Here is a 57671-nt window from a genome sequence, read left to right as displayed (position 1 = left end):
CTTTGAACGACGGCACGCTGTACATCGCTGATACCTACAACAACAAGATCAAGGCCGTGAATCTGGCCAAGAAGTCAGTCCGCACAATCGTGGGGACGGGCAAGCCGGGTCACGAGGACGACCCGGCCTCGTTCGACGAGCCCGCCGGACTTTCGGTGGCCGGCAACAAGCTTTACGTGGCCGACACGAATAACCACCTCATTCGCACCGTCGACCTGGGGGATAATGATCGGGTCGCCACGTTCGAGATTCGCGGCCTTAGCCCGCCACGTCCCGCGACGGCCGCAACAGTTACACCCGCCTCGCGTGGCCAAGAAGTTCGCATCGATCCCATTTCGCTGAAACCGGCCGACGGACTGGTATGGCTCAAAGCGGCGTTAAAGCTACCCGCCGGTTATAAGATCAATCCGATCGCGCCGATGCGTTACAAGCTCACCTCCCCGGCATCCACGGGCCCTGTCGACCGCGCGGCTTTGGGTCGAAGCACAAAGGTGGATCCTCCGGCCGCCGAGTTCCAGATCGAGCTTCCGCTGGCCAAATCTGAGGGAGAGGAGACGATCGAAGCCACGCTCGATTACTACTACTGCCGGGACGGCGCAGAGGGGGTCTGCAAGGCCGGCCGTGTTACATGGCTGGTCCCGCTTACAATCGCCGCGACGGCCAGCGATTCGACCGCATCGCTGCGGCTGACCGTCGAATAGAGCAGTGCCTGGCGCCAAATTTCAGGGAAATCTCATTCGTTAGCTTCCCAGCGGTTCTGTCTACGTCGTTTCGCGCGGCATCGCGCCTCGATCGCGCACGACGTTACTTTGCTTCGCTAACTAATGAGTGACGCGTCGCGACGGCGTTTTTACAGAGTCGAGTCTCGTATCTGGGAACGTTACCGAAATTCCTTGATTTCCCGGGGAAATCCGCACTTCACTCCTTCCCGTACTACTGTGCGATACCTCTCACGTCCGGCCACGATTCGGCGCTGCGGCATAGCGGGAGTGGGGTACTGCGGATCATGCTGGAGAAGGCCGTGAAACGGCAACAAACTATCTTGCATTCCCCGCATGTACGGCTATGATCGGCTACGATATTCTTAAGGGGCGGGGGCCCGGCGCAAATCGTTCGTTAGCTGGCGCGGCAGCGTCAGGTTGCCGTCACCGGCTGGGACGGTTTTACGATTTGCTCAGTAGGTGAGGCGTGGCGCGTTCGGGCGGGAAACGGTCAGAGCCGGGGCCAGTGGAAGATGGGCTACTCGAAACGGGCCCAGTCGGGAGCAGGGGGCTGCATTCCGAACAGAGGCGCGGATGGAACACCGTGTCACGCAGCTGTGACTCAGGCTGCGTATTTTCAACTATTCGGAAAACGCGTAGACTCAAGGAATCGAGGTCGGCCCCTCGGCCGTCGCTCATCTCATCTTCGCTATCATCTATTGTCAGGGAGACCTTTGCTATGGACCCCAGGCGTGCTTTGGACCCCGGCCGGCGAACCGGCTTTACGCTCGTCGAGCTGCTGGTCGTTATCGCCATCATCGGCATATTAATTGGCTTGCTGCTGCCGGCAGTGCAGGCCGCACGCGAGGCCGCGCGTAAGGCGCAGTGCTCGAACAACCTCAAGCAGTTCGGTCTGGCCCATCAGAACTACCTGAGCGCCATGGGGGTCTTCGTCCCCGGCGGCCTTATAGGGACCTCTGCCGGCGATTTGGGCAACGCGTTCGCCAGCCCCTGCACGATGCTGCTACCGTACTTCGAGGCCGGCGGCACCGCCGCGATGTATAACGCCTCGGCTCAGTGGACGAAACAACCCCAGGTGATCATGAACCAGGTGATCAACACGTTCGTCTGCCCGTCGGACGACAAAGACAATCCGATCTACCTCGGGGCGCTCGATTCCGGCTCGACCCTTATTACCCCCACCTACCCCGTTCCGTCGCCCGTAGGCGGCACTGCGGGAGGGTTGTCGCAGCCGCAGATGAACGGGCTCTTCGGCGCACTCGATTACATTCTTTGCTCCGGAATCAGCGATGCTTTTTGCGATAGTGGCGCCATGGTCCCTGGCTGGGAGCGCGGCATGTTCATGTTCGACATGATGAACACCGCTCAATCCATTACTGATGGATTGAGCAACACGTTCATGATGGGGGAAGGGGCGCAAGGTCCCAAGTGGCAGCTCGGTAAGGATTGGAATAGCGGCGTGCTTACCGACAGTACCGGTCAAACGTATCAGCCGATCTGGTGTTGGATCGCCGGCGAACCCAACGTGGATGCTTTCCAGTTAGCCGCGGGTAAACCGTTCTACACCGGCGGACCGTTCGGCACGACCGTTTTTCCCTTGAATTATAACCCCGTGTTACAGACGTACGCCCGCCTTGGCGGCACTTCGGGCCTCGGCCTGATCCTGTCCAAGAACCCCAGTGCCTGTAATAGCAGCGTGAACAGCACCGCGCAAAGCGGTCATCACATGAGCGGCTTTCGTGCCTCGCATACCGGCGGTGGCAACTTCCTGATGGCCGACGGCAGCGTTCGCTACATTCAGGCAGGAATCGATTGCGCCAACGGTGGTAAGGGGTATTTCCCTCTCGGGTCGCCCAGCGGTTCGACACAGCCAGTGCAGACAGTTACCTCGGGTAACTATCCGAACTTCAACCAGGTACTGACGGTAGCCTCTAGTGCACAAGCGCCGATCATCGGCGTCTACCAGGCCCTGTCGACCCGCGCCGGCGGCGAGCCCGTCTCCCCTCCGTGAGCGACTTGCTGTAGAAATCCGCAAACCGTTTAAATCTTCCAGCCCGTGGCGAATTAAAAATCGCGGCGGGCTTTTTTTGCGCGCTCGCCACACCTCGCATTTCCTGCCGACAATCAGGTGTCCGAAGCCATGCTCACGCCAGTTCCGCTGTGCCATGCTTTTCCGCCCCAGGCGGATAAGCATGCCTCACTACGTAATCCCAATATCTAGGACCTGCTGTTTGCTACGTGCCGAAGTAGCATTGATGATGTGGGCAAAGCGGCGCAGAAATCGTAAACCTGCCGAAGCGTCCGAATGCTGTGCCACCGACCAGGTCAACGCCCTTACGATATGAACGAACTTGCTGAATTCGTCCTCGGGCTGGGCATCTTTTTTGTCGGCCTGCAAATGGTCGGCGAGCATTTGCGCCAGCTCAGCGGGCCTGGCTTTCGCACGCTGATCGCGCGCTTCACCGCCGCGCGCGGGGCCAGCGCCGCACTCGGCCTGGCCGCGGGGCTGCTGATGCAAAGCGCGACCGGCGTCACGTTTCTGCTGACGAACATGGTCGCCGCGGGACTGCTCGATACGTCGGCCGCACTGCCCGTGATTCTATGGACCAACGTCGGGCTGACGGCGCTGGCCTTCGTCGTGACGCTCGACATTCATCCGCTCGTGGCCTGGTCGATCGGGCTGTGCGGCGCCGTGGCCACGCTCGTCCGTCAGCGCGGCATTCGTCAGGGGGCGAATGTCTTGTTGGGCGTGGCACTCTTACTGTTCGGCTTACAAAGCATGGGGGCCGCGGCCGGACCGCTCGCCCATACCGATGGCTTGCAAACCACCGCGGCACATCTCGTCGCCTCGCCCGCCATTGCCTTCCTGGCCGGCTTCGTATTGGCCGCGGTCATGCAATCCAACACCGGCGCCACGTTGCTCGTAATCACGTTGGCCACGGGCGGGCTGTTCGACCTGCCGACGGCGGCCATGCTGATCTATGGCACCAACCTGGGAACGATCGTGCTGCGACAGTTGCTCTCGATCGGCCTTCGCGGCGCCGCGCGGCAACTGGTGCGCTCGGAAGACCTGTTCTGCCTGGCGAGCGGCCTGTTGATGGTGGCGCTGTTCTATCTCGAGCGGCTCTCAGGCCTGCCCCTGGCGCTATCCGCCGTGCGCCGTGCGACGCCGTCGCTAGCATTGCAGTTGGCGCTCGTGTTTCTGCTTTCGAATTTACTTCCGGCGCTCGTGCTGTCTTTTTTCCAAGGTACCCTGTTGCGGCTGGTCGCCTGGCGTTGGCCGGCCGACGTCGAGGCCAATGCCGCGCAACCAAAATTCCTGACCGCGCGCAGTTTGGACGACCCGGTCACGGCCGTCGATCTGATCCCGCGTGAATTGGCCCGATTGCTGGCCAGCCTGCGGCAATCGGTCGAAGCCCACCGCGCCGGCACCGACAACAGCGCCGTCGAGGACCAGCGCGCTATTGACTACGCGTTGCTAGCGCGGCGGATCGACGACTACGCGGCCCAATTAGCCACGGCTCCTCTTCAGAAATCGGTGGCCGAACGACTGAACGTGGCCCGCGAGTTGACGGCCGTCGTCGGCTATCTCGAGGCGGCGTACGCACAAGCACGCAGCTCGCACCATGCACTACGACGTTTCCCAGGTACTGAAGCAGTGCGTGACCAGGTCCTATCGGCGCTCGACGCGCTGTTGGCCGCGGCGATCGTAGCGGTCGATACGCGCCAGGCAGCGGCGATCACGCAGCTACGCGAGCAATCGCGCTACCACAGTGCGCTCGTGGAGCCGGCGCGCCAATCGTGCGTCCGTGGCACGGCCGACGAACAGCCGGGCGAGCATGTGGTCGCCCAACGCGCGGCCACACTCAAACTGCTAGCCGATTTCGAACTGATCACCTGGATGATCCACCGCCTGGCGAAGCTGTTGGAACAACTCAACCCGCCAACGAAGATCGCGGCGACGAAGCCGGAAAAAAAGTCTTGATCCGGCGCCGTGACGATCAATCCCCATGCACTTGACGCAACCGCGGCGAGATGCGCAACAGCCAGGCCAGACGCTCGAATTCGTTCAGCCAGTCCTGCACGATCGCGGCCAGTTCTTCGCCCGTGGGCAACACCAAACCGCTCGGGCACGAGGCGCCAAACATTTGCGCCATCATCTGCCTGTAGCGTGACAGCGTCCGATCGCCGTAGCGGCCGATCTCTTGCGAGTCCTCGTTGAGGAACACCACCACCGGCACGCGGCTGCCGCCGCATACTTTCAATTCGGCTGCCAGCTCGGGATTGGCGTCGCGGTCGAAGAACCGCACTTCCAACAGCGGGTTCAGCCGCTGGATGTGATCCAGGATCGGACATTGATAAACGCAATCGCCGCACCACGCTCCGGCCAGACAGGCAATGCGCATCGAGCGCGTAAAGCTGCGCACCAGGGCGGCTTGCTGTTCCGTCATCCTTACCGCGGCGTGCGCATCGGCCCAGCGACGCTGATGCTCGGGCGTGCCATATTTTTCGAGGAACGCGGTGTAGGTCAAACCGTGCGAAAAGCTTGTCGTCCAGTCAGTCATGGCGAATATCCAGCCTCCGTGGGGTAAGGCCGGCCTACCTGCAGGCGCTGGCCCCTGGTCTTTTCGGCAATTTCGAACGTATAGTCAACTAGCAGTGCGACTGCTCGCGCGAGCCGCGTGGTCTTGAATCGGGCCGGGCGACGCGTCATTATCATGCGGCAAATATAGCCGCGATTTTTCAGAGCTCGGTTTGAGATCCTGTGCGCGTCGTCAGCTACAACATTCACAAAGGCATCGGCGGGCGTGACCGGCGTTACCGTTTCGAACGGATCGCCGAGGTCATCGAGCATTTGCAGCCCGACGTCGTCTGCTTGCAAGAGGTGGACCACAACGTCCGCCGCACGCGCTTTGACCATCAGCCGGACTTGCTGGCTGCCCGGCTCAATGCCGTCGACGCATTCTATCAGCACAATGTGCATCTCAAAATGGGAGGTTACGGCAACCTGATCATTTCAGGCTGGCCGTTCCGTTCGAAGCACCAGATTTCGCTGCGTCTGAAATCCAAGAAGCCGCGAGGCGCGCAGGCCGTAGTGATCGATACGCCGCAAGGCCCGTTGCACCTGGTGAACTGGCATCTGGGTTTGGCCGAGCGCGAGAGAAGCTGGCAAGTGCATCACTTGCTGACGCATTCGTCATTTCGCGAAGCACACGAGCTGCCGACCTTAATCATCGGCGACTACAACGACTGGCGCAACCGCTTGAAGCACGAATCATTCGCCGAGCATGGCTTCGAGCAAATCACGAGCCCGCCGTCGCGATTCCGCTCGTTCCCCGCTTACTTGCCGCTGGGCTCGCTCGACAAGGCCTTTTATCGGGGCGCCATAAGTATCGATCGCGCCTTCATCGCGCATAGCGCCCTGGCGAAGAACGCCAGCGATCATTTGCCGCTGGTCGTCGATTTCGATCTGGGTAGCAATGGCTCGGCCGGCGTTTAGCCGCGAGTTGTGTCACTGACCTTTGTCATGCGTCCAGTTCTCGATCGGGGGACCGCCGGACGATTGCCACACGCGTGACGGGCGGTTAGCTTCTAACCCAAGCCGCTTCCGCGTGCTTGCCTGCCCTGCCCCGCACACCCGCCCCGGAGAGGAAACACCCCATGCGTCGTGCATCGTATTTCCCAATTTGGTTTGTCCTGCTATCGGCCGTCACCGCGGCATTTCATTTTTGCGGCGCCAGCGCGCACGCCGCCGACGAATATAAACATGGCCCCGATTCCGAGCGGCACGAGGGAGTGCCCAAGGGGACGGTGACCGAGCATCATTGGAAGAGCAACGTCTTTGCCGGCACCGAACGCGACTATTGGGTCTACGTCCCCTCGCAATACAAGGCCGACACGCCGGCGTCAGTGATGGTCTTTCAGGACGGCAAATGGTACGTCGACGAAACGCGCGACTTCCGTGTGCCGATCGTGTTCGACAATCTGATTCACCAGGGAGCGATGCCGGTAACGATCGGTATCTTCATCAACCCGGGCGTCTTCCCCGACAAGAAATCAGGGGACGGCAAGCCGGAATCAAACCGCAGCTTCGAGTACGACACGCTCAGCGATCAATACGCGCGCTTCTTGCTCGAGGAAATTCTACCCGAGGTAGCCAAGGAGTATCGCCTGACCGACCAGACGTCGGGCCGAGCTATCTGCGGCATCAGTTCTGGCGGAATTTGCTCCTGGACGGTGGCCTGGCAGCGTCCCGACGCGTTCAGCAAAGTGCTGAGTCATGTCGGCAGCTTTACGAACATCCGCGGCGGGCACGTCTACCCGGCGTTGATTCGCAAGACCGACCCAAAGCCGATCCGTATCTTCATGCAGGATGGCTCGGGCGATCTGGACAACGCCCACGGTAACTGGCCGCTGGCGAATCAGGAGATGGCCGCGGCACTGAAGTTTGCCAAGTACGACTATCGCTTCGAATACGGCGACGGCGGCCACAACGGCAAGCAGGGTGGCGCCATCCTGCCAGAGTCGATACGTTGGCTGTGGCGCGACGACAAATCGGCTGCCGCGCAATAAGGGCCGATACCAGACGCCAGTCGTAGCCCAGCAAGAGCTTGTCGCGTTTTCACTGACGTTGCATCTCGCATGCATCCTACGGTCGCTGTACCGCGCGGATGCGCGCCGCATGCACGCGCGCCACGTCCCACATATAGTGTGGGATGCGATGCATTTCAGCCTCGACGATATGTTCGGCGCACGATTCTGTGTCGCCGGTGGCCTCGAAATAGAGGGCCAGATAAAGATGGGCGTAAAACAGCCGTTCGTTTAAACGGTCGGGCGGCGGATCCCCATCCCGGGCGGCGCGTAACACTTCGTCCGGCGAAATATCACCTCGGTATAGCGCATAAACTTCCATCATCGGCACGCGCCCGTCCCGTTTGATGGACAGGATCTCGGCCCGGGCTTTCGCCAATCCCTCGCCGCGCGCCATGCACAGGTATCGCCACACCGCGTTCTCGACGTCGTTATCGTCGACCGTCTGGTAGCCCTCGAATTGCTTCCGTCCGTCCGCGAATCGCCCGGCATAGTAATACGAGATGCCTCGCTTCCAATGCGCCTTCTCCTGGTCCGGGCGCAGAGCGAGATAACGGTCGAAATCCGCGATCGAATCGTCGAACTTGCCGAGTTTAAATCGTTCGCTACCGCGCCGATCATAAAGTTCCGGCTGGTCGGGCGCGAGCTTTATGGCCTGGTCGTAATCCGGAATGGCTGCCTCATGTTCCCCCAGTGCCGCTCGGATGTCCGCGCGCAGTTGATAGCTGCGAGGATCGTCTTTGGCCGCTTCAATCGCTCGGCCGGCCAGTTCAACGGCACGCTCCGGCTCGCGATCCCGTAGCGCAGCGCGGGCCCGATCCAGAAGTTGCCCCACATCGCCATCTTCGGCCGATGCTAAAACGCAAACCGAAATGGCCAGAATGATCGCCTTGACTACATTCATCGTTCACCTCTCGCGGCGTTCAGGGTACGGGCAAGCCGCATCGTACCGCGCGTTGGTCTGACTGCCGACCTGGGAAGCTCGGCCAAGTACAATTTGTCACACGTCGGACGGTATCGCCCTCGAAAGTGGCGAATTACAATGCACGCCGATTCGATTCGTTTCCCGCCGTCCCCGCGCTCCGTGCTGGAGATACCTCGGTGAAAAAGCTTCCGATTGTTTCCGTGCTTTCCGTAGGAGTCTCGATCGTAATGGCCGTGAACTCGACAGTTAGCGCTGAGCCTATTAAGCCGATCAAAATCGGTATCATCGGTCTCGACACATCGCACGTCATCGCATTTACCAAGGCGATGAACGACCCGAGCGCCACGGGCGACCTGGCCGCCGTCGAGGTCGTCGCGGCCTACCCCGGCGGCAGCCCAGATATCCCTTCGAGCCGGGACCGCGTCGAGGGCTACACCAAGGAGTTGCGCGACTCGGGGGTCGAAATCGTCGGTTCGATCGATGAACTACTGTCAAAAGTCGATGCCATCCTTTTGGAGAGCGTCGATGGTCGACCCCACCTCAAACAGGCGATTCCCGTCATCAAGGCAGGCAAACCTTTATTCATTGACAAGCCGGTCGCCGGCACGCTCGCCGATGCGGTCGAGATATACAAGCTGGCGGCCGAGCATAACGTTCCCTGCTGGTCCAGTTCGTCACTTCGCTTCAGCCCAGGCATCCTCGGCATGCGTCATGATGAACGTGTAGGCGAAGTGCTCGGCTGCGACGCCTACGGGCCATGCACCTTGGAAGAGCACCATCCCGATCTTTTCTGGTACGGCATCCATGGCGTCGAGATTCTGTTCACCATCATGGGATCTGGTTGCGAGTCGGCGCAGCGCACGCAAACGGCCGATGGTGAAATGGTCGTCGGCGTGTGGAGCGGAGGACGTATCGGCACGTTCCGCGGCCTTCGCGCCGGCAAATCGGATTACGGCGCTATGGTTTTCGGTTCGAAGGGGGTCGTCCCAAGCGGATCGTACGCGGGCTATCAACCACTGGTCGCCGAGATCGCGAAGTTCTTCCAATCCGGGAAGCCGCCCGTGAGCGCCGCCGAGACGTTGGAAATTTATGCGTTCATGGAAGCCGCCGACGAAAGCAATCGCCAGGGAGGGAAGTCCGTCACGCTGAAATCGGTGATGGATCGTGCATCGGCCGCGGCCCAATAACGTCCGGTACAACAATCGGGCAATGAAAGGCGGGCGGGACGCCCGCCCCCCAAAACTGCAACAAGCTGCGCTACGCTTGTTCCTCAAGCCGCTTCACTGCGAGCCGCAGCACCCGGGCCAGGTACTTTCGATCGAGCATGTCTGCCGCGACGTCGGCCGTTACCCAGCGGCGTTGGCGACGGTCCGCCTCGAGCCAGGTCTCATCGGCTTCCTGCACGTGCATCAGGAAGACGGTAACCGTGAGCATGACGCCCCATTTGGCGTACTGATATTCGCCCAGCGGTTCGCCGACGACTCGGCCACGAAGACCGCCTTCCTCGTGGGCCTCTTTCAAGGCGGTCTCAACCGCCGTTTCGCCCGGATCGATCAAGCCCTTGGGAAAGCCCCAGCGGCCACTACTCAGCGAAGTGATCAGGCAGATCTCGAGCCTCCCATCGTGAACCCGATACGGGATGGCGGACGCCTGGAGCGAAGAAGGGGGAAACGGGGTGTGCATCTGTGTCTTATCCATTTCCCCAAATCGTCGGCCTGATTTCCGGACCGCGGGCCCTGTCAGTCTCAGTCTAGGGTCTCATTTTGACTCGGAAATCTCATTTTTGGACTGATTTCTAGCCGTGTCCCCGGCGGGTGATCGCCCTGAAAGAAAGGCCCGCGGGACAAATCGCCCAATTCTCGGCATTTTTCCTCAAGGAACAAAGAAAACAATCCCCCGGCTCCGGCTTGGCACCAGCTTTGCGTTCTATCCTTTCTCGTTAGGGGCAAATGATACGCAAGCACTTATTTGACCCAGAGTTTGCACGAAGCCAGTTACGTAAGGAGAGACAAGGATGCTAGTACTCAGCCGCAAAGCCGGCGAACGAATCAGGATTGGCGACAACATAACGATCGTCGTCAATCGAGTGGTGGGAAGTCGCGTCAGTGTCGGGATCGAAGCCCCGGCAAACGTCCGCATCGTCCGAGGCGAGTTGGAGTTCTTCGACGACGCCCCGATCGCGGAATCGGCAATCGCTGTTGCCAACTGTGCTGTGCCGATGGTGGCCGACCATCTGCATGCCGCCAAATAGCACCCCGCCCTGCGATCACTCAATCACGATTGGCGGCAGGGCGAGGCGGGTAATGGAAATGGCGCCGGCGAAGCAAACGTCGACGTCGTGGCCGCGAGAGCGCGGTCGACCGTGGTAATTAACGGCGTATCGATAGCGACCTTCGACAAGGCGGTAGCCAGCGGGAAGTGGATGGGGATCCATCTCGCAGAAAACAATCTCGGGGGAGACATGCGGGGAAAGCGGGTCGGGAAAGTTGACGTTCCAGTAGACGCCGGTTTCGGCGGACTTCGCCAGGAGCAGCCGAACCACATCCGCCGTCCAGCGCGCAGCGCGGTCCCAGTCGGCCGCGCTGTCGCGCCGGCGGTACTGGGAAAAGGCGATTCCCGGTTTGCCTAATAGCGCTGCCTCACGCACGGCGGCCACCGTCCCTGAGCGATAAATGTCGGCCCCCAAATTGGCCCCTTCGTTGATGCCGGAGATCACCCAATCGACTTCGGGCGCAATATGCCCAAGGGCCAGTCTTACGCAATCCACCGGCGTTCCGTCCAGCGCATGCCGCGAATGGGCCAAACTGGCTAGAGTCAAAGCGCGATCCATCGTGGTCTGATGTGCGCAGCCGGAGAGGTGCCGATCGGGGGCCAGGACGATACTTTCACCGATCAAGTTCATCGCCTGTTCGAGTGCCGCCAGGCCGGGTGCCTCGATGCCATCGTCATTGGTTAGCAGGAACTTCATTCCGCAATCGTACCCGCCACGCCCTCTGCTGGCCAAACGTACTTACCTCTACAGGTCGGCAGGGATTAACGAGAAGACCACGGCATCCGTCGGCCTGCCCTTTAAAACTAGCCGATTGCGCAGCACGCCCTCGCGCGTGGCTCCGATCTTTTCCGCGACGCGTTGGCTGGCCAGGTTTTCGGTGGCGACCAGGATTTCGATTCGCGTCAGGTCGAGATCCACCAGCCCGAAACGGACTAGCAGCCGAGCGGCCCGGGTTGCATGCCCGCGGCCGGCCGCATCTCGTCTTACCCAATAGCCAAGACTGGCGCATCCGGTCGTTCGATCGACGTGATACAGGCCGCATCCACCGAGTAGCCGGGATTGCGTTGCATCGGCGATGAAATAGTCGTACGCCCGGTCCTCGAAACGCTCGCTATCGACGCGGCGCAAAAACTTCACCGCGTCCTCGGCCTCGTAGTCGGCATGGCACCACGAGGTCCAACGCATCAAGTCGTCGAGCGAACTACGCACCGCTTCGACCATGGCCGCGACGTCGTCTTGGCATGGAACGCGCAACGCGATCGCTTCGTCGGCAAGTTCGCTAGGCATGGTCGTACGCCGGAACATTCGCAAATCGAGAGAGAGTGGGGGCTCATTGCGCAAGGGGCACTGAGTCCGACGCAATTTGATCCCACGGCACTGCCTGCATCAAGTCAGACTGCCTCGAACGGCGTCTTGCCGTAAGCATGATAGATGCCTCGCGCGTCGCGAGGCGTCAGACGGAATCAACTGTCGGGTCGATCCTGCGACAGCCATTCCGAAAGCGTGCGCGGCTGCTTCGGCTCGGGAAACATCCAGGCCATAAAACCCGATCGCGGCTTCTTGCGCTGCTTTTCCGCAGCCGCCTGCTGCTGCTTGAGCCGCTTCTTCGCCTGAGATTTTTGCCGCTCTTGCTGCCAATACGTGGGATCGAGCGGCTTCGACACGGTCTCGGTCAACTGCCGCGTGCCCGTCTCGAGCCGACCCGTGAACGAATCGTCATCGCGTGCCACGATCTGGTCGGAACCATCGCGCGAACCGGCCAGTGTCTGCGAACCTGTCGGCGCCAACGGTTGGCAACCGGCCAATGTCGCGCCCAGCAGAGGTACGGCAAACAGTGATCGAGACCAACTCACGGCCTTGAATCTCCACAGACAGATCGGAACGATCGAGACGGGGCTGCCCAATGCGCGGCGCCCGGGAATCGGACGCACACGGCGACGGAGTGTCGCAAAATCGGGCAAGCCGGTCCAGGTGGCTTTGTGCGATTCAAAATCGCATCCGTCGCGGTCCGCTTAGAGATAACAGTGTCCGACGGTGGCAATTGTCCGCGATTCCCCTTTTTCGTAGCATAAGGCTAGGTTTACCGGTGTTATTGGCCTTCAAATGGTGTTCGCGTCGGCTCGTTCGCGACGCGGATTTTTCACGCAACCTATGCTAGCTAGGAGTGAGGCCGCGGCGGAAGTGATGGCCGGGGGCTCGCATTTCAAAGACTTGTCAGGGCGGTGAGCGACGTATGACGAATCCTCGGTTTGGTTTCATCGGCGCTGGCCGAATGGCAACGGCGCTCGCTCGAGGTTTCGTCCGGGCGAAGCTAGCCTCTGTGGATCGGATCGTAGCAAGCGATCCCTATGCAGCCGCCGGCGAACGGTTCACCGCCGACACCGGCTGTCGCTTTGTTGCCAGTAACCTGGACGTACTCGCCAATTCCGACGTTATTTTTCTGGCGATTAAGCCGCAGCAAATGACGCCTGTCATGGCGGAGTTGCACGGCGCGGCAAAACGCGACCATCTGGTCATCTCGATTGCGGCCGGAGTGCCGCTTGCGGCGCTCGCGGCGGGGCTCGGGAATGCGCCAAGGCTCGTGCGCGTTATGCCGAATACTCCCTGTCTTGTCGGCGCTGGTGCCAGTGGCTACTGCCTTGGACCCAATGCGACGGCCGACGATGCGCATCTGGTCGGCAGGTTGCTCGGCGCGGTCGGTACCGCTCACCAGGTTGAAGAGTCCTTGCTAGATGCCGTAACGGGCCTGTCCGGATCGGGCCCGGCATTCGTCTACGTCTTGATCGAAGCATTGAGCGACGGCGGCGTGAAAGTCGGTTTGCCGCGCGATATCGCGCTGGCCCTGGCCGCCCAAACAGTTCGCGGCGCCGCTGAAATGGTGCTGGCCACCGGTGATCATCCGGGTGTCCTCAAGGACGCCGTCGCTAGTCCCGGCGGCACGACGATCGCAGGCCTGGCAGCGTTGGAATCGGCCGGCGCGCGGGCTGCCATGATTGCCGCGGTCGAGGCCGCCACGCGGCGTAGCGCCGAGCTGGGGGCCCTGTCAAAATCCAAGAGCCTGTGACACAATGGTCCGCGATATCAGAAATCGCACTTTGACCGCCGATTGAGGGGCCGACGAAGCCACGGATGTGCCGCGGTGTACCGGAACGAGCCGAATTTTGCCTGGGCATGGGAGGTTGGCAGAAAGCCATAACAATGTCCGTTTTTTGCCTGATCGACGACAAGCACGTCCCCCTTTACCGCGTTATCTGGGTTGCCGCGACCCCGCACTTTTGTGGCGAAGATGACTGCCAATGCGAAGGGGATTACGAGATTCGCCTGGAGCAAGGCGAGGTCGTATGGGCCAACATGGAGGAGCGCGACGCGCTGCTCAAGGCCCTGGAAGAATGGGCCGGCGGCCCGGCAGGCCCCGGCGATAATTGGGAGTAACTTCCGGCGGACTGGCGACTCAGGACGCGGTGGGAACTGGCGTATGAAATCACACGATTCGGCAGCTTCTCAGACCGCGTCCGTTCTCGCAACGTGGGAGACCACACCGAACCGCTGGCTCGTAAGTTTGCCGCGCTAAGGATGTTGCGATGACGATGTTCGATACCGAAAACTTCCAGTGGCGCGAAACTTACTTCGTGCTTTTCCGCTCGGCGAAGCGTCCCACACTCGCCAAAGTCGAAGCGACACTGCGCGAACTAGGCAGCCACTATCAACTGGCCGATATGCAGGCCGGCGAAGGCGACACCTTTGAATCGCTCACGCTGTTCTCACCCGACGATTTCGCCGCGCTCGATATCAGCTACCTGGCAGGCGAAGATGTGCAGGATCAGGTGGCCTCGCTCGTCGAGGAGTTACGTCCTGGTGAAGGTGTCGAGCCGGCCAAACTGGCCCTACTACCAAAGTGTGACGCGCGATTCGATGTCATGCACTTCGAGCAAATGATCGGCAACGACGCAGGGGAAGAAGCCGACGAGATGCTCGACCCCAGCACGCTCTTGTTAGTGCTCGAAGCGTTGGTCGAATTAACCGGCGGCGTCGGAATCGATCCACAGTCCGGATCGTTGATGTAAACCAAATTCTGTCGGAAAGATTCCCTGGCAGGCAGAATTTGGCCGGCAAAACTGCTCGCACCCGATCTGTACACCCTCCCTTCCGGTTTTCTGCCCGTTAGACAACTGCCCCTCGCGTTCAAGGATCATTCATCGCATGAGTCATGCCCCTACCGAAAGCTCGGAAGTTTCGCTCCAGCCCAGCGAGGGTTGGCACTGCAGTCATCTTTTTTATCGGTTCGATCGCGGCGTGCTTGCCGCGCTGTCGCCCGACGCTGTGCGGACCGGGCGCGAAGAAATCGCCGCCTTATTGAATCCCGAAGTTGCCGGCGGGCCTGCGCGGTTGCAAACCTCGATCGTGTCAGGACACAAGGCCGATTTCGCCCTGATGGTGCTCGATCCCAATCCGTTGGTGGTCGATGGCTTGCACGAACGCCTGCTGGCCAGCCGCCTCGGTCCGGCGATCGTGCCGACGTACTCGTTTGTCTCGATGACCGAAGTCTCGGAATACGTCCCCTCGGTCGAGCAATATGGTGAGCGTTTGGTCAAAGAGGGAGAAGACCCCAACGGTCCGGCCTACAAAGCGAAACTGAAGGCGTACGAATCGCGTGAAGAGATGATGCGCCGCCAGCGACTGACACCCGAATTGCCCCCCTGGCCCAACACCTGCTTCTATCCGATGAACAAAAAGCGCAAGGTTGGCGAAAATTGGTTCCTACTCGATTTCGCCGAGCGCAGCCGATTGATGTCCGAGCACGCTCGCAGCGGCATGAAGTTCGGCGGCCGCGTGACGCAGTTGATCACGGTCTCGGTCGGGCTCGACGATTGGGAATGGGGCGTCACCCTCTGGGCCCGCCGGCCCGAGTTCCTCAAGGAAATCGTCTACACGATGCGATTCGACGAGGCGAGCGCCCGTTACGCCGAGTTTGGCCCGTTCTACACCAGCTACATCACGACCGCCGACAAGCTGCTCGACCACTGCCGTGTCGGCATCTAGATAGCTTCTAGTGACCAGCCCTACCGTCTCGCGCCGAGTTAGGATTCGTATCGCGCCCAGCAATCCGCCGGAGTTCGAGCAACGCTTCGGTGCGATAGCCAAATGAGGGCAGGAATGGCCGCAACCGGCCCCAGCGCAATGATCCCGAGCCCCACCATGGCAAGTGGGGCATCGGTCTGCCTCGGATTCTCGACATTGATTCCGGCGATACTCAGGGCACCGCCCAAAACAAGAATCGGGACAAACAAGGAACTGGCGAGCACAAAAATCGCATGATTAAAGCCTCCGTAGCCAGCGACTGCTTCGGCGATTCGTGAGAATTCCGAACCCGATTCTTTGCAAATCGCTGGGAGCACAAACACCCGCACATGGCGATGCACTGCGCAACTAATACCGACGATGCCTAAGATGGTTGAGGCGCCTAAACCAATTAGTAGGGTGATCATCGTCTGCCCAATCGTTTCGATTCCCGGGCCGACGGCAAAGATCTTCTCGACGAGGAGAAACACAAGTACGTTCAGCAGCGCGTACGTAGCCGCCCGCCAACCCGCGACCGCCAGGTAGAACCAGAAGCAGGTGCGGCCTCGCGCGCGGTCGGGATCATAGGCACGAAGCCAGAATGCCGATTCTACGGCACTCCGCCCAGCCGTCAAAAACGGCAAGAGGCAGGCGATAAACGGATTGCCCGTAAGGACAAATACGGCTACGGCCGCCCCCAAGATCGCGAACCAAACCATTCCGATGATTTCTCGAAAATCGTGAATCGTCCCGCTACGATGATACCGTAGTGATGAGGTCGGCGAACGCCAGAAACTACAAACCTCGCTGCTTCACGGCGTGTGTGTCATTATAGTTGTCGAGCTGCGAAATAGTTGTCGAGCTGCGAATCGCTCGGATTCCAACGCCGATCAGCGTTCCGGCGGCACAAAACGAAACTCACTGTGGAGCGGAAACCAATGGACGCATCCATGAATCGCCGCAAGTTTCTGGCAACTAGCTCGGCAGCCTTGGCCGCCACAGCAATTTCGCCCGTCGCGCTCCGCGCCGCCCGCAGTCCCAATGAGAAATTCACGCTCGGAGTCATGGGGCTGAACGGCCGGGGTCGAGCGTTGGCCGGGGTTCTGGCCGCGCAGCCGGACGTGGCGATTGCTTATCTGTGCGACGTCGACGAAGCCACGATCGGTCCAACCAGCGACAACGTTGCCAAGAGCCAGCAGCATGCTCCGAAGGCCATCGCGGATTTTCGCCGGATGCTGGATGATCCCGCGGTCGATGGCGTGGCGATCGCCACGCCCGACCATTGGCATGCCCTGGCCACGATTCACGCCTGCGCCGCCGGTAAACATGTCCTGGTCGAAAAGCCGGCCTCGCACAACGTCATCGAGGGGCAGCGTATGGTGGCCGCGGCACGGAAGCACAATCGGCAGGTCCAGGTCGATACGCAGCGCCGCTCGAGCGCCTCGATGAAGGCGATGGTCGATTTTCTTTCTTCCGGGGGCGTCGGCAAACTCCATTTCGCGCGCAGTTGGATTACCTCGCGCCGTGAAAATATCGGTCACGCCGCCGACGAAGCGACGCCACCCGGGGTCGACTACGACCTGTGGCTCGGACCGGCCCCGGCTCGTTCCTTTAATCGCAACCATTTCCATTATCGCTGGCACTGGTTCTGGGATTACGGTACCGGCGAATTAGGAAATAACGGGGTACATGGCCTTGATATCGCCCGCTGGGGTTTGGGGGTCGACATGCCGTTGTCGGTCGTCTCGAGCGGGGCAAAGCAGTTCTTCGACGACGACCAGGTCACACCTGACACACAAGTGGTGTGCTACGAGTTTCCCGGCCTGACTTTGGTCTGGGAGCATCGCACTTGGAGCCCCTACGGCATGAACGATTCGGCGTTCGGCGTCGAATTCCACGGCGCCGATGGAGTTGTCACAACCGATGGCCGCACGTGGTGGATCCACCGTCCGAAAGAAGCCAAACAATCGGGCTTCGACGGTGATTCCGGCTACGAGCCGCAACATCAGCGCAACTGGCTCGACGCGATCCGCGGCGATGCACAACTCGCGGCGGACATCGAAGTGGGGCACATCAGCACCTCGCTGTGCCACATCGGCAACATTTCACAGCGTCTCGGCCGCAAGCTGGCCTGGGATGCCGTGACTTGGAAATTCGCTCCGGCGGATAAAGATGCCGATGCGCTGCTCGGGCGCGAATATCGCGCGCCCTGGACGCTGCCCTCGGTGTGATGCAATCGCGGGGATCGTTTTCCCGCGCCGGCTCCATTATGTTGTAGGCCGGTCGCGGGAAAGCATTCGAATCTGGACCACGTGGTCGCGGCACAACGGTGCTCGCGCGTGATGCACTTCTGGAAAAAGGCGGGGATTCGCATGGGCAAGTATGTCTTGGCGCTCGACCAGGGAACGACTTCGAGTCGCGCCATTATCTTTGGCCATGATGGGCGGATCGTCGCCAGCTCACAGGAAGAGTTCGAACAGATCCTGCCCAGGCCAGGCATCGTCGAGCATGATCCGGAAGCGATCTGGACCACGCAGCTCGACGTTGCCAAAGCTGCGATCGCTGCCGCACAGCTCGCCCCATCCGACATTGCCGCCATCGGTGTCACGAATCAGCGCGAGACGACGATTCTCTGGGAGCGTGCGACCGGCCGCGCGGTGGCCAATGCGATCGTCTGGCAAAGCCGCGTGTCGGCCGACATCTGTGATCGCCTCAAGGCTGACGGACTTGCCGAAACGATTCGCCGCAAGACCGGGCTGGTCGTCGACGCCTATTTTTCGGGCTCGAAGATCAAGTACTTACTCGACACCATTCCCGGCCTGCGCCGTGGGGCCGAGGCCGGCGAGATCCTCTTCGGCACTGTCGATTCGTACTTGATTTGGCGGCTAACCGGCGGACAGATCCACGCCACGGATGTCAGTAACGCGAGCCGCACGATGATCTTCAACATTCACACCCTCGATTGGGACGACGAGTTGCTAAAGCTCCTCGACATTCCGCGCAAAATGCTTCCCGAGGTGCGTGAATCATCCGAGGTTTACGGCGAAACCAGATCGGAACTCTTCGGCGCGCCGATCACGATTGCCGGTAACGCCGGCGACCAACAGGCAGCCACCTTCGGCCAGGCGTGCTTCTCTGTCGGAGCCGCGAAGAATACATATGGCACCGGTTGCTTCATGCTGCTCAACACGGGCGAGAAAGCGGTCGACTCCCAGCAGAATCTACTCACGACGATCGGCTGGAAAATCGGCGGCCGCGTGACCTACTGTCTCGAGGGTTCGGTGTTCGTCGCCGGCGCGGTCGTACAGTGGCTACGCGACGGTTTGGGCATAATCGAGTCCTCGGCCGACGTCGAAGCGCTCGCCCAATCGGTCCCTGACGCGGATGGGGTTTATTTTGTGCCCGCCTTCGTTGGATTAGGGGCGCCCTATTGGGACCCTTACGCGCGCGGCGCAATCCTTGGATTATCGCGCGGCACGAAGGCGGCGCACATTGCCCGCGCGGCCGTCGATTCGATGGCGTATCAGTCGCGCGACTTACTCGAGGCCATGCAGAAGGATGCCGGGATCGAGCTCAAGGAATTGAAGGTCGATGGCGGCGCCAGCGTCAACAACGCATTGATGCAATTTCAGGCCGACGTCTTGGGCGTCAAAGTACGCCGTCCCGTCGTCTCGGAAACAACCGCCCTTGGCGCCGCTTACTTGGCAGGCCTGGCCGTCGGCGTATGGCAAGACGCAGCCGATGTGACGCGCAATTGGGCGCTCGAAAAAGAGTTCGATCCCCATATCGACGGTGCAACACGGCATCGCCTTTTTACCGGTTGGCAAAAGGCCGTGGCCCGCGCGCGGGATTGGCACGACGATTAATCGACGCCCCGAGAGGTGCGTCCTGCATCGGCCGCTGACCGAGTCGATCCTAGTGGCGCGCTTGCACGGCCTCGGCGGCGTAGCGCTTCGGATTCTGCTGGAACATCTGCAGAGTCTGCTCGCTGGTGAACAGATACACGTGATCGGCGTACGAAACGCCATACATGCGGCTGCCCGGCAGATTCTGTCCTTGATCCAACGCCAGAACCGGATCATTGCCCGCCATCACCGGGCTGTAGCGGTCGGGATTCGCCTGAAACCGTTGCTGCTCTTCAGGTCCGGCAAATAAGTAGGTGCGACCGTGATGTTGCATTCCCCAGCGTAAGTCGCCTGGCACCCAAGCATGCCTCTCCGATAATGCGACCGGGCAAAAACCATCCAGACCCAACGGCGCATTGCCGGGCGGAAGTTGCGGTGGTGCAGTCGCCAGTTGCGCCGACGGCTTCGCGGCACCGCTTGGATTTCCCATCGTGGCACCGGGCGCCATCGCGCCAGGCTGAGCCGGCGGCGCAGTAGCTGCCGCGAGTTGAGGTCCCGCATAAGGATCCGCCGGAGGCGCCGCGCTCGGCGGCGGAGCCGTCTGCGCTTGCGAGGCCTGAGTGTACGGGTTGTTGTTCGGATCGATCGTGGGCGCTTTCGGCTGATTGAAATAATCCGCGTAACGACCGCCGCTGGTTGGATTCGAAGCAGCCCCTGCCGCTGGGCCAGAAGATTGAACCAGGCCCGCCGATTGAGCTTGTGCCCCTGCGGGGGACTGACCGCCGCGAGCCGCATTGGCCACACGCGTCAGTGATGTGGAATATTCCGTACTCGAGAGCGGGCTTTGTACACGTTCGATCAACTGCCCCTGCGGCGTGATCACGACGTCGGTCGGAATCGACTGCACGCCATACTGTCGGGCCGTGGCAGGAAACGAGTCGTAGTTGAGCTTCACGCCCACGTAGTTGGCCGTCAGATCGCTGCCGAAGCCCGGCTGACTGAAGACGTCGCGTTCCAGCTGCTGGCAGGGCTGGCACCAGGGCGCGCCAAAATGGATGACCACCAGGCGATTGGTGCGGGCGGCCGTTTGTTTGGCCGCCTCGAGATCGGACTCCCACGTAAAGCCACCCGGGGCCGCCAGGCAGCGCGATCCCAGTAACAAAACCACTAGAGCCGAACGCCAGCAGCGAACCGCAAGCATGGCCGGAATCCTTGTGTGCCGGAATGCCAGCCTCTGAACCGTGAGAGGCGGCGTGCCCTTATTTATCGGCAATTCGGTTCATCCGGATCGTAGAAAATAAAGTGATTGCCGCGAGCCGGCCGATTATTAGGATCAGTCCACGACTTGCCGAAAAAATCCGTTCCGCGGGAATGCTGCTCCGGGTCCGGTCAGGCGGCCGCGACCAACCGAGGAGCCACAGAAATCCCCCCCAGATCGCTTGACATAGCGGCACGTGTGGCTAAGATTGCCTTAGTTCAGGAAGCTATCTGAGATACAGGTGCTTCAAAACTCGCGAGCCGAGTGAATCGCGAGTCGCCCCCAGTGCGAGAGTGTGATCTCGGGGGGGAGCGAATTGGGCCTTACGATCGAGGCCGCTCAGTTTCCCAGTCTGGAAGACGGGCGCTTCTTCAGTTAGGCCATCCGTACACGAGTTCCTGGTGCTCGCTTTGCATGCGCTCGCTTAGAGCGTGACCGTGGCAAGAGATTCTGCACGGCAGCAGAGCGGTTCGCTGCGTTGGTTACACGATTTTCGTCCACTTGATTGTTGTCCTGGGGACGGGAATTGACTTCTGGGTAAAGGGTCGACGGGACCACATCCTGCCGGTCCATTCTGTGAGTTTGGTGCGGAACCAAACATGCCGCTTGAATTGCGCGCGCGTTTCTGAACGATTCGATCAGCTGCTGCGCGCAATACAGCGTTCCTTTCTTGGGTGAGACATGACGAAAAAGAAGCGCGGCCGTGGACGTGGGCGGCAAGGTGGGGGCGGTGGCGGTGGAGGAGGCGGGGGGGGCGGCGGCCACTTCCATAACAATGGGCATCGTGGCCGTGGCGGGCATCGCCCGCGACCAGTCAACGGCGAACGTCCCTATTACCCCGCGCCCGAGCAACCCGACAACGGCGAGCCCATTCCTCTGGAACCGGCCTCCGGCGTCCTGGAGTTGCACCCCAACGGCTATGGCTTCCTGCGCGACCCCAACAACAACTACCAGCGCGAACGGACCGACCCCTTCGTGCCGGGCACGATGATCGACAAGTACCGCCTGCGCGAAGGGGTACTCGTCAACGGCATGGTGCAGCACAGCCGCAAGCAAGAGGGCCCGCGGCTGAAAGAGATCATCGATATCGACGGCATGAAGCCCGAGGATTATCCCCTCGTCAAGAACTTCGACGGCCTCACACCAATCAATCCCGAATCGTGGCTACGTCTCGAGACCGGCGGTCAACCGTTGAGTCCGCGCGTGATGGACCTGCTGACCCCGCTCGGCAAGGGCCAACGAGCCCTGATCGTGGCTCCGCCGCGCACCGGCAAGACGATTCTTCTGCAGCAAATCAGCCAGGCTATCTCGGCCAATTACCCCGAGGTCAAGCTGTTCGTGCTGCTGGTCGACGAGCGGCCCGAAGAAGTCACCGACATGCGCCGCAGCGTGCAGGGCGAGGTCATCGCCAGCAGCTTGGATCGTGACGTCGAAAGTCACGTGCGGCTGTCACAATTGGTGGTCGAGCGGTGCAAGCGGTTGGTCGAAATGGGGCAAGACGTGTTCTTGCTGATGGATTCGATCACGCGCATGGCCCGCGCCTTCAATAAGTGGGTCGGCAATACCGGCCGTACCATGTCGGGCGGCGTCGACATCAAGGCTCTCGACATTCCCAAGAAGCTGTTCGCCACGGCCCGCGTATTCGAAGAAGGGGGCTCACTGACGATCGTTGCTACGGCCCTGGTCGATACGGGCAGCCGGATGGATGAACTGATCTTCCAAGAGTTCAAGGGGACCGGCAACATGGAATTGGTCCTCGATCGCAAGCTGGCCGATCGGCGCGTTTGGCCCGCGATCGACATCTCGCAATCGGGCACGCGGCGCGAAGAAAAGCTGCTCGAACCCGACACCTTGCACGCCGTCACCATGCTGCGTCGCACGCTGTCGAGCATGCATCATGTCGATGCGATGGAGCAGCTCACCAAGCAGTTGGGCAAGTTCAAGTCGAACAAAGACTTCATTGCACTGATTGCCGGTTCACGCGTTGCCGACTAACGCCAGGCCCACAGCACTGCTAGCACGGCGCGCGTCAATGTAGTATTCGCGGTGCTTTGGTTCGCGCCTATCTTGCGCGTTTTCGCGCTGCGCCCCTAAGCTTGGCTTTGCCGTTGTCCGCCGTCGAGTTGCCTGCTAAAAGCGGCCTCTGCGCATTCGCGCAATACGTCATTTCTCGGCTCGCGTGGCAGTCTCGGGTCAACTCCTTGCCTGAGAGTTAGATCTCCCGCGTTATGCAAATCGATTCCAGCAATGCGCCTTACGACTCATCGGGTAAGGCCGCCGATGGTTCGCAACTCGCACCTAAGAGGAAGCACTGCTGCGCGCATTTGGCGTCGAAGCTCGCCCTGTCACTAGCCGCGGTCGTTTTCGCACTGCTGGCCGCCGAAGGCGTGACGCGCCTTTTCTCGCACGTCGTGCCCCCTCTACTTTGCAACGACGCGAAGGTCGGCATGATTTATTGCCCCAACTTTGCCGGCTCGGTCTATATTCCCGAGTCGGATCGTGACGTCCTTTTGCGTTTCAATCACCACGGCATGCGCGGTCCGGATGTTCCGTACGAAAAGCGTCCCGGCGTGCGGCGCATCGCGGTCGTGGGGGACTCGATGATCGCGGCCGTCGCGACCGACGAAGACAAGACACTCGTATGCCGGCTTGCTGACCGGTTGAACGCCTCGCCGGCAGATGCACGATTCGAAGTGCTGAATTTCGGGATCTCGGCCTCGAGCACCGGACAGGAACTGGTGCTTTATCGAGAGCTGGTGCGCAAGTTCCAGCCCGATATCGTCATTTGCGCGTTCTGCGTGGCCAACGATTTCGGCGATAACTGCCAACGCCTGACCAGCAACCGTGGACGTATCTATTTCGATGTGAATGACGACGGCGAGCTCGTTCAAATTCCACTCGTGCCGGGCCGTGCGCAACTCAATTCATGGCTCAATCGTTACAGCCGCTTTTACGTCTGGCAGAAAGACGCCACGCAGCGAGCGATCAACATCGTCCGCGGACGAGCGCTCAGCCTGGCCACCCGCGCTGGCCATGACATTAGCTCCGTTGAATCGGGCGGGATCGGCATCTTCTGCACCGCGCCGGGCGAAAACCTGGCCCACGCCTGGAAAATCACCGAGACGCTCGTGCAGACAATGGCACAAGAAGTCCGTGCCGACGGCACCGATTTCTTGCTCGCCGTCATCCCGTTTGGCGTGCAGATCTACGACGATACCTGGCCCGAGATCGTCGCGGCCGCGGCAAGACAGTCGATGGAACAGCGCTTTCCCGATCAACGGCTCGCCGCGATCGCTCAGGCGGCTGACTTTCCATTGATCTTGATGACCGACCGATTTCGCGCCGCGGCGCCGCATCATTCTCAGGCCTTCGATGACGAGCTGCTGCACTATGGTGCCCTGGGCCATTTGAACGATCGCGGCAATGACCTGGCTGCCGAGGTCGTCTATCAGGCCTTAAAACTACGGCAGGCAACAATCGCGGCACAGCATATGCCCGGCCGCGAAAAGACGCGTCGCTGAGACCTCTGGGGATCTAGCGCCGCCGACTTCTGGCGAACGATCTCGCGCCCACGATCGGGCGGGGCGCTGCAAAACATCCGGTCGTCCATAATGTTTCGCGCCCGGACTGCGGTTATAGTGAACCGCTGTCCGTATTCCGGCCACTCTTCGTCACAGAATTTTGCCGTGCGCCGATTCATTCCACTGTCCGTTTTCTTAGCCCTGGTGAGCCTGGCAACGCTCACCCTAGCCAATGAACCGCAGGTCGCGCCGGATCGGCTGGTCGGCATGCTTGTCGACGTGCAGGGTAAACCGTTAGCCGGCGCCCGGCTTCTGCGCCAGAGCCTCAAAGGCGGAGCGTGGGACGCCACTTGCGAAACGGATGCGCAGGGGCGCTTCGAACTCCGCATGGGTGCCGGTGACCCGTTTCATGCGGGGAGTATGGAATCGGTGCAGGTCGAAACGACTTCCGGCATGCACTTCGAAACGAACTTTGTTATCGCTGAAAAACTCACCGAGGTACGCCTTCCGACGATCGTGAATCCTGGGCTCGCAGCACCGAGCAACATCGACACGGATGAGTTGGCGGGGCGGGTCGTCGACGAGCAGGGCACCCCGCTAGAAGGAGTTGCCGTACAGACCTGGGGCGAAAGCTCGCATAAAGCTATGACGAGCAAAGACGGAACGTTTCGCATCCAGCGACTGGAGCGAAATCGAACGGTTGCCGTCCGTTTCTTTAAAGCCGGTTATTCACCGGAAATGTTTGTCCATCAACCGACGGGTAAACCCGGTCTGGTAGTCGCGCTCGGCAAACGGACGTTTTTGACCGGCGTCGTACGCGACGCTGAGGGGGATATCGTCTCACACGCTCGGCTGAAAGCGATTCAAAGCGATAAGCATGCGGATCAAGGAATGGTTCCGGGTATGTCCACCCACACCGTGACAAATGAAACCGGTGAGTTTCACATGTTCCTACAGCCCGACGCCTACGACTTTCAGATCATCGCTGGCGAGCGCGGGATTGAAAGGCTTTCACAGCAGGCTATCCATGCCGGCGCCAACAAATTGGATTTCACGCTACGGCCGGGTATTGCCTTCCGCGCTGTCGTCGTTGACGCCCACAGCGGTGAGCCAATCCCGGACGTCCGCATCCGGTCCAGCGATCAAAAGGAACCGGTCGGGCGATCTAACGCGGATGGGTTGGTCATCATCCCCAATTTGCTGCCGGGCCATCTCGAGGTCGAAGTCCAGGCTCCTGGCTATGCACGCTGGTGGTCCGAGCAATGCACGAACGAATTAAGCCGACGCCACTTCGAAATCGAGAATCCGCGATGGCAACGCAACTTTAACTATCTGCATTTCAACGTTGTCGCGGCGATGCCGACCGCGAAGATCGAGCTCGAGCGGGCTGTCCGCGTTCGTGGTACCGTCATCGACCCTGAAGGAAATCCGGTAGAAGGCGCCACCGTCGCCCCCGCGTTAAGCGGCTCGGGCGGATCGATCAGTGGCGATACCCGTCTCACAGTTCGCACCGGACCCGAGGGTAGATTCGAGCTTTTCCTGCCGGCCAGCAATCAGGCGCAATACAACCTGATGGCGCATGACGGATCGTATGGTGAGCAACGCACTTGGGCCAACGGCGTGCTGCCGCCCGTCTCGACCAAGCCGGGGGCTGAACTCAACGACGTCCAATTACAGCTCACCCGACCAGGCACGATTCGTGGCAAGGTTGTTGATGAAAATGGCAAGCCGATTCCTTTGTGCAATATCGAAGCGCATGCGACCGACGGGCTGGAGAATCGCATGTTCGTGCCCACGACGACGGCGAGCGAGGATGGAACTTTTGAGCTAAAATGCGTCCGCGCCACGACGCAGAAGGTTCGCGCCCGCTGGCGCGCTGGCGAATGGTTTGACGAAGCGACTCCTGTGGAGGTTGCAGTCGTGGCCGGAGAAACGGCCGACGTCCAACTTACCGCGATTCCGCTGGCAGAACGTCCGGTGCGGGCCAAAGTTTTGGGGCAGTCGGGCACCTACATCGAGTTCAAAATGCCGAAGGAACTCGAGAGGCAGTTAAAGAAAAAGTGAGTGCCAGTTGCGACGCCTAAGCGACTCACTTCGCGGTGGCACGAAATGGCTGCTTTTCGGTGTACAACTGCAACCTTCGCCGGGCCTCGCTTGTCGCGTCGGCATCGTCGCCTTGCCGGTCGATGGCTTTCTGTTGGTATTTGACGGCCTGGTCGAAATCGCCGCATTCGGCATAGGCGGCGGCCAGCGTGGCCAGCTTATCGGCGACCGTCCAGCCGCTGAGTTCGCAAGCCGTTGTCGCAAGCCGCACCGCGGCGGCCCCGTCGCGATACTTCTCGTCGGGGCTGCTTGCACGCAGTAGAGCAAGACCGTCGTGCGCCGCCGAATCGTTGGGATCCAGTCGGATGGCCTCGTTGTAATCGTCGATCGCTTTTTGGTACTCATCCTGCGCGCGCCACGTGTCACCACGCTTGGCAAAAGCGATGTGGAAATTGGGATTCACGCCCAGGGCCCGGTCGTAATCGTCGATGGCTTTATGGTATTCTCCTTTCGCCTGCCACACAGCGCCGCGATTGGCGTAGCTATCCGCTGTAGGCACTAGTCGCAGCTTCTCGCTGAAATCGGCGATGGCCCGATCGAGTTGCCCCTGCTCTTGCCAGGCAACGGCCCGAAAGTTGTACGCCCAGGCGTTGTCCGACCGGCGCGCGATGAGACGGGTGTAGTACGCCACGGCCTCGTCGAGCGTCACGACCTGGCTGCTTTTGACCCATCCCTTTTTGTCATCCCCGACCCACAGCCAGGGGCCATTGACGCTTTGCACGACCAGCGGAAAGGTCAAAGATCGGAAATTGACCACGACGCCATTGGCCGAAATCTCGCAGCGTTCTTTGGGGAGCACGCGCCGCCCCAGCCAACTTTTTGCCGGCTGCGCGGCCGGGGCCGGAATGCCTACCGACAGGATGACGAGAATCGTTGCGCCGACGAATTGCCTACGATCCATTCCGATCGACTCCGCATTAGTTGACCAAAGCGCGTTGTCGTCAGCTTACCCGTCCCGGCCGGCGCAACCTAATGGACGAACATCGTTAGCGATCGCTAAGCACGGGAAGCCCCGAAAAAGCCCGTCGCAGCCTGCGATTCGGCGGAGCAGGGCATCGCAAAATCACTTCGAAGGGGGCGGTGTTTTTCGACTTTGGAATAAGCTAGAATTCTCCGTGCTCTGGGAGGGTAAGCGAATGGTTAGCGGCCACACTGGAAATGTGGTGCCCCGCAAGGGGTTGCGAGTTCGAATCTCGTGCCCTCCGCTCTTATCATGTCGCGTCCGGTAGTGAAATCGGACGTCGACGCGAAACGCATCGACTGCGACAACGAGACTTGTAACGCGGTCACGGCCTTCCAAGGCACGTTCGACGCATACCTTCGGCGAAGCTCTGCCGGCCGAAGCCGTCAGGTTTACAGCCGCGCCGGCGAATAAGCATTGCGGGGCATGTTAGCGGCTCCGCACTTCCCTACCGCCAAGGTCGGCCGCACTGGCCTTGGCGGATTTTTCTTGCGCCCACTTCGCCCTTGGCCGTAGCCCGACAATTCACGCATTTCAAGCGGCTCTGACCCGTGCGTTAGTGGTCCGAAGGGGCCCTCGCTTAACTCGGCCGCAGCCCCTCACCGGCCGGCTCAGAATCCGCTAATCGCGGTCACGACGCGGACCAGGAATGGCCTCGGCCCGGTCAGCTCCAGGCGGCGATTTCAGGCGTCCATTGGCGCGCGACCGGTCGCCTCAGACGACGCACGAGGCCGTCAGAGATTTGCCCCTGTAACATCCTGCCGGTTTCCTCGCTTGCTAGGGCGTGGACCTGTCAAAGACCCAATAGACCCTATAAGTGCAAGGAGAGCTGTCATGTTGATCAATCTTCGCAATGCGGTGCTGTCGCTGATCGTCGGATCGATGTTCGTAACCTCGGCCCAGGCAGGGCACTCTGGCGGAATGCCCCATTTCGGCGGTGGTGGTGGCGGGTTCTCCGCGGCCGCCAAGGGGCTCGGCAACTTCAAAGGGCCGGCTTCGAGTGGGCTCGGCTCGCCGCAGAAGATGGGACAGCGGTCCTCCGGTAGTGGCGCCCTTGGCAATTCGTTCAATCAGCTACGCCAGGGCCAGGGGAATATGTCGAAGGGTTTGGGCAACAACAATAATGTCTTCAGCCAGGTGAAGAACAGCACGTCGCAATCCGCGGGACACAGCCCCTTCCAGAACAGCCTGTCGACCAAGCTCGGCTCGGGCAACCCGTCGCAAGGGGGCTCGCAGTCACTTTTCAACAAGCTGAACGGGAACAACGGTGCGGCCAAACAGACGAGCTTATTTGGCAACAGCACGAATAAGCAGACCAGTGCGCTGGGTAGCACCAATCCCACGGGCAACTCGCATCAGTCGTTCATGGACAAGCTGAACCAAAAGCAGAAAGGCCAGAACCAATCGACGACAGCCAAGAATGGCAACACCAATCCCACGGGCACCAATGGTACGAACGCCTTAGGCAAGAACGGCACGACCGGCACCCAATTGGCGAACAACGGCTCCAAGAAGAACGCCCATGACCTGGGCATCGACACGACTCAAGCCACTGCCACGGGCACGCAGCTCCAAAATCAGGTCAACACCGGCATTCAACAAACACAGACCCAAGCCGGCGGCGTAGCAGGTAATCCGGCCCCTGCGGGTGGCACCGGCGGAGCGGCAGGTAACGCGAATCCCGTGGGCAACATCGGCGGAGTCGCCGGAAATCCTGGCAACGGCGGTGTGGCCGGCAACGCAGGTAACGCCGGAGTAGGGAACGCCGGGACCGGTGGCATCGCCGGAAACGGTGGAGCGGCCGGCAATGGTGGAACTGTTGGGAACGCGGGGAACGGCGGCGTTGGAGGCATTGCCGGCAACGGAAACGGTGGGATGAACGGTGGCTTCCCGGGCAACGGTGGTAACACCAACTTCAACAGCTTCGGTGGTGGCGGACTGCTGCCTACCGTCATCGGAGCGTTGGCCAGTGGCGGCGGCTTCGGTGGTGGATACGGCGGAGGATATGGCGGTGGCTACTCGGCTCCGGCCTACGTCGAATCGGCTCCGCAGTATGTCGAAGCCCCGGCCCCGCAGTACGTGCAAGCTCCCGTTTCGCAAACGATTCCGGCCGCGATCAACTCGCCGGTGGCCGCCAGCGGCACCCCGATGATCTCCTCGGTCGAACCGCTGCAAGGCTCTGACGGACAGATCCTGGTGCGAGGCGATGGCTTCGGCAGCGACGCTGGTCGCCTTGCTCTGGACGTGAACGGTGTACAACTCGGGCTGGAAGCGTCGGCCTGGACCCCCAACGCGATTATCGCCAAGGTACCCACGCTGAACGTCGCCGCCGACGCCGCGGTACACTTCACCGCGGTACGAACCGATGGGGCCAGCAGCCAACCCTTCGATCCTTCGGCCCCCACGGTCGTGGCCAGCCGATAACCGGCAGCGACCTGCGAGGCACCAAATTGAAAAGCCCGCGAGCAACCCTCGCGGGTTTTTTTATTGCGCCTAACCGCTGAGACAGGGACCGTTATTGAAGCGGTTGACGGCCAAACCTGCCTTCAGACAACGGTCTGTCGACGCCTCTAAGAACTCCGCAAAACTCCAACGCGACTTCGCCATCCGGCCAAGGAAAAATCGACCTCCAACCCCGACGGCGCCCGAGAAGATGACGGAGTTGCACAAAGTCTCTGCGATGAGCCCCATGGCAATTCCTGAGGTACTGATCGCCGTGCTGGCCATGGCGTCCGCGAAGGCAGCAGAGAAATCCTTGGACCCCTTATACCAGAGAAATCCGTTCACAACCGTGTGGAGAGAGCCAGCCGCGACAGCGCCACCCAACAGCTCGTAAAAAAAATGGCTTAACTGATCAGGACCAACATTGCTAATGCCTTCGGAAACTAATCCCGCAGCATCATGCGCGCTTATTGGGATCGTCTTGTCGTACAGCATATCGGATAGCCCGTCGTGGCCTGCAACAAGGCGCTGAACGTCATCCTTGATGTTCTCAGGCACAGCAAAATAGACGTGGCTCACGGTTTCTTGATCTACTCCTGCTAAGCCTCCGTCTAACACTCTTTGATGCACCTTAACCATGTGCCGTACAACTTTGTGCGGGTCAGCATATAGCTTGACCTGGACATAGTGATGCAATCCATCGGCCTGCTTCACAGCAACGTCCCAAGCTTCTTGGCTGCCCGACTCTGCCAGTATTGCCGCGCTGCCAACATGATGCTGGAACAGGTTTTCGCCGATTTGCCCTTTGATTTTGTTGACAAAGCCGACGACGTGCGGATCGTCGAATGCACGGAAGGCGCCGTCTCCATGGCAAGAGTGATCGAGCAGGATTTTGCGCATTGCTGAATAGGTGTCAGCCCTTTTACCCATCAGATTAACGAATGCCTGCTGCAGCTCTGGAGAGATTTGATCAAGTAGCGTTCCGCCGTAGACCGCATCTCCGACAATAACGGCTGCCCCCACGAATTGATCATGCTGCGACTGTAAGGTGCCTACTAGTTCGTCGAGTTCATCAAATTGCCATTGTCTTAAAACGTCGTCGATCCCCTTCGATTCCCCGGAGAACTGTGTCACGAATTGATCGATATTCATTTCAAGCATCGCCGGTTCGAGCTTCAAGTTTCGCGATTCGTTCCAACGCTTCGGCCAAGCGGGTCGCCAAAATGTCGTTATAGGCATCCTGCCTGCGAAGCCTTTCCTCGAGAAGCTCGAGCAGACGCTTACCCGTCACTTGGTCGAGCTTGTCTACGACCGCTCCGGCCGTACTCACAAAAGCCTGCTTCGCGCCGCGCTGTTCAAGCTCACCGTCGATAAAGTTTACGGCTGATTCAAGTTTCGAGTCTTCGTAAACTTGCCTGCCGGATTCGAGGGCACCGCGCGCTGTCTCAATAGTGACTCCATATGTTTGTGTCCCTACCGCGACAGCCTTTGCGATAACTGGTGTCCCAATTTGCGCAGCTTTGGCGGCGGCCAATGTGCCGGCATTCGTGACTTGGGAAGAGACGCCGGAGAATCGCTCCTTCGCTTTTGCCCAAATCGATTCCGAAGATGCAGTTTGAGTGTCGAGTCTTTCCTGCTCGACAGCGTCGCGACCTGCGCCGCCATGAACTGGTGGAGTGCTGCTGCTTGGATTGAAGTTGACGTCGCTTTGCGGTTCGGAAGACATGACATTTCTCCAAGAACAGAATGTCCGCAGGCTGCCCGATCCAAGTAAAGGGATCCACTCCCGTCCTTAGGCCGCTACCGATGATCGAACCTGCACCCCGCAGACGTCGGACGCGCGTGCATTGGCTCCAAGGTACTTGACGAAATCGAGTCATGCACCCGTTGCGATTGCGCCCGGAGTACAAAGGCGAGCCCACCCGAGACAATTGGATTCCGCAGTCTCCACCCCCCGACCCGAGATAATTTGGCTAAATTGCGCGACTTTTACCGGGACCAGCGGGTGTCACTGTTGAAGCTGTGCCGGTTCTATGGGGACTTCTCATGGGGCCAAACAGGTCGGTCGATTTCTAGTTCTGATACCCGATCGGTGGCGGTACTGGCTGGTACCACGCACTTCGGAAGTCCGGCAAAATCCATCCAAGAGAAACGGCCCCGCCCGTGAGCATCGCAAGGCAATTCATTCACCGGAACGTTCGCCGGCTATCACTCGCCATCGTCGCAACCGCCTGGTTGTTCGGTCATGGCGAGGCGGCCTGGAGCCAGCAGCCGCGCCGCGCGATTATCGCCGCAGCCAACGAGGGTGAAACCGTTTCGCCGGACCTGCTGGGCACTCCATCTCCCAGCCCCTTGCCGAACGGCCCCGCTGCCGACGCGCTGACCGGACCGATTTACGAAGGAAACTCCCGCGAGGAGTTCGCCAACTTGCCAGTTGGGCCGGGCGTGGTCGAGGGAATGTGCCCGATGCCTTCGCCGTGGCGCTGCGGTGTGCATTGCGGCAACGGCGGCGCATGCAACAACCAAACGTGGCAGGACGTCAGGCCAATTCCCTGGCAGGTCTTCGCACAAGGCGAATACATCGGCCCGGCGCGCATGCGCCACGTACCGGAATATCGGCTGCGCGTGGGCGATCGTTTGTCGCTGGTCTTCCGCCTGACGACCATCCCCAGTACCACAGCCTATCAACTGACCGTCGGCGATGAGGTGCATGTCGAATCGATAACGAGCAGTGACGTCGAACGTACCGTCATCATTCAGCCTGACGGCACTGTTACGCTACGTCTGTTGGGCCAGGTTCGCGTGGCTGGCCGAACCGTCGACGAGGTTCGTCAGGATCTCGACCAGCGCTACAAGAAATACATTCAGGACCCATCGATCACGATCACGCCGGTCAAGTTCAATACACGACTGGAAGAGCTACGATCCACGGTCGATGCTCGTCAGGGGCAAGGCGGTCAGCAGCGCGAAGCACGCGTCACGCCGGATGGCACGATCCAACTGCCGGGCCTCGGTTCGATACCGACGCAGGGGTTGACCCTCAACGAGTTGAAGCGAGAAATCGACGTCCGCTATACGCAGCTCGTGCAAGGATTCGAAGTCACGCCGATATTGCTCGAACGCGCGCCGCGTTACGTGTTCGTCGTTGGCGAAGTGAAGCTGCCCGGCCGTTATGAACTGACCGGCCCCACGACGCTCATGCAGTCGATCGCCCTGGCCGGCGGGTGGAACGTCGGCGGCAATGTGAATCACGTTGTCGTGTTCCGTCGCGACGAGTGCTGGAACCTGATGGCCACGCAGTTGACCGTGTGCAAGGCACTCTTCGGTCACTCCCCTTGCCCCGCCGACGAAATCTGGCTGCGTGATTCAGACGTCGTGGTTGTGCCGAAGCGCGCCATCTTGGTCGTCGACGACGCAATCAGCCTGATCTTCACGCGCGGCCTGTACGGGGTGGTGCCGTTCAACTTCACGGTGTTTCAAGGGTTGAGCACCTCGACACCGGTCGGGAACTAGCCGCCCGCGAATTGCTAACCAGCCAATTCGCGCCGCTGCTCTTAACGGCGATTGACGTCCCACCAGTGTACCTGCTCGGCCAGGTGCCTGGTTTCCGGTTCATCGTGTAGCACACCGTAGTACCACAGGGCTTCGGCCACCTCGCGGTAGTTCACTTTCTTCGGCTCGCCCGAACCGGCCAGTTCCTTGCCTGTTCCGGTGCGAGTGTTTCCTTCGATCTCGATTTCCCCGGTGGGCTTGATGCGCGTGCGTTGCCATTTCATGGCTTGCGCGATCGCGGCATCTAGCTCGGCGTTGGGCAGATGCAAAGTCAGGTGTTGCCCCATCAGAATCACCACGGCGTTGTAGCTCGAATCGCGTCCGCCGCGCTCGATAAAGACCCCCTCGGCGTCGCGCCGCTCCAGGGCAACCTTGACCAGTTGACGAGACATCTCCTTCAACTGGTTATCGTCGAGCACGATGCCGCACAGCCCGAATGCCTTGGCCGCGATCACCAACCGATTGGCCGTGTGACCAACCTTGGGAAGGATCGTCGGATATCCCTTTTGGATGAAGGTACACGCGCGGCGCATGGCCGGCATTAGATCAGCGACTCGCTTATGGAACTTTGCCTCGAGGGGCGAGTCCTGCAGCATGAGTATCGCTCGGCCCAACTCCTGCAGAAAGAAGTAGACGTTTTCGACGCGGATCGCGTAGACCGTAATCGGTAGGTCCGCCGGCTTGCCGCCGCCGGCAAAGCCGCCATCCTCGACCTGCGTGGCGAACGTGGCCATGATCGACTTCCAGGCGTCGTCGGCGCGCTCTTCGTCCCCCAGCGCCACGGCCGCCGTCAGGTAGCGGCAGCCCCCGCGTCCCATGACAATCGTTCCGGTTTTCGGGGGCATCATCTGCGCCAGCATCTCGCGCGGCATCTGGCGCAAGATTTCATACTCGGTGCGAGCTGGTTCCTCGCCTCCCGCCGCCACTGTGGCGGCAAGGGACGCGACAAAGCACGCGATCAAATACGGCCAGGATCGTCGGACTCTTCTCATCATCGCTTCTCGACAGGGGGTTAAGTGGTCCGTTCCGGCGACGAAAGCCCCTCCGAACGATTTAAAATCTGCGGAGCTTCAGAAACCTCGCGCCCCTTCGCCGCTGCGGACATTATGCGGCAAGGGAATCTTCGTCGCTATCAAAGAAGATTGGTCCGTCGGGTGCAACTTCTGGATCCCGCCTTGCTTCAAAATGGTGGAGATATGCCCGCCGGCTCGATATGCTGTGAGATTGCGGACCGGCCCCTGGCCGGCCGCCCCACGCCCCCACGTATCAATCGACCGAGATGACTAGGAGAGCACGCGTGTCGAAAAAGGCATCCACGTCCAATCGCCGTCGTTTCTTGAAGACCGCTCTGTCGACCGGCGCCGCCCTGATCGCGGCGCCGCAGATCATTCCCAGCTCAGCCCTGGGCCGGGATGGCGCCGTGGCTCCGAGCGAGCGCATCGTCGTGGGCGGCATCGGCATCGGCAACCGCGGCACCTATGACCTGGGCTGTTTTCTGGAACAGAAGGACGTTCAGTTCGTGGCCGTCTGCGACGTGAAGGCCGCGCGCCGCAACGCCGTGAAGAAAATCGCCGACGACAAGTACGGCAATCAGGACTGCGGCATGTACCGCGACTTTCGCGAGTTGCTGGATCGCAACGACATCGACGCCGTGCTGATCGCCACTGGTCCGAACTGGCACGCCACGGCCGCTATGTACGCCGCCAAGGCCGGCAAAGACATGTACTGCGAGAAGCCGTGTACGAAGAACATCGAACAGAGCTTGATCCTGAAAGACACGATGCGCCGCACCGGCCGTGTCTTTCAAGCGGGCACGCAACGCCGCAACCTGCCCCATTTCGCTTTCGCTTGCGAATTGGCCCGCACCGGTAAGCTCGGCAAGCTCACCAAGGTCTACGCTCATCCGGCCGGCATGAAGGCCATGGTCAGCGGCTGGCTTCCCGCCGAACAAGAGCCTGCCAAGGAGGTCGTCGACTGGAACATGTATCTAGGCCCCGCAGCGTGGCGCCCCTTCAATGAGAAACTGCTCGACGGTTTCAATTTCGAAAAGGGGGGCGGGCTGGTCGGCGGCGGCGTGCTCGAATGGGGCTCGCACTGTGTTGACCTTTGCCAATGGGCTGTCGGCGACGACAAGGTCCCCGTCGAATACAACCCGCCGCGTGATGGACAACTCGTCGCGCGCTACGCCGACGGTGTTGAATTGATCTTCCGCGAGACGGGCTGGATCCCACTGGGTTCGTGCCCGGTTCGTTTCGAAGGAGAAACCGGTTGGGTCGAGACCGGCGACAGCGGCAAGATGGTGCTCAGCTCGCCGGAGTTGCTCGGTGGCCGCAAGGTGGCGGAAATCGACGGCTACCCCGCGACTTTCCACGTTCGCGATTTCCTTGATTGCGTGAAGACTCGCAGTATGCCGAAGGGAAATGCCGATGCGGCCTGCGCGGCACACATCGCCTGCCACGCGTCGAACATCGCTTTGGCGCTGGACCGCAAGATCACGTTCGACCCGCAGAAAAACCAATTCGTCGGTGACGAACAGGCGAATCGCCTGCGTTCCGAGGCACTGCGTGAACCGTGGCGCCTGTAAAGCTCGCACTATGGTTTAGATGCAACAGGCAACGGTTCAATTCCTGCGTGCTACGGACAAGGCGACTCTTTCAGTCCACGAAAGAAATTTCAGCTCACACGCCCCCACGATATATCAGGACCGAAAATCATGGATACGAAGCAATACCTCACGCGCGGCGCAGCATTGCTCGCGGCGCTAATCTCACTGACCTGTGCCACGGCCTTTGCTGCTGAGGCACAAAGAACAGAACCGGAATTGCTCTCCGTGCTGCGTTCTGGCGTGCCGGCCGACAAGGCGCTCGCCTGTAAAGCCCTGGCCACCGTCGGCAGCAAAGCAGCCGTGCCTGAACTGGCGAAATTGCTGCCCGACGAGCAGTTGTCGTCCTGGGCGCGGATCGCGCTCGAGACGATTCCCGACCCAGCGGCCGACGAAGCCCTGCGAGCAGCCGCCGGCACGGTAAAGGGACAACTGTTGGTCGGCACACTGAATTCGATTGGTGTCCGCCGTGATGCGGCTGCGGTCGATCTGCTAACGGGCCATTTGAAGGCTGGTGACGCCGAGGCTGCCTCGGCGGCGGCCGTCGCGCTGGGACACATTGCCAACGATTCCGCCACGAAGGCGTTGCGACAATCGCTGGCCGGGGCCAAGGCGCCCGTTCGTAGTGCCGTCGCCGAAGGCTGCATCCTGTGCGCCGAACGGCTCACGCGCGACGGAAAGAACAAGGAAGCCGCCGAGGTCTACGACGAGGTGCGCCAAGCTGATGTTCCCAAACCACGCAAGCTCGAAGCCACACGCGGCGCGATTTTGGCACGGAAGTCCGAGGGCATTCCCCTTCTGATCGAACAATTGAAATCGTCGGACAAAGCCATGATGCAATTGGCTTTTGGCGTCGCTCGCGAGCTTCCTGGCAACGAGGTTGCCCAGGCGCTAGCAGGCCAGCTCGCCCAGGTATCGCCGGAGCGCGCGGCGCTACTCCTCTACGCCTTGGCGGATCGCGGAGATAGTGTCGTCCTGCCCGCGGTTCTGAATGCGGCCAAAAGTGGTGACAAGGCAATCCGCGTCGTGGCGTTGGAAGTCGTCGGTCGTTTGGGTGACGCTTATACGCTCGAATCGCTGATGGCCGTCGCGGCCGAGAACGACGCCGAGATCGCGCAGGCGGCCAAGTCGGCCGTGGCAGCGCTAAAGGACAAAAAGGTCGACGCGGACATCGCAGCCCGACTGCCGGCGGCCGAAGGGAAAACGCAAATCGTCTTGATGGAACTTGTCGGCGAGCGCCGGATTAACGCCACTGGCGCGCTGATCAAAGCGCTCGATAGCAAGGACGATGCGGTTCGCAGTGCCGCCCTTACGGCGCTCGGCGCCACGGTCGGTCCTAAGGAATTGGCCGTGCTGATTAGCCAAGTGAACGAGCCCAAGAATGCCAATGACCTGCCGGTAGCGCAGCGAGCGTTGCGTGCCGCGTGTTTGCGGATGCCCGATCGCGAGGCGTGCGCGGCGGACCTGGCCACCGCGCTGCCGAAAGCATCGATCGCGACGCAATCGAACATCCTCGAAACGCTCGGTGCCATGGGAGGCTCCAAGGCGTTGGCAACGATCGGCGCTGCCATGAAGAGCAATAACGATCAACTGCAGGACGCCGGCAGCCGCGTGCTGGGCGAATGGATGAACGTCGATGCAGCGCCGGTGCTTCTGGATCTAGCCAAAACGGCGCCGGCCGACAAGTATCGCGTTCGCGCGCTGCGCGGCTACATCCGTCTGGCGCGCCAATTCGCGATGCCTGATGGGCAACGGGCCGAGATGTGCCAGAACGCACTGGCCGCGGCCGGTCGCCCCGAGGAGCAAAAACTGGTTCTCGCCGTAATCGAGCGCTATCCCAATGCCGAAACGTTCAAAGTCGCGGCCAAGGCCACGCAACTGCCCGAACTGCGCGACGACGCCACTCGGACGACCTTGGCCGTGGCCAAAAAGGTCGGCGGCGACAGTGCTAAAACACGCCAGCTACTTGCCAGCGCCGGCCTGAGCCCGATCAAGGTCGATATCGTCAAGGCAGAGTACGGCGTCGGCGGAACGCAGAAGGACGTCACCCAAACGCTGCAGAAATGCGTGGACAGCCTGCCGTTGATCATGCTTCCGTCGCAGAGCTACAACGACAGCTTCGGTGGCGATCCTGTGCCAGGCACGGCCAAGATTCTCAAGGTGCAGTACCAGATGAATGGCAAGCCGGGCGATGTGTCGTTCCCAGAGAATGCCTTGATCGTGCTGCCGATGCCGAAGTAAATCGTTCCGGCGCGGTCGAGGACGACAGCCTAGGCCGCGCCGAATCCAACGGCAGTTGACGATCAACACGCAGACATCGTCAGATTTGCCATCAGCAAATCGGACCCGTTCTAGCGCCGTTCGTGCTTCAAAATCTTGCCGACCAATTCCATATCCGGAAAATTGGCCAACACGTACGTGTTGCGGCCGTTGGTAATCGTGACGCGTTCGCTGCGCGGCGAACCTGGGATTGTTGACCCAACCCCCTGCAGCGTGAGTTCGTGCTCGCCCTGCGGCAGTTCCACACGCAACACCTGAATCTTCTCAGGCAGTAGCCCCCAGCAGCGCGTATCGGCCGCTTCCGTGGCCTCCCACGCCACGCCCACCACGTCGAGGCCGATGTCCCACAGCGAATACTTGTCGATCTTCATCGCCTCTTTCGTTCCGTAGATCACCCCTTTTTTGATGACCCGGCGGACCACGGCCCTGGCGATCACCTCCGGATAGACGGCGGCATATTGTTCGATGGCCAATTGCCCCACATTTGTGATCGTGGCCGTGTCTCCGACCGGCCGTTGATCAACTACTACGCGCACCCGGTCAATTTGATTCACGGGTACGACCACTTTCGGAACCTTGATCGGGGCGATCGTCGGCGGCAGCGTGTATTTGTTCGTCGCGCTCAGGATCTGATCCGCGATCAGAAGTGCCACGGTGCTGGGCAGCTCGACCGTCTCTTCCTTGTAGGGTCCCAGCCCCGTCAGCGCGAAGACGTACAACACCCCGTTACCGGGCGCCGAGTGGTGGCCATGTCGAGCCCGTTCGAAGTCTAGCTGGGCAAAGGCAAAATCCGGCTGCCAACTGACCACCGTGGCCGTAGCACGCTGCACGTCGTCGTAGTTCGAGTGCGTTTCTTCGCGCAACATTCCGCTGATGTACGGTCCCAAGGCGACCTGCTTGTAGGTCAGCTTGGGATTCTCGCCATCCTTGGTTTCTCCGGCCGCGATAATCTGCTGCTGCTTGTCGGTGATTTGCAGGCTGTAGGCTTGCGCATCCTCACCGCCGGTCATCAGGTTCGAGAGCGCGAGAAACGCCCGCACCAGGACTTTCTCGTAATCCTCGCCCGGATAATCGCGCACGTTGTCGTCAGTCAGCATTGAAAGAGCCGACCTGCCCAGGCTGGTCTGCTCCAGGGTGTCGAATCGGTCACGCACTTGGCGCAACGTCTGTTCGGCTTCGTGAGTTCGCCCGTCACACAGGTCGAGAACGGCCTGCTCCAGGCGCAGCACGTCGCCGTCATTCTTGGGACGTTTTAGTGCCTTGCCGATCGAGGCCGTGGCTTCCGGCACGTCCCCAGCGACAAACAGCTCGCGTGTCTGCACCAGCCGGGTGGCATGTGTCGCACAACCGGCCAGTCCCAAGAGCACGAGCGCGCAGAAATAGAGCAAGATACGTCGGACCATGGCACAACAGCATGCGTTCCCGAGGGGCAAACTATTTGAACAATCGACCTAAGCGAGTCTGGTAGTACCCCTTGGTCAACGTCGCAGATTGCTTGTCGTATTCTCCGGTGCGGACGTTTACCATCTCCATCGTCAGCAAATAATCGCGCTGATAATTCTGGTTTTCGCGCGTCGTACCTGATGTGAGCGTGGCATACAGCAGAAAATCGAACGGCTGTCCCGCTTGCTCCATCGCCATTGTGAAAGCGCGCATGTTCTGCGGAACATATATCTGATCAGGGCGCAATCGCGTCTGCTCAAGCCCTGCATCGACGAACCGCTTGTTCACAGGCTGGAAGACGTGCGACTCGACAATATGCGTATCGATGATCTGGTAGATCTGATCCTTGAAATCGCCGATCTCTTCCATGCTCTTGTTTTCGACGGCGACGAAGCAGATGCGCATCGGCGGTGGCGGAAGCTGCTCCTGGCCAGTCATGCTGACTTGCTGCACGCGCGGAGGCGGCGTCGAATGACGTGCCAGCAGCGCGCCGGTGGCTTCTTCCACCAGTGGCTTAAACGTTTCTTGTCCGGCCTGATGGCTTCCTACCATCTCTTTATCGCCTGGATGCAATATCTTGGCGAATTGCGATCCGCGACAACCGGATAGCGCTAGTTCCCCGGTCAGCGCCAGACCGACGGCCAGCCATTGTCGCCTGTGCATTGGGAATCCTTTCCAGCAGGGCGTATGTTCCTTGGCGAGCGTGGCGGCTCGCTTCTGATAAGTTCGATCCGTCGGCGTCTTAAACTTGAACGGTGCTAGCGGTTTTCACGCTTCCCCCGGGGCAATTCAAGAAAGCCGCCCGGCAGCATAAGATAGCCCGCACCTAGCGAGCATTGATGGCACGCTGGCACTGGCAGCCATAACTGGGAGCGCCGCGATTACCACCAAGAACTACTTCGATCGCTTCTATCGTTGGCTGGAGCTCGAATCCGCGGCCGAGGCGCGCGATCTAGCCGAGCGCCGCTTACAGCGCTCGCGGAAGACTGCCGAGCATGGAGGCGAAACGATTCTCGATCTCGCCATCGCCGATCATCAAACCGGCCTCGGTGGTCGCCACCTGTTCACTTTCGTCAAACGCAACCGCACGTTGAATCTACCTTGGAATCGTCTACGTGTAGGCTCCCCCGTGCTGATCACTTCGCAAGAGGAATCCGACCAGTCGCCGCAAAGTGGCGTCGTCAGTGCCCGCAATATCAGCTCCCTGCAAGTCGCGGTCGATCATTGGATCTCAGGCACTCTGTTCGACGTCGATCTCGCGGCGGACGAGGTTTCGCGCAATCGTGAGCGGGCCGCATTGCAAACCGTCGCCGCCGCCCGCGGACGGCTGGGCGAGTTGCGGCAAATCATCCTCGGAGACATGGATCCCGTTTATGCGAAGCGCCGACAGCCCCGTTTTCGTGACGCGAAACCACTGGCAACGGCCGATCATTTGAATGCTTCGCAACGCGCAGCGATCGAATTCGCACTCTCGGCCGAAGACCTCGCCATCATTCACGGTCCCCCCGGCACAGGCAAAACCACCTCGGTCGTGGCCTTCATTCGCGAGGCGGTGCTGCGCGGGGAAAAGGTCCTGGCCTGCGCACCCAGCAATACGGCTGTCGACAACCTGCTCGAGCGCCTCGTCGACATGCAGTTGCAAGTCGTCCGCGTCGGACATCCGGCCCGCGTCAAAGAGCAACTACGCACTCATTCATTGGATGCCCTGGTCGAAGCGCACGACAACATGCGCGTGGTCAAGGACCTGTTGCGCGAGGCCGAGGAGCTATATCGCAAGGCGGATCGCTTCACCCGGGCTAAGCCTGCGCCAGGCGCCAAGCAAGATTGGCGCCGCGAAGCGCGGCAGTTGAAATACGAATCGCGCCAGCTCGAACGGCAGGCGATCGACCACGTGCTCGATCGCGCCGATGTCATCTGCGCGACCACCTCGATTGATGACCTGGTGCTAGGGGAACGCACGTTCGACTGGGTCGTCGTCGACGAAGCGTGCCAATGCACGGAGTCGACGTCCTGGATTCCGCTGTTACGAGGACGGCGGATTCTTTTGGCCGGCGATCATTGCCAATTGCCCCCCACGGTCATCTCGCCCGAGGCCGGCCGCGAAGGGTACGCCCGCAGCATGCTGGAACGGCTGGTCGACACCCACGGTATCGCGGTCACGCGCCAGCTCGACGTGCAATACCGCATGCATGACGCGATCATGCAATTCTCCTCGTCGCAGTTCTACAAAGGCACGCTACTGGCCGACGAAACGGTCCGCGGCCATCTCTTGTCGGATCTTCCCGACGTGACATCGAGCCCGTTCACGGATGAGCCGATCACTTACATCGACACCGCGGGCGCCAACTACGACGAAGAACAAGAGCCCGATGGCAGCAGCCGGCGCAATCCCGAAGAATGCCGACTGGTACTGAAAAAAGTATCGCAACTCCTCGAGGCGGGTGTTCAGCCCGCGGATATCGCCGTGATCGCCCCCTATGCGGCGCAAATCCGCTTATTGCGCGAACGCGCGGCGGACCGAGAGCTAGAAATCGATACTGTCGACGGTTTTCAGGGGCGCGAGAAAGAAGCTGTCATCATTTCGCTGGTGCGCTCGAACCGCGAAGGCGAGATCGGCTTCCTGTCCGATACACGACGAATGAACGTCGCATTGACCCGCGCGCGCCGCAAGCTGATCGTTATTGGCGACAGCTCAACGCTCGGCGGGCATCCCTTTTATGCCGCTCTCCTTGAATACTTCGAGCAAGCGGGCGCATACCATACTGTGTGGGAAGAAATTGACTAGATGCGCGGGAATGGATTCCAGGAATCGCGCCATGCGCTCACACTTTCTTGCTGAGATTCGAACGAGCGATTTACCGGCTCATCATTCGCATCCGATCTGGCCGGCGGAGCGTGTACGCTGGGCCATTTTTCAAAATTCATCAAGCTGATTGCTGTGCTGTTTTGACCGGCTTCGAACGACGGCGTCGCGACCGCGGCGTACCGCACCGTACTCGTCGCGGCGATCAGATCGCTACTGGCCGAGATTTCAGGCTTGGGCATGGGACCATAGATGCCATTGCCTTGTTGAACGTCAGCGCTTCCCGCAAGAGCCATGTTCATATCTGAATTCGTGCCAGCGCCGCCGGCCGTCGCTAGCCAGTTCGACGAAATCACGGCCAGATCCTGGCCATTGACGATGCCGTCCGAGTTGACATCGCCTGCAGGTCCGTGCGTCAGCCAGTTCGACGAGACGAGGGCCAAGTCCTGGCCATTGACGATTCCATCGCCGTTCGCATCTCCGGCCAACCCTGCGGAGAACGTGAATTGATCGGCCGTCGTGACAGCCGACGTGCCGTAGCCGAAGATCGGCGCCTTGACGTTAGCGTTTGGGTTATCGCTGACGGTATCGACTTCATTAACGCCCGAGCGAACCGTCACGTTCACGGTCCCCGATCCAGCCGGAACCACGGCCTTGATCTGCGTATCGTTGACATAGGTCACCGAGGCGGAAGGCGTACTGCCGAAGAATACGGACAGGTTTCCCGCAGCGCCTGAGAAGTTCTGCCCGGTAACCGTGATCGTGCTACCGACGGCCCCGCTCGGGGCGCTCAGACTGGTAACGCGCGGCGTAAGGTCGACAACCTGAAAATCCCCAGCCGTGAGAACTTCGAGCCCGTTATCCGCGAAGATATCGTCGGAGTTCCAAACCAGGTTGATTTGGTTATTGGCATTCACCGACGCCGATGATCCCGTCACGTACATGGCGCTACCAATATCGGCCAGGATCAAACCATATTGCTGCATCGCATGCGCTATGATTTGCGACTCAGGAGGCATATTCGCGATCAATGCATCGATCGCGGGCGTGTCGGCCAGCCTCAACCGCGAGCCGAGAGGCAACCTTGTCGAACCCTGCGATGCGCTCACCATGTGCGACGCCGGATAGATGTACTGCGAACTCACGTCGCCGCTGGGAAGCGTAAACCGCAAAGCGTGATCGATGGCCCCCTGCCCTCCCTCGGCGATGGGCAGTCCCTCGTCCGGCCGTACCAGCCCCGCCAAGATCGACAGTCCGGCCGCATCGGCCGACGTGGCCCCCAGGGTCCGGAACGTGTTGGTGTTCATGTTCCAAATGGTTTCTTGTGCGGCATGCCACTGGTTGTCAGTCTTCGGCAACTCGTCGTCCTTATTGTTGGGAAACAGCGTTGGATCATTGGGGCGCGAAACACCGTAAAGTTCGTAGGCGATATTGTTGTCCTCATCCCAGATGATCAGGTGCGAGTCACCGCGCTGGTTATTGTTGTATCCGCCGCCATTCATATTCGGACCGTTTTGGAAATCCCCTTCCAAGACGGCATTTGCGGGAATCGGCACCGGCGCAATATCACTTTCGTCCGGGTAGTTATCGATCGTGACATTCACCTTCGTCGTGGAATTGCCATGCACGATATTCACGGGAATGCCGTACAACGGATCGTTGCCGTTTGCGGAGCTGTCCTCGCCCCAATCGGGGTGCAGATGAATGGAGCTGCCGATATGTGAGATGATCGCCGCCGAGTTCGCAGCAACGGGGGCGCCCGCGATGTTCTGATTCCACGGGTTATCGGCCGGAAAGAGTTGCGCCCCCAGCAGCGTCAACAGGCGCCGATCCTCGAGCCCCTCGAAGGCTCGTTTCCTGCGGGAACAAGACTTCCGCCGCGGCCCAGAGCTTTGTCGAGTTTGCGATTGAAAAAAGCGCAGCAACGGCGCTCCGGCCAGGTCGTGCCACCTTCGGAACATGCAGCCATCCTTAATCGAGCGTGCGACCTGCCACGCAGATTGGAACGACTTTCTCCGTCGGCGTCGAGTCACTTGTCGAGTTACTTGCCGTCTGCGGGCTGGTTTTTTGCCCGTTGACGTGAACTGGACGATTGATCGCTGCGACGATTGTTTCTTTAGAGACCTGACCGGACGGCAGATAAAGAGGGTCTCAAGACATTCAATGCGTTGATCGGTCGCAGCCCAATATGGTCAGCAAACCTCCACACCCGGCAACAAATCGAACTTTGATTGACGCAATCTTCGAAAGTCGGGAATTAATGACGCGCGAACCGCATCCCATCGAATAAGGGCGGTGAGCGTACACCGCCAATTCCAAATTACCCGGACAAGTTGGGAGTACTCTCATGACGCGATTTCTGATGCTCTTCCTGGCCCTGAGCTTTACCTCGTTGTCGGTCACAGGCTGCAGCGAGAAGGCAAAAGTCGAAAAAAAGACCACGGTCTCGACCCCTGAGGGAACGACGACGAAGACCGAGACCTCGACCGTCGAATCGTCTGGCAAGAATCCGCCAGCCGCCAACCCGTAAACGGGCCGCAATGACAAATGAAACGGTCCCGCCCCGGAACGACGGCGACGGGACCTGCATTTGCGATTGATGTTGCGCGGCACGAGCGCTTTGCTCGTGCCGCACTTTAATAGGGTGAGATGTCGATTTAACGAGGCGCGCTACGATTGCGCTCAATCGAAATCGGTATAGAGGGCCCGATCGTTGACGTTGTAGATGTCCTCGGCCTCTTTTTCGTCCGCCCATTCATCCGCAGGATCGTCTTGACTGACAACCGGCTTGCCCACTTGCTGCTGGGGCTGTTGTCCGACGGGCGGAACGCTCATTTTCGGCAGTGTCGAAACCAACGCCTTGGACCCGAGTGTGACCGGCAGGGTGCGTTGCCAGCCGCCCCGTTTGATGACGATGTCGACGCGATTTCCAGGGTCGTGGTTATTCATCAATGCCATGACTTGTGTCCGGGCGGTAACCTTTTTACCGTCGAATGCCACGATTACGTCACCCGAGCGAACGCCCGCATTAACCGCTGGTCCATCCATGGACAACGGCCCAACGATGACCGTGCCCGCGGAATCAGTTAACGTGGCGCCCAACAACGCGCCGCTGGGCGTGGGACTAGCGCCCGGACTGCCCGAGGCGCTCATGTACAACTGGCGCGGGCCCGCTTTCGGAATCACGCTCATCACGACGCCATGACCCGGTTGCACATGCTTCAAGATCTTGAGCACGTCCGGAATTGACTTGATACTGTGTTGCTCGATCGAAGCCAATTGGTCGCCAGGACGAATGCCGGCCCGATCAGCGCGGCCACCACGCTTGACTTGCGTGACGAAGACCTTGCCATCATCTTCGCGCAACCGCGCGCCCAAGACGGATTCCGTCAGATCGCTCGTATCCGCCTCAGCAGCGTCCTGCGCGTAGCTAATCGCCGACATTGCTGCGCCGATCAGGAGCGAAGCCATGATCGCGCAAAACCAGCGGGGCCGGGCCGTTTGCTTACTCAGCATGGCATCGTCGTATCGTCGACGAGTCATCATGAAAAATCCCTCTCGATGAATTCCAGGAGGCGCGCTTCTGGGCCCCGACGATCGTTTACATCAGCCATTCTACCGTTTGTCTAAAAATCCGTCAGCAACGGTCGATCGTCTGAACCCGCCATCCACCGCGCCATGGCACTTAACGAAAGAGACTTCAAGCGCCACCGCTTCTCGCCGAAACCTCTCAACCGGAATCGGTCGACGGGCCACCGACAACGATCGCACACATGCCAGGCATTGAGTATGACTTCCTCACGGCGTCAGTTTGCGCCGCGTCAGTCGGCGTTTCCTTGGTCGTCGCCGGCGCGGCGGCGGAGTTCGCTACGGCGCCATTGTTCGCCGCTGGCGATGCGCAACCGCTCGCAATGCCAACGGCGGCCATCGCGATAATGCAGATCAGATTCCTGACAGCCACAGCCATGCTACTGAGTCCTGGACAGCGCATTGAATTTCCACACAACGACGCCGACCCACCGCGAACTATCTCCGCGCACAGCCAGCGCGCTATCGCAACGCCATGTCCGGCTAACCAGGCCCGAAGAAATGCGGTCCGCGATGATAGGCAAGCGGCGAGTGTGACGCAATGTCACGTCGGCGCGCGAACTTGCGCAGCTTTCCCACACGATTTAGGACCTGCGAGCAACGCTTCCGTGCAATTTCGTGTGACGGCGCCCCAGGCGGGGATCGATGCCCGCGCCCCGGCAAGCAGTTCGTTTACAATTGCCCGCAATCGGCGACGAGGATTTTGGCACTCGTGGCGCCCGAGCGCGAACCAAGCCCTTCGGTCTTCTTGACGACGTCCATACCTTCGACAACCTTGCCAAAGACGACGTGCTTGCCGTCCAGCCAGGGCGTGGCCACAGTGCATAGGAAGAACTGCGATCCGTTAGTATTCGGACCGGCGTTGGCCATGCTCAGCACGCCTGGACCGCTATGCTTCAGCTTGAAATTCTCGTCGGCGAACTTCTCGCCGTAGATCGATTTGCCCCCTGTGCCATTGGCGCGCGTGAAGTCTCCCCCCTGGCACATGAAATCGGGAATCACGCGATGGAACGGGCTTCCCTTGAAACCGAAGCCCTTCTCGCCTGTACACAGGGCGCGAAAATTCTCGGCCGTCTTCGGGACAACGTCCGCGGCCAACTCGACGACGATCCGCCCCAACGGCTTGCCATCGGCGGTCAGATCCAGGAAGCAACGGGGCAACGCTTTTCCAGCGGCGGCGTCAGTCATGAGAAACTCCTTGAAGAGGGGCGAAACGCAACCGCAAAGCCTGCACGGCACGCACGGAGCGAGAATGGCCAGCGACACGCAGCCGGACATTGTACCCAACCAGCCAGAACCGCAAGAGGGGCGTGAATGTCGTCGCAAAACATCGCCGCCGGCGTCTCGTGAGCCCCTCCCGTCGGTCTGGTCATGCAGCAGGTTTGGTGAGCCAGATATCGAGCGCGATCGAGTCGAGCTGAATTTCGCACCCGCCGAACGCGCTCTCGGCAGCCATCCGCTCGAAATCTGCGCGGCCGTAAGCACGTTTGAGGAGCATGTGCTTGAACGTCCACTTTGTGATGGCCGTATTGGCGCGGCTGAGCTTCATCGCATCGACATGCGCGTTGATCTCGAACTGGGACGCGTCTTTGGAAAGATCGACAATCAGCGCTCGCCCGGCTGGCCTCAGCACGCGATGCATTTCGTCAAGCGCCCGCACCGGTTGCGCAAAATTCTTGAATGCCGCCCGACAGATAACGAAGTCAAACATGTCATTGGCGAAGGGCATGAGCGCCGCGTCTCCTTGATGAAATTCGACCGACACGCCCGCCTGCTGGGCGTTCGCGGCCGCCATCTCGACAAACGATCGGCTGATATCCAGCCCCGAAACACGGCACCGCCCTAGTCGAGCCAGTTCGATGGCAAGGTACCCTGGCCCCGGCGCCACTTCCAGCACACGAGCGCCCGGCGAAACCTGCGCGTCCAATTGTGCAGCAGCCTGATGATATTCGGCCAGACTGTTGCGCGTGATTTTGGCGTACCAGCGAGCCAGATAGCCCTCGAGCGGAAGCCCCTTATATCCGTTCAAGGCGCGCACCATCGCTACGTTTCCTCAAAACGAGTAATCGACCGGCAAGCCATTGCGCCTGTGCAACGTCGCCATCGAGAAGATATCCCGAGCAGACGCTATGCGCGCGACGCCGCCGATTCCGCGGGCGTAGCCTTGTCTCTTCCCCCAACCTCGACCTGGAATGAACCAAGGCCGACGCGCACCCCGTGATTGCCGGCCAGCGCCAGCCGCGCGGCCTCGCCGTCGGCACTTGCTTCGAGGACCGTTTTGATATCCGTGGCCGTCATGCCGCGGGCGAGCATCTCTTGCTTGAGCGCCGCGTCGATTTCGGCCTGATGCGACCTGCGCAGGTAGTCCGTAATGAACACGATAGCGGTGCAGGCAACAATGACAAAGGCCACCAAGCCGCAGACGATCAGCCAAGGGTTATTCATTAACAGTTCGAGCATGAGATCCCTCCGAGGAACGCGCGGCGCACTTCGCGACGATTGGCCCCACCAGTATGATTCGCCGCCGCCCAAGGATTATTAGGTACCGGCACAGTAATCGGTCCGAATCGACAATGCTTCTCCCGAATGCCCTGCGGTCGCCGGAACTAAGCAATCTGGCAGCAGATCGCGCCGGGGAACGTGGCGAGCAGGCATTTCCGCATTCTAACAACGCCCGGCAGTGGCGGCGATTTTCCGGCGAAGGATCGTCCAGCCGCGTTCAGAATCGCAAGAAGCCCTGCCCCGGCAGGCCGGCCATCGAGCGGAATCAGGCGGCCACGGGCTCCGCCGGCCAGACCGATCCGCGCGGCCCACGCAGGACATAAATCCAGATGCCGATACCGACCACCAGCACGATCAGGCTGATGTTCTGCGAGATGCTCAGACCGGTGCCGAAGACGGGGCCTTCGTCGGTGCGGATGATTTCGAGCAGAAAACGACTCACCGCGTGGATCGTCAACGTCATGGCCGTAAGCTCACCATCGTGTTGGCGATACGGATAATATGCAATCAAAAAAAGACAGAGCAGAAAGGCGTCGATCGCGCTGTAAAGCTGCGTTGGATGCACCGGGCGGCTGTGTTCGTGCGTGCCTGGCAGTGCGGACAGCCGTAGAAATCCGCCCGCCACTTTCAGTTCCAACGTTTTTTCCGCGACGAACGTGTTAACCAATTGCTCTTGCGCTTCTTCGAGCGTCGAAACGTCATGGCCATTGATCGACAATATGCGATCCCCTCCCGTGACACCGATCCCGGCCGCAGGCAGGTTTCCATAAATCTCGCCCACAATCGGATGATGGTCCGCGTCGGCCGCGACCAGCAGACCATAGACCTGCCCCAAGCGAACCTGCTGCTCGTGCGGTGGGCTGCCGGCGGGAAATCGAACGGCCCAAGGTAATTCGCACGGCCCGCCGAAACAGCATCCGTTGAGAAAGCATCCCAGCCGTCCCAATCCGAGCCCCAGGACAACACTCGGAGCGATCAAATCCGCCAAGGCTAAACCCGGCAACCGGTGCCGGTAGATAAACGCAATCAGTGCCAAACCGCCGACGACCAACATGCCGTAGACGACGAGTCCACCTTCTTGAATGCTGATCGCGGCTACCAGCGTCTGCTTCAACGATTTGCCGGCAACGAGCTGGTCCCAATACTCGATCAGATAAAACAATCTGGCGCCTAGAATCCCACTGACGAAGAGCCAGAATGCCAGCGACAAAATCAATTCCGGATCGACCCCCATGCGCCGCGCGCGATAGGCGGCCATGCCGACACCCGAAACGACCGCCAGCAACAACATCACGCCATAGCCGCGCACCGGTAAACCATTGGCGTCTGAGATCGCAGGCAGCAGGTAAATAATCACGATCGCCAGAAGCAATAGGACCGGCACGTAGCCGCGCGTATCGCGATTGAATCCTTGCCGTCGAATGAGCCACGCCAGTAGCAAAACACTAGCGACCGCCCAAATGGCGAGAATTATCCCCCAGCCAAACAGTGGCCAGCCAGCAACCTCGGCCGGGATATAGAACAAAGTGGAACGCATGATTTAGTTGATAGTGGACAGTAGGCAGTTAACAGAAAAACTCGGGCGCTAATTCAATCCACGATTATTGACGGCCCAGCTACTTCTAGCGACTCTCCTCTGGCAAGCAAGCGACGACCATTCACTGGCTGCTGCCGTCTGCCCACTATTTTATTCCTTGGCCTAAGAGGCAATTGTCGATCAGACGAACGCCAGACAGGCGGGCTGCGATCAGGGCCACGGTCGTGGCCGTTGCCTTCTGGACTTCGGCCAGCGTGTCGCAATCCGCGAGCGCCAGGTAGTCCAACGTCAGGCCCGGCGCCTCATCGAAAAGTCTCTGCATAGCAGCCTTGATGAGCGCCGCATCATGCTGCCCAGTGGCGAACAACTCGCACGCGGCTGCCAGGCTGCGGCTGAGCACCAGCGCCTTACTGCGATCATCCGCCGATAGGTACGCATTTCGCGAACTCATCGCCAGGCCGTCGGTCTCGCGCATCGTGGGGCAAACGCGAATCGCAACCGGGACGTCCAAATCATCGACCAGATGCCGCACGACCAGCGATTGCTGAAAGTCCTTTTGTCCGAAAAACGCGCTGTCCGGCGCCACGATGTTGAACAACTTCAACACAACCGTGGCCACCCCGCGAAAATGCCCTGGACGAAATTTCCCTTCCAGCGGTTCGGCTACGCCTGACATCTCGACCATCGTGGCATGCCCCGACCTATATATCTCACGCGGCGAAGGCGCAAAGACCAGATCGACACCACGCGGCGCCAAGAGCGACACATCCGCGTCGAGATTACGCGGATAACGCTCAAAGTCTTCACCAGGGCCGAACTGCGTAGGATTGACGAACACCGTCGCCACCACGCGCGTGCATTCCTGCTTTGCCGCGTCCACCAGACTCAGATGTCCCGCATGCAAAGCCCCCATCGTCGGCACCAGGCCCACGGATTCTCCCGCGGCGCGCCAGGCAGCGATACACTCTCGCACCTCGGCGCGGGTTGTAACAATGCGGCAACGGACGCGGCTCACCGACGGTGACACAATTGCAGGCTTCATATTGAACGGAAAATAATCTTCTGTCGCCTCGTTATCAAATCGATTAACTCATGGCCAAAATCGCGGCCTTAGCCTCGGCCAACTGCACCTCGGATTCAGAGTCAGTCAATCGAAGGAGCGGTCCGACACCGGGCCGCGTCGCGACGGCGACAATTGCCTCGTGCATCGTGGCGTCAACGTTCTCAGCCGCGCCGCTCGTTGCACCTCGACCGTGGGGAGCCGTCGCTCCCAGCTGGATCAGCAGCTTGGGGCGGATAACTCCGCGACACGCCTCGTCAACAGCCCCGGCAAGCGTGGCCGATTCGCGTGCGTCCAGGATACCGCCGTAAGCCCGCGACTGTTCGAGCCAAAAATCGCTGATAGCCAGTCGCTCTGGCTGTTCCCACGATTCTCGATCAAGCAGTTGCCGGCGCCGGATGATCGATTCTATCTCTGCCTGCAGTCGCCGGCCAGCCGAATCCGCGGCGGGCTGCGAGGGCTGCACCACGGTCCCAGCGTCGCGAATCAATCGGGCGTCGAAACTTTCAGCCAGCCGCGCCGCTAGCTGCGAATTCCCCGCAAGCGGTGCCCCCGTGATAGCCACATAGGGAGTGGCATGCCGCAAGTGATCTCGCAACTTTTTAAGCGTCCAACCAATGGTCGGGTGACGCCACTCTCCGGCTATTTCAGCGGCCGGCTCGATGACGAATTTGCGGAATGCCATCCGCGGATGCGGCAGCGTTAGCTGTGCCGAGTCGAGAATCAATTCATCGTATAGAAGCATGTCGAGATCGACCGTGCGCGGCCCCCAGCGCACATCGCGGGTGCGCCCCAGCATGGCTTCGATCTCGTTAAGTATCCCCAGCAATTGCGCAGGTGGCTGCGAGGTTTCTAGAACGACAGCACCATTCAGGAATGGCGTCTGCCCCGGTGGACCTCCCACAGCAACGGTCTCGTGCCAACTGCTGCACGCGCGCACCTGGCAACCCTCGAGCGCGTCAAGTTGGGCAACTGAACGCGCGAGCGCTTGCTGTCGATCCCCGACGTTCGATCCCAGTGCGACCAGACAGAGACTCATGAATGCCAGCCAGTCCCTCGTCGCAATCCAGAGCAACCTGCATGACGCTGATACACCAAACGGCGCTCAAGATGCACGAATGGTCGGTGCAGAAAACTGTGACCAGCGCCCTGCCGTTTTTCGTACGCCGGAGGCGCCGCGAGAAATACGACCACATCATGGCGCGGCGTGCGAGCGCAATCACCAACTGCATTATAGTCGGCCGAGAGCCATGCGATCGACGAGCCGGCAGTCTGAACGGCAAGGCAAAAGAAGGCACGTCACACAGGCGATAGAATGCCCAGTTCTCCCCGGCAATGCCCCGAGTTCTGCGGCTGGCCGATTCCGTGGCCCGACCGCAGAAAAAAAACAGGGGGGAATCCGTGCCGCGACGCGGACCAAGGTCCGGCAGCCGGCAGTCGCTCCCTCAGTCGCCGCCCCCAGTTTCATCGAGCCGAAAATAATCGAGCCCAAATCTCAAGGATATTGCCGGGTAGAACTGTGCTACGGGTCGCAACAGGCCGGACCGAGCCGACGCGCCGCGGTGTTTTGTAAAATGCAATCTTGCGACTTTATGCCAGCCGGCGTCCCATGCTGCAAACCGCGCCCACGCTTCATAGCGCGAATGCGGAACTTTGCCTGCCACCAATCTCGCACCCAAACGCGACCTCGACGAATCGACCGCCCCAGGCGCGCAGTGCGATCCGCATTGAATCACACGTAAATCCGCCGCGCGCCCTAACGAAACGACAGGTCGGTTGAAATCGATTCGCGTCGGCATGATCGATGAACGTGATGGCCCGTGAACGCGAATCGCAAACTCTCAGTCACGTACCCGCGTATTTTGCGATCTGAGCGACGATTGTCAAGAACGAAAATCAAACGCGAGCAAAGTTCGCGCGTTACAGCGTATCACTGCAACAACATCCAAAAAAATCACTTGCATTTCTTCAACACAATGACCCGCGCCTTGCATCTTCGCTGTTTGCAAAGCATGCGAACGGATATCGTACGATGAGGCCCGTCGAATTCTTCACGCACATTTCGTCGCAATTTTTTTCTGCAACCGCGCGAATAAAAATTATTGAACACACTTGCCGATGCGCGCCGGCTCCGCTGTGCGCTAACGCGGCCGCAGAATCGGCCGACGATGCGATAGGGCAGGCAAGCGCTCCCGGATCGCACTTACGCGCGCAAGATCGAGGTCCGCATAGATCACGCCTTCGCCATCGGCCGCGGTGGCCAGGACCGTACCCCAGGGATCGATAATCATCGAACGACCGTAAGTCGTCAGCCCCGGCGCGTGCTGCCCGTATTGATTGGGCGCAATGACAAAGCATTGATTCTCGATGGCTCGGGCGCGCAACAAGACTTCCCAATGATCGCGCCCTGTCGCGAGCGTAAAGGCGGCGGGAATGCAAAACAACTGAGAACCCAGGTCTACCAGCTCGCGGAATAATTCTGAAAACCGCAGGTCGTAGCAAATTGCCTGCCCGATTTTCCCGCACGCAGTTTCCGTGGCGCAAATTGTGTCGCCCGGCACCAGCCAACTCGACTCGCGACACGAAACTTGCCCCGGTATCTCAAGGTCGAAAAGATGCCGTTTGCGATATTTGGCGACGATCGTCCCCTCCGGCCCGATCAACAAGCTCGTGTTAAAACACTTCGTCGGGTCGGGCGAACTCTCGCAATAGCTCCCTGCGACCAGTGTGATCGACAGCCGCTTGGCCAGGCGGCACAGGATATCGCTCGTTGGTCCCGGGATCGATTCGGCCGAAGCCACCATCGTGGCCGAACGTCCCAGGCAAGCAAACATTTCCGGCAGCGCAATGAATTGCGATCCCCGGGCGGCAGCCTCTTCGACAAAGTCGCAGGCCTTCTGTACATTCTCGGCCACATTCTCGCCGGAGGACAACTGCACGGCTGCCGCACGAAATTTCCCAATCATACTGCTACTTTTCCCCCGCCCGAGGGTTGAATCAGAGGCCCGATTTGATTGTACAGCCGAACGATTTCATCGTAGGATAGCTAGTCTGATTTGTCATCTCGGGGGTGGGTGGTATCCGGATGGGCTCCGTGAATCAAACTAACCAGGAACACATGGCGCAACACGACACTGGGGAAGACAAATCGCAGCTCTGGCGCCTGGCCGAACAACCGACCGACGGCCCGAATCCGGATTACGAGACCCTGCGTCAACTATTGGGCCCAACCGTCTGTCGCCGGCTGGGGATCTTCGAGATACCGCCGAACTTCGTATTGTCGGTGGTGATTCCGGTCTACAACGAACTGCGCACGATCGAAGAAGTCGTTCGGCGCATTCGCCTGACCGGCCTCCCCTTGGAGATGATTCTGGTCGACGATGGCAGCGTGGATGGCACGCGCGATATTCTGTCCCGTTGGCGTGAAGCGCCGGACATGAAAATCATTTTCCACGACCATAACCAAGGAAAGGGCGCCGCGCTACGCACGGGCTTTGCCGCGGCCACCGGTACCGTGGTCATCGTGCAGGATGCCGACCTGGAATACGATCCGGCCGAATTCGTCAAGCTGGTGCAGCCCATCATCGAGAATCAGGCAGACGTCGTCTTCGGCAGCCGCTTCTCAGGCGATAATCAGCGCGTGCTCTACTTCTGGCACTACGTCGGCAACCGCGTGCTGACGCTGCTGTCGAACATGATGACGAATCTGAACCTGTCGGACATGGAAACCTGCTACAAGGCTTTCCGCCGTGAAGTGATTCAGAAGATTGCCCCCACGCTGCGCGAGAATCGCTTCGGCATCGAGCCGGAACTGACGGCCAAGATCGCCAGCATCCCGCACATCCGCATTCACGAACGGCCCATCAGCTATGCCGGCCGCACGTATGCCGAGGGAAAGAAGATCACCTGGCGCGACGGCTTCCGCGCCCTGTACTGCATCGTCCGCTACTCACGCGGCATCCGCGAGTGATACAGCTTGAAGTGATGCGTTGCCTGTCATGCGATCTTCGACATTGCATGCCCAAGGCGCTAGCTGCGCCGCTTGCCACCCGCTTTACTACGATCGAACAAATAGCCAGTTTCGGGCGGGATCGGCATAGGCAGAAGATGCTTCCTTCGTTTTGTGTCGATTCGCAGCAATAATACTGCAATGCGGAGAAACAGGCTTCAATTTGGCATTGTTCCTATCTTCGCAATCGTAACTGTGATCGCCGCACTTTCGTGGTTCCTCTCGCGCCCACCGTCGTTTGCGACTTTCTTGAACCAAGATTTGCGTCATCTTTCGCCCGATCGCAAGCAAGAGCTTGAAGAATTGCTGTTCCGCGTGCTCCCGGATAAGCGTCAGCAGAATCCTCTTGCAAATATCTTCGAGCCTGAGCCTTGGCACCTCTGGCACTCGACCGATGCGGAAGGCAATTCGCGATATATTCTCTTTGAGGGACGAGACCTGTTCATCATTCCTGGCGACTCTTATGCCAAGGTCTATCTTTTGGAAACGAACGGAACGATCCTTGAAGAATCCGGTTTTAAGACAGGATATCGGATAAACCTTGAAGGCGCGTTACTCCGGAATGATAAATCCCTCGGAATCGAGGTGATCGAGGTCCTAACGCATGCGAGCATTAATGGACTAGATATCCGAAAACGGTATTACGGCATAATTGGCAATAGAATTGCATTGCTCAGACTCGAAGACTCCAACGGCCATTTAGTAGTAAATGGCGATTGCGACGGACCACCGGTGCCCAAGCGTGACGCGTCCGAGTGGGCTACTATTCTTAAGTCTTCGGATCCAGCCGTCGTTCTCGAAGCACTTCATTGGCTTTCCGGTGATCATGCGCTAGACAGTAGCGGTGTTTGCAGGAATCACGAAAGCATGTCGCGCGCCATTGAAGCACAGCCAGGCGTCCAGGCGTCAATCCAGGCGTTGACTGCCTCGCAGCACCCCTGGGTTCGAGAAGCCGCGGCGATCGTCCAAAATCGATTCGGAAAATAGCGATATTTGATCGCATCGCTATGCCTTCGGATCATCGGGGCCTGCCATTCGATTCCTAATCTCGCGTGTACCACCACGCCCACAGAATCAACAAACCCTGAATCGGCAGTCGTGCCAGGTGTACCCAGGGCGGTACACCGCCGAAGAGCTCTTGATTCTGATAGACGTAGATGTTTGCCGGGAAGACGGCAATCAACAGCGCAATCAGGCCCCACGCCGCTAACCGAGTGGTCCGCGGGATCAGCAGCAGCACACCTAAGAGCACTTCCGCGATTCCACTGATAAAAACCAGCGCCGCATGCCACGGAAACGAGGGGGGCATGATTTTCATGTAGAAGCTTGGCGCGATGAAGTGGTTCATCCCGGCCACAACATAGAGCAGGCCCTGCACGTACTTGAGCACCGTTTTGATAAGTCCCATCGACCCTAACCTCCGAAAGGGGTGACGATCGCGCCCTGATCCAGCAGACCGTGGCGTGTTATAGTGCTCTCAACCGCGTACGGCAAAGAGCGCCGATCGCGCAGCACGAGCACGGAAGCCCCTCGCGAAGGAAACTTGCTTGTCCGAAACTACGCAACCGGCCGTCGAGATTCGTGCCCTGCAAAAAGTCTTTGGCGCCGCCGCGACACGGGTGACCGCTCTAGCCGGAGTCGACCTCGACATTCCCGCCGGCCAATTCCTGGCCGTGATGGGCCCGTCAGGTTCCGGTAAGAGCACGCTCTTGCACTTGGTAGCAGGCCTCGATGCGCCTGACGGTGGCACGATCCGCGTCAACGGACAAGACATCCTGGCCCTCTCTGACGATGATCTGACCCTGCTGCGCCGCCGCCGGCTGGGGCTTGTCTTTCAGGCCTTCAATTTGCTCGACGCCCTGAACGCCGCCGAAAACGTTGCGTTGCCACTGGTGGTCGACGGGGTCGATGACGCCACGGCGGAAAAACGTGCGGCCCAGGCACTCGATCGCGTCGGCTTGGCACATCGCGGCCGGCACTTGCCCAAGGAAATGTCCGGCGGCGAGCAGCAACGCGTGGCGATCGCCCGGGCCTTGGCGATCAAGCCGGTCTTGCTGTTAGCCGATGAGCCGACCGGCAACCTCGACACGCACAACGGCGACCAGGTGATGCATCTCTTGCGTGAGTTGGTCAGCGAAGGCCAAACCATTCTGATGGTCACGCACAACCCGGCCCATGCCGCGATGGCAGATCGCATTGTCATGCTGCGCGACGGCGAAATCGTACACGACCGACTGATGTCGGAAGAGCACGCCCGCAATGGTGACTTCACCGAAAGTGAAAGTTCGGGCGCACGGCCATGATGCTGCGGCATTACACGTATCGCGAGTTCGTGCGCCGACCGAGCCGAACGCTGCTTACCCTGGCTGGCATCGTGATCGGCGTGGCAGGTGTCTTCGCAATCGCCCTGGTGATCAACACCACGCGGCACGCGTATCAGCAGATGTTCGCCGATCTGACCGGCAACGCGGCGCTCGAAGTCGTTGCTGAAGGAGGAGGTGGCTTCGATCCTGCACTAGCGAGCGAGATTGCGAAACTTCGCGGTGTGCGCTCGGCAAATCCTGTCGTGCAGATGGTTGCGGGGCTGGTGAACGGAG

51 protein-coding genes and 1 tRNA gene (2 of these 52 cut by a window edge) are annotated in these 57671 nt (G+C 60.1%); 27 read left to right on the top strand and 25 right to left on the bottom strand.

The features are described from left to right. From VGN12_18635 to VGN12_18625, 3 genes are all read left to right on the top strand, one after another. Window positions 1-701 carry the 3' end of a thioredoxin-like domain-containing protein gene (locus VGN12_18635; protein ID HEY4311472.1) on the top strand. Its footprint begins 1558 nt before the window's first position, so the window shows 701 of its 2259 coding nt (coding positions 1559-2259); its start codon lies beyond the left edge, outside the window; it ends in the stop codon at window positions 699-701. Window positions 702-1440: 739 nt separating this feature from the next. Continuing rightward, on the top strand, window positions 1441-2733 hold the full coding sequence (locus tag VGN12_18630; GenBank protein HEY4311471.1) for a DUF1559 domain-containing protein: 1293 nt from the start codon (window positions 1441-1443) through the stop codon (window positions 2731-2733). A 330-nt stretch (window positions 2734-3063) separates the two neighbouring features. Continuing rightward, window positions 3064-4707: a Na/Pi symporter gene (locus VGN12_18625; GenBank protein ID HEY4311470.1), complete on the top strand. Its 1644-nt coding sequence runs from the start codon at window positions 3064-3066 to the stop codon at window positions 4705-4707. Between the two features lie 16 nt (window positions 4708-4723). Here VGN12_18625 and VGN12_18620 read toward each other — a convergent pair whose 3' ends face one another. Further along, window positions 4724-5287, bottom strand: a complete 564-nt coding sequence (locus VGN12_18620) for a thioredoxin family protein (GenBank protein ID HEY4311469.1) — start codon at window positions 5285-5287, stop codon at window positions 4724-4726. Window positions 5288-5487: 200 nt separating this feature from the next. Between VGN12_18620 and VGN12_18615 the strand changes: the two genes are divergently transcribed. Both VGN12_18615 and VGN12_18610 read left to right on the top strand, forming a co-directional pair. Beyond that, the gene (locus VGN12_18615; protein ID HEY4311468.1) at window positions 5488-6222 is read left to right on the top strand and encodes an endonuclease/exonuclease/phosphatase family protein; all 735 of its coding nucleotides are present in this window, start codon (window positions 5488-5490) and stop codon (window positions 6220-6222) included. A gap of 161 nt (window positions 6223-6383) precedes the next feature. Then, window positions 6384-7295 carry an alpha/beta hydrolase-fold protein gene (locus tag VGN12_18610; protein HEY4311467.1) on the top strand — a complete coding sequence of 304 codons (912 nt, stop codon included), beginning with the start codon at window positions 6384-6386 and terminating at the stop codon, window positions 7293-7295. A gap of 76 nt (window positions 7296-7371) precedes the next feature. Here the strand turns inward: VGN12_18610 and VGN12_18605 are convergent, their stop codons facing one another. Then, the gene (locus tag VGN12_18605; GenBank protein ID HEY4311466.1) at window positions 7372-8217 is read right to left on the bottom strand and encodes a tetratricopeptide repeat protein; all 846 of its coding nucleotides are present in this window, start codon (window positions 8215-8217) and stop codon (window positions 7372-7374) included. Between the two features lie 197 nt (window positions 8218-8414). Here VGN12_18605 and VGN12_18600 point away from each other — a divergent pair, with 197 nt between their 5' ends. Further along, window positions 8415-9425 (top strand): Gfo/Idh/MocA family oxidoreductase, encoded by a 1011-nt coding sequence (locus VGN12_18600; GenBank protein ID HEY4311465.1) that lies wholly within the window; start codon window positions 8415-8417, stop codon window positions 9423-9425. Between the two features lie 70 nt (window positions 9426-9495). Here VGN12_18600 and VGN12_18595 read toward each other — a convergent pair whose 3' ends face one another. Beyond that, a complete protein-coding gene (locus VGN12_18595; protein ID HEY4311464.1) occupies window positions 9496-9936 on the bottom strand; it encodes an NUDIX hydrolase in 441 nt (146 codons plus the stop codon). A gap of 316 nt (window positions 9937-10252) precedes the next feature. Here VGN12_18595 and VGN12_18590 point away from each other — a divergent pair, with 316 nt between their 5' ends. Continuing rightward, complete coding sequence (locus tag VGN12_18590; protein HEY4311463.1) at window positions 10253-10489, top strand: carbon storage regulator; 237 nt, start codon at window positions 10253-10255, stop codon at window positions 10487-10489. A 15-nt stretch (window positions 10490-10504) separates the two neighbouring features. Here the strand turns inward: VGN12_18590 and surE are convergent, their stop codons facing one another. The 3 genes from surE to VGN12_18575 all read right to left on the bottom strand — a co-directional run bounded on the left by surE (window position 10505) and on the right by VGN12_18575 (window position 12363). After that, window positions 10505-11206, bottom strand: coding sequence for a 5'/3'-nucleotidase SurE (surE, locus tag VGN12_18585; protein ID HEY4311462.1), 702 nt, complete (start codon window positions 11204-11206; stop codon window positions 10505-10507). Window positions 11207-11254: 48 nt separating this feature from the next. After that, window positions 11255-11797: a GNAT family protein gene (locus tag VGN12_18580; GenBank protein ID HEY4311461.1), complete on the bottom strand. Its 543-nt coding sequence runs from the start codon at window positions 11795-11797 to the stop codon at window positions 11255-11257. Between the two features lie 176 nt (window positions 11798-11973). Beyond that, window positions 11974-12363: a hypothetical protein gene (locus tag VGN12_18575; GenBank protein HEY4311460.1), complete on the bottom strand. Its 390-nt coding sequence runs from the start codon at window positions 12361-12363 to the stop codon at window positions 11974-11976. Window positions 12364-12743: 380 nt separating this feature from the next. On the opposite strand from VGN12_18575, the gene proC reads away from it, so the two are divergent. The 4 genes from proC (at window position 12744) to hemQ (ending at window position 15550) form a co-directional block, all read left to right on the top strand. Beyond that, window positions 12744-13574: a pyrroline-5-carboxylate reductase gene (proC, locus tag VGN12_18570; GenBank protein HEY4311459.1), complete on the top strand. Its 831-nt coding sequence runs from the start codon at window positions 12744-12746 to the stop codon at window positions 13572-13574. Window positions 13575-13708: 134 nt separating this feature from the next. Next, window positions 13709-13942, top strand: a complete 234-nt coding sequence (locus tag VGN12_18565; GenBank protein HEY4311458.1) for a hypothetical protein — start codon at window positions 13709-13711, stop codon at window positions 13940-13942. Between the two features lie 149 nt (window positions 13943-14091). Further along, window positions 14092-14574, top strand: a complete 483-nt coding sequence (locus VGN12_18560) for a hypothetical protein (protein ID HEY4311457.1) — start codon at window positions 14092-14094, stop codon at window positions 14572-14574. A 136-nt stretch (window positions 14575-14710) separates the two neighbouring features. Then, the gene (gene hemQ, locus VGN12_18555) at window positions 14711-15550 is read left to right on the top strand and encodes a hydrogen peroxide-dependent heme synthase (protein ID HEY4311456.1); all 840 of its coding nucleotides are present in this window, start codon (window positions 14711-14713) and stop codon (window positions 15548-15550) included. 38 nt (window positions 15551-15588) lie between these two features. On the opposite strand, the gene VGN12_18550 is transcribed toward hemQ, so the two are convergent. Continuing rightward, a complete protein-coding gene (locus VGN12_18550; protein ID HEY4311455.1) occupies window positions 15589-16059 on the bottom strand; it encodes a hypothetical protein in 471 nt (156 codons plus the stop codon). A gap of 459 nt (window positions 16060-16518) precedes the next feature. Here VGN12_18550 and VGN12_18545 point away from each other — a divergent pair, with 459 nt between their 5' ends. Together VGN12_18545 and glpK are read left to right on the top strand one after the other, a co-directional pair. Continuing rightward, complete coding sequence (locus VGN12_18545) at window positions 16519-17799, top strand: Gfo/Idh/MocA family oxidoreductase (GenBank protein HEY4311454.1); 1281 nt, start codon at window positions 16519-16521, stop codon at window positions 17797-17799. A 141-nt stretch (window positions 17800-17940) separates the two neighbouring features. Further along, window positions 17941-19434, top strand: a complete 1494-nt coding sequence (gene glpK, locus VGN12_18540) for a glycerol kinase GlpK (GenBank protein ID HEY4311453.1) — start codon at window positions 17941-17943, stop codon at window positions 19432-19434. 49 nt (window positions 19435-19483) lie between these two features. Here the strand turns inward: glpK and VGN12_18535 are convergent, their stop codons facing one another. Then, window positions 19484-20614, bottom strand: a complete 1131-nt coding sequence (locus VGN12_18535) for a thioredoxin family protein (protein ID HEY4311452.1) — start codon at window positions 20612-20614, stop codon at window positions 19484-19486. 738 nt (window positions 20615-21352) lie between these two features. Between VGN12_18535 and rho the strand changes: the two genes are divergently transcribed. The 3 genes from rho (at window position 21353) to VGN12_18520 (ending at window position 26256) form a co-directional block, all read left to right on the top strand. Then, a complete protein-coding gene (gene rho, locus VGN12_18530; GenBank protein HEY4311451.1) occupies window positions 21353-22666 on the top strand; it encodes a transcription termination factor Rho in 1314 nt (437 codons plus the stop codon). 233 nt (window positions 22667-22899) lie between these two features. Continuing rightward, window positions 22900-24192: an SGNH/GDSL hydrolase family protein gene (locus tag VGN12_18525; protein HEY4311450.1), complete on the top strand. Its 1293-nt coding sequence runs from the start codon at window positions 22900-22902 to the stop codon at window positions 24190-24192. A 165-nt stretch (window positions 24193-24357) separates the two neighbouring features. After that, a complete protein-coding gene (locus tag VGN12_18520) occupies window positions 24358-26256 on the top strand; it encodes a carboxypeptidase-like regulatory domain-containing protein (protein HEY4311449.1) in 1899 nt (632 codons plus the stop codon). A gap of 25 nt (window positions 26257-26281) precedes the next feature. Here the strand turns inward: VGN12_18520 and VGN12_18515 are convergent, their stop codons facing one another. After that, a complete protein-coding gene (locus tag VGN12_18515; GenBank protein ID HEY4311448.1) occupies window positions 26282-27196 on the bottom strand; it encodes a tetratricopeptide repeat protein in 915 nt (304 codons plus the stop codon). A gap of 222 nt (window positions 27197-27418) precedes the next feature. On the opposite strand from VGN12_18515, the gene VGN12_18510 reads away from it, so the two are divergent. After that, window positions 27419-27500, top strand: a tRNA-Ser gene (locus VGN12_18510). Window positions 27501-28090: 590 nt separating this feature from the next. Further along, entirely contained in the window at window positions 28091-29680 is a 1590-nt protein-coding gene (locus tag VGN12_18505; GenBank protein HEY4311447.1) for a hypothetical protein, read from the top strand. A 69-nt stretch (window positions 29681-29749) separates the two neighbouring features. Here the strand turns inward: VGN12_18505 and VGN12_18500 are convergent, their stop codons facing one another. Continuing rightward, window positions 29750-30877: a hypothetical protein gene (locus VGN12_18500; protein ID HEY4311446.1), complete on the bottom strand. Its 1128-nt coding sequence runs from the start codon at window positions 30875-30877 to the stop codon at window positions 29750-29752. Then, window positions 30852-31424 carry a hypothetical protein gene (locus VGN12_18495; GenBank protein HEY4311445.1) on the bottom strand — a complete coding sequence of 191 codons (573 nt, stop codon included), beginning with the start codon at window positions 31422-31424 and terminating at the stop codon, window positions 30852-30854. The genes VGN12_18500 and VGN12_18495 overlap by 26 nt, the downstream gene beginning before the upstream one ends. 437 nt (window positions 31425-31861) lie before the next feature. Here VGN12_18495 and VGN12_18490 point away from each other — a divergent pair, with 437 nt between their 5' ends. Beyond that, complete coding sequence (locus tag VGN12_18490; protein HEY4311444.1) at window positions 31862-33211, top strand: polysaccharide biosynthesis/export family protein; 1350 nt, start codon at window positions 31862-31864, stop codon at window positions 33209-33211. A gap of 41 nt (window positions 33212-33252) precedes the next feature. Here VGN12_18490 and VGN12_18485 read toward each other — a convergent pair whose 3' ends face one another. After that, window positions 33253-34245, bottom strand: coding sequence for a hypothetical protein (locus VGN12_18485; GenBank protein HEY4311443.1), 993 nt, complete (start codon window positions 34243-34245; stop codon window positions 33253-33255). Window positions 34246-34547: 302 nt separating this feature from the next. Between VGN12_18485 and VGN12_18480 the strand changes: the two genes are divergently transcribed. After that, window positions 34548-35834 carry a Gfo/Idh/MocA family oxidoreductase gene (locus VGN12_18480; GenBank protein HEY4311442.1) on the top strand — a complete coding sequence of 429 codons (1287 nt, stop codon included), beginning with the start codon at window positions 34548-34550 and terminating at the stop codon, window positions 35832-35834. Between the two features lie 129 nt (window positions 35835-35963). After that, on the top strand, window positions 35964-38093 hold the full coding sequence (locus VGN12_18475; GenBank protein ID HEY4311441.1) for a PBS lyase: 2130 nt from the start codon (window positions 35964-35966) through the stop codon (window positions 38091-38093). 110 nt (window positions 38094-38203) lie between these two features. Here VGN12_18475 and VGN12_18470 read toward each other — a convergent pair whose 3' ends face one another. Both VGN12_18470 and VGN12_18465 read right to left on the bottom strand, forming a co-directional pair. After that, entirely contained in the window at window positions 38204-39535 is a 1332-nt protein-coding gene (locus tag VGN12_18470; GenBank protein ID HEY4311440.1) for a hypothetical protein, read from the bottom strand. A gap of 31 nt (window positions 39536-39566) precedes the next feature. After that, entirely contained in the window at window positions 39567-40238 is a 672-nt protein-coding gene (locus VGN12_18465) for a hypothetical protein (GenBank protein ID HEY4311439.1), read from the bottom strand. 172 nt (window positions 40239-40410) lie between these two features. Here VGN12_18465 and VGN12_18460 point away from each other — a divergent pair, with 172 nt between their 5' ends. Beyond that, window positions 40411-42360 carry an AAA domain-containing protein gene (locus tag VGN12_18460; protein HEY4311438.1) on the top strand — a complete coding sequence of 650 codons (1950 nt, stop codon included), beginning with the start codon at window positions 40411-40413 and terminating at the stop codon, window positions 42358-42360. Here VGN12_18460 and VGN12_18455 read toward each other — a convergent pair. Next, window positions 42357-44339: an IPT/TIG domain-containing protein gene (locus VGN12_18455; protein ID HEY4311437.1), complete on the bottom strand. Its 1983-nt coding sequence runs from the start codon at window positions 44337-44339 to the stop codon at window positions 42357-42359. The two genes, VGN12_18460 and VGN12_18455, sit on opposite strands and share 4 nt — an antisense overlap. Window positions 44340-44725: 386 nt before the next feature. Here VGN12_18455 and VGN12_18450 point away from each other — a divergent pair, with 386 nt between their 5' ends. Beyond that, the gene (locus VGN12_18450) at window positions 44726-44908 is read left to right on the top strand and encodes a hypothetical protein (protein HEY4311436.1); all 183 of its coding nucleotides are present in this window, start codon (window positions 44726-44728) and stop codon (window positions 44906-44908) included. Window positions 44909-45060: 152 nt separating this feature from the next. On the opposite strand, the gene VGN12_18445 is transcribed toward VGN12_18450, so the two are convergent. From VGN12_18445 to VGN12_18405, 9 genes are all read right to left on the bottom strand, one after another. Further along, complete coding sequence (locus VGN12_18445) at window positions 45061-45924, bottom strand: PDZ domain-containing protein (GenBank protein HEY4311435.1); 864 nt, start codon at window positions 45922-45924, stop codon at window positions 45061-45063. 184 nt (window positions 45925-46108) lie between these two features. Next, window positions 46109-46345 (bottom strand): hypothetical protein, encoded by a 237-nt coding sequence (locus VGN12_18440; protein HEY4311434.1) that lies wholly within the window; start codon window positions 46343-46345, stop codon window positions 46109-46111. Between the two features lie 293 nt (window positions 46346-46638). Further along, entirely contained in the window at window positions 46639-47154 is a 516-nt protein-coding gene (locus VGN12_18435) for a peptidylprolyl isomerase (GenBank protein ID HEY4311433.1), read from the bottom strand. A gap of 181 nt (window positions 47155-47335) precedes the next feature. Beyond that, complete coding sequence (locus tag VGN12_18430; GenBank protein HEY4311432.1) at window positions 47336-48007, bottom strand: class I SAM-dependent methyltransferase; 672 nt, start codon at window positions 48005-48007, stop codon at window positions 47336-47338. Between the two features lie 86 nt (window positions 48008-48093). Continuing rightward, entirely contained in the window at window positions 48094-48426 is a 333-nt protein-coding gene (locus VGN12_18425) for a hypothetical protein (protein ID HEY4311431.1), read from the bottom strand. A gap of 307 nt (window positions 48427-48733) precedes the next feature. Next, entirely contained in the window at window positions 48734-50005 is a 1272-nt protein-coding gene (locus VGN12_18420; GenBank protein HEY4311430.1) for a prolipoprotein diacylglyceryl transferase family protein, read from the bottom strand. A gap of 145 nt (window positions 50006-50150) precedes the next feature. Further along, window positions 50151-51020 (bottom strand): pantoate--beta-alanine ligase, encoded by an 870-nt coding sequence (gene panC / locus VGN12_18415; GenBank protein ID HEY4311429.1) that lies wholly within the window; start codon window positions 51018-51020, stop codon window positions 50151-50153. Window positions 51021-51090: 70 nt separating this feature from the next. Next, the gene (gene folK / locus VGN12_18410) at window positions 51091-52104 is read right to left on the bottom strand and encodes a 2-amino-4-hydroxy-6-hydroxymethyldihydropteridine diphosphokinase (GenBank protein ID HEY4311428.1); all 1014 of its coding nucleotides are present in this window, start codon (window positions 52102-52104) and stop codon (window positions 51091-51093) included. Between the two features lie 1102 nt (window positions 52105-53206). Then, entirely contained in the window at window positions 53207-54031 is an 825-nt protein-coding gene (locus VGN12_18405) for a carbon-nitrogen hydrolase family protein (protein HEY4311427.1), read from the bottom strand. A gap of 128 nt (window positions 54032-54159) precedes the next feature. Here VGN12_18405 and VGN12_18400 point away from each other — a divergent pair, with 128 nt between their 5' ends. Then, window positions 54160-55035, top strand: coding sequence for a glycosyltransferase family 2 protein (locus VGN12_18400; GenBank protein HEY4311426.1), 876 nt, complete (start codon window positions 54160-54162; stop codon window positions 55033-55035). Window positions 55036-55188: 153 nt separating this feature from the next. Then, the gene (locus tag VGN12_18395; GenBank protein ID HEY4311425.1) at window positions 55189-56061 is read left to right on the top strand and encodes a hypothetical protein; all 873 of its coding nucleotides are present in this window, start codon (window positions 55189-55191) and stop codon (window positions 56059-56061) included. 55 nt (window positions 56062-56116) lie between these two features. Here VGN12_18395 and VGN12_18390 read toward each other — a convergent pair whose 3' ends face one another. After that, window positions 56117-56482, bottom strand: a complete 366-nt coding sequence (locus VGN12_18390) for a MauE/DoxX family redox-associated membrane protein (GenBank protein HEY4311424.1) — start codon at window positions 56480-56482, stop codon at window positions 56117-56119. A 139-nt stretch (window positions 56483-56621) separates the two neighbouring features. On the opposite strand from VGN12_18390, the gene VGN12_18385 reads away from it, so the two are divergent. Together VGN12_18385 and VGN12_18380 are read left to right on the top strand one after the other, a co-directional pair. Next, complete coding sequence (locus VGN12_18385; protein ID HEY4311423.1) at window positions 56622-57377, top strand: ABC transporter ATP-binding protein; 756 nt, start codon at window positions 56622-56624, stop codon at window positions 57375-57377. After that, window positions 57374-57671 carry the beginning of an FtsX-like permease family protein gene (locus VGN12_18380; protein ID HEY4311422.1) on the top strand. Its footprint extends 2222 nt past the window's final position, so 298 of the gene's 2520 nt are visible here — the first part of the coding sequence; it begins with the start codon at window positions 57374-57376; its stop codon lies off the right edge, out of view. The genes VGN12_18385 and VGN12_18380 overlap by 4 nt, the downstream gene beginning before the upstream one ends.

This window comes from Pirellulales bacterium, assembly GCA_036499395.1.
Lineage (GTDB): Bacteria > Planctomycetota > Planctomycetia > Pirellulales > JACPPG01 > JACPPG01.
Note: the sequence above shows the minus strand (reverse complement) of the source record. Positions and strands in the feature narration are given on the sequence as shown.

Coding starts and splice junctions, on each gene's coding strand:
- VGN12_18630 (HEY4311471.1), top strand. CDS start 1,441: ATGGACCCCAGGCGTGCTTTGGACCCCGGCCGGCGAACCGGCTTTACG.
- VGN12_18625 (HEY4311470.1), top strand. CDS start 3,064: ATGAACGAACTTGCTGAATTCGTCCTCGGGCTGGGCATCTTTTTTGTC.
- VGN12_18620 (HEY4311469.1), bottom strand. CDS start 5,287: ATGACTGACTGGACGACAAGCTTTTCGCACGGTTTGACCTACACCGCG.
- VGN12_18610 (HEY4311467.1), top strand. CDS start 6,384: ATGCGTCGTGCATCGTATTTCCCAATTTGGTTTGTCCTGCTATCGGCC.
- VGN12_18605 (HEY4311466.1), bottom strand. CDS start 8,217: ATGAATGTAGTCAAGGCGATCATTCTGGCCATTTCGGTTTGCGTTTTA.
- VGN12_18595 (HEY4311464.1), bottom strand. CDS start 9,936: ATGGATAAGACACAGATGCACACCCCGTTTCCCCCTTCTTCGCTCCAG.
- VGN12_18590 (HEY4311463.1), top strand. CDS start 10,253: ATGCTAGTACTCAGCCGCAAAGCCGGCGAACGAATCAGGATTGGCGAC.
- surE (HEY4311462.1), bottom strand. CDS start 11,206: ATGAAGTTCCTGCTAACCAATGACGATGGCATCGAGGCACCCGGCCTG.
- VGN12_18580 (HEY4311461.1), bottom strand. CDS start 11,797: ATGCCTAGCGAACTTGCCGACGAAGCGATCGCGTTGCGCGTTCCATGC.
- proC (HEY4311459.1), top strand. CDS start 12,744: ATGACGAATCCTCGGTTTGGTTTCATCGGCGCTGGCCGAATGGCAACG.
- VGN12_18565 (HEY4311458.1), top strand. CDS start 13,709: ATGTCCGTTTTTTGCCTGATCGACGACAAGCACGTCCCCCTTTACCGC.
- VGN12_18560 (HEY4311457.1), top strand. CDS start 14,092: ATGACGATGTTCGATACCGAAAACTTCCAGTGGCGCGAAACTTACTTC.
- hemQ (HEY4311456.1), top strand. CDS start 14,711: ATGAGTCATGCCCCTACCGAAAGCTCGGAAGTTTCGCTCCAGCCCAGC.
- VGN12_18545 (HEY4311454.1), top strand. CDS start 16,519: ATGAATCGCCGCAAGTTTCTGGCAACTAGCTCGGCAGCCTTGGCCGCC.
- glpK (HEY4311453.1), top strand. CDS start 17,941: ATGGGCAAGTATGTCTTGGCGCTCGACCAGGGAACGACTTCGAGTCGC.
- VGN12_18535 (HEY4311452.1), bottom strand. CDS start 20,614: ATGCTTGCGGTTCGCTGCTGGCGTTCGGCTCTAGTGGTTTTGTTACTG.
- rho (HEY4311451.1), top strand. CDS start 21,353: ATGACGAAAAAGAAGCGCGGCCGTGGACGTGGGCGGCAAGGTGGGGGC.
- VGN12_18525 (HEY4311450.1), top strand. CDS start 22,900: ATGCAAATCGATTCCAGCAATGCGCCTTACGACTCATCGGGTAAGGCC.
- VGN12_18515 (HEY4311448.1), bottom strand. CDS start 27,196: ATGGATCGTAGGCAATTCGTCGGCGCAACGATTCTCGTCATCCTGTCG.
- VGN12_18505 (HEY4311447.1), top strand. CDS start 28,091: ATGTTGATCAATCTTCGCAATGCGGTGCTGTCGCTGATCGTCGGATCG.
- VGN12_18495 (HEY4311445.1), bottom strand. CDS start 31,424: ATGTCTTCCGAACCGCAAAGCGACGTCAACTTCAATCCAAGCAGCAGC.
- VGN12_18485 (HEY4311443.1), bottom strand. CDS start 34,245: ATGATGAGAAGAGTCCGACGATCCTGGCCGTATTTGATCGCGTGCTTT.
- VGN12_18475 (HEY4311441.1), top strand. CDS start 35,964: ATGGATACGAAGCAATACCTCACGCGCGGCGCAGCATTGCTCGCGGCG.
- VGN12_18470 (HEY4311440.1), bottom strand. CDS start 39,535: ATGGTCCGACGTATCTTGCTCTATTTCTGCGCGCTCGTGCTCTTGGGA.
- VGN12_18465 (HEY4311439.1), bottom strand. CDS start 40,238: ATGCACAGGCGACAATGGCTGGCCGTCGGTCTGGCGCTGACCGGGGAA.
- VGN12_18455 (HEY4311437.1), bottom strand. CDS start 44,339: ATGTTCCGAAGGTGGCACGACCTGGCCGGAGCGCCGTTGCTGCGCTTT.
- VGN12_18450 (HEY4311436.1), top strand. CDS start 44,726: ATGACGCGATTTCTGATGCTCTTCCTGGCCCTGAGCTTTACCTCGTTG.
- VGN12_18445 (HEY4311435.1), bottom strand. CDS start 45,924: ATGATGACTCGTCGACGATACGACGATGCCATGCTGAGTAAGCAAACG.
- VGN12_18440 (HEY4311434.1), bottom strand. CDS start 46,345: ATGGCTGTGGCTGTCAGGAATCTGATCTGCATTATCGCGATGGCCGCC.
- VGN12_18435 (HEY4311433.1), bottom strand. CDS start 47,154: ATGACTGACGCCGCCGCTGGAAAAGCGTTGCCCCGTTGCTTCCTGGAT.
- VGN12_18430 (HEY4311432.1), bottom strand. CDS start 48,007: ATGGTGCGCGCCTTGAACGGATATAAGGGGCTTCCGCTCGAGGGCTAT.
- VGN12_18425 (HEY4311431.1), bottom strand. CDS start 48,426: ATGCTCGAACTGTTAATGAATAACCCTTGGCTGATCGTCTGCGGCTTG.
- VGN12_18420 (HEY4311430.1), bottom strand. CDS start 50,005: ATGCGTTCCACTTTGTTCTATATCCCGGCCGAGGTTGCTGGCTGGCCA.
- folK (HEY4311428.1), bottom strand. CDS start 52,104: ATGAGTCTCTGTCTGGTCGCACTGGGATCGAACGTCGGGGATCGACAG.
- VGN12_18405 (HEY4311427.1), bottom strand. CDS start 54,031: ATGATTGGGAAATTTCGTGCGGCAGCCGTGCAGTTGTCCTCCGGCGAG.
- VGN12_18390 (HEY4311424.1), bottom strand. CDS start 56,482: ATGGGACTTATCAAAACGGTGCTCAAGTACGTGCAGGGCCTGCTCTAT.